At 64.8% G+C, this 52,788-nt stretch carries 48 protein-coding genes, 1 tRNA gene and 1 pseudogene; 24 read left to right on the top strand and 26 right to left on the bottom strand.

Annotated elements, in window-relative coordinates; genetic code table 11:
* Positions 1-161: 161 nt before the first annotated feature.
* From ACZI8R_RS20030 to ACZI8R_RS20015, 4 genes and pseudogenes are all read right to left on the bottom strand, one after another.
* Positions 162-1,541 (bottom strand): ABC transporter permease, encoded by a 1,380-nt coding sequence (locus tag ACZI8R_RS20030; RefSeq protein WP_463381420.1) that lies wholly within the window; start codon positions 1,539-1,541, stop codon positions 162-164.
* Positions 1,538-2,299: an ABC transporter ATP-binding protein gene (locus tag ACZI8R_RS20025; RefSeq protein ID WP_463381419.1), complete on the bottom strand. Its 762-nt coding sequence runs from the start codon at positions 2,297-2,299 to the stop codon at positions 1,538-1,540. The genes ACZI8R_RS20030 and ACZI8R_RS20025 overlap by 4 nt, the downstream gene beginning before the upstream one ends.
* A 108-nt stretch (positions 2,300-2,407) precedes the next feature.
* A pseudogene (locus tag ACZI8R_RS20020) lies at positions 2,408-3,071 on the bottom strand (response regulator).
* A gap of 62 nt (positions 3,072-3,133) precedes the next feature.
* Positions 3,134-4,363 carry a sensor histidine kinase gene (locus tag ACZI8R_RS20015; RefSeq protein WP_463381418.1) on the bottom strand — a complete coding sequence of 410 codons (1,230 nt, stop codon included), beginning with the start codon at positions 4,361-4,363 and terminating at the stop codon, positions 3,134-3,136.
* A 244-nt stretch (positions 4,364-4,607) separates the two neighbouring features.
* Here ACZI8R_RS20015 and ACZI8R_RS20010 point away from each other — a divergent pair, with 244 nt between their 5' ends.
* Genes ACZI8R_RS20010 through ACZI8R_RS19980 form a run of 7 tightly spaced genes read left to right on the top strand, consistent with a single transcriptional unit; the run spans position 4,608 to position 7,544 of the window.
* Positions 4,608-5,087, top strand: coding sequence for an Asp23/Gls24 family envelope stress response protein (locus ACZI8R_RS20010; protein ID WP_463381417.1), 480 nt, complete (start codon positions 4,608-4,610; stop codon positions 5,085-5,087).
* Positions 5,088-5,130: 43 nt separating this feature from the next.
* Complete coding sequence (locus ACZI8R_RS20005) at positions 5,131-5,442, top strand: Asp23/Gls24 family envelope stress response protein (RefSeq protein ID WP_463381416.1); 312 nt, start codon at positions 5,131-5,133, stop codon at positions 5,440-5,442.
* Positions 5,439-5,720: a hypothetical protein gene (locus tag ACZI8R_RS20000; RefSeq protein WP_463381415.1), complete on the top strand. Its 282-nt coding sequence runs from the start codon at positions 5,439-5,441 to the stop codon at positions 5,718-5,720. Before ACZI8R_RS20005 ends, ACZI8R_RS20000 begins: the two co-directional genes overlap by 4 nt.
* A 58-nt stretch (positions 5,721-5,778) precedes the next feature.
* On the top strand, positions 5,779-5,958 hold the full coding sequence (locus ACZI8R_RS19995; protein WP_378577910.1) for a hypothetical protein: 180 nt from the start codon (positions 5,779-5,781) through the stop codon (positions 5,956-5,958).
* Positions 5,951-6,376: an Asp23/Gls24 family envelope stress response protein gene (locus ACZI8R_RS19990; protein ID WP_463381414.1), complete on the top strand. Its 426-nt coding sequence runs from the start codon at positions 5,951-5,953 to the stop codon at positions 6,374-6,376. The genes ACZI8R_RS19995 and ACZI8R_RS19990 overlap by 8 nt, the downstream gene beginning before the upstream one ends.
* Positions 6,373-6,972, top strand: coding sequence for a DUF6286 domain-containing protein (locus ACZI8R_RS19985; protein ID WP_463381413.1), 600 nt, complete (start codon positions 6,373-6,375; stop codon positions 6,970-6,972). The genes ACZI8R_RS19990 and ACZI8R_RS19985 overlap by 4 nt, the downstream gene beginning before the upstream one ends.
* Positions 6,972-7,544, top strand: coding sequence for an alkaline shock response membrane anchor protein AmaP (locus tag ACZI8R_RS19980; RefSeq protein WP_463381412.1), 573 nt, complete (start codon positions 6,972-6,974; stop codon positions 7,542-7,544). Before ACZI8R_RS19985 ends, ACZI8R_RS19980 begins: the two co-directional genes overlap by 1 nt.
* A 49-nt stretch (positions 7,545-7,593) precedes the next feature.
* Here ACZI8R_RS19980 and ACZI8R_RS19975 read toward each other — a convergent pair whose 3' ends face one another.
* The 5 genes from ACZI8R_RS19975 to ACZI8R_RS19955 form a co-directional block, all read right to left on the bottom strand.
* The gene (locus tag ACZI8R_RS19975; protein ID WP_463381411.1) at positions 7,594-8,541 is read right to left on the bottom strand and encodes a Ppx/GppA phosphatase family protein; all 948 of its coding nucleotides are present in this window, start codon (positions 8,539-8,541) and stop codon (positions 7,594-7,596) included.
* Positions 8,538-9,095: a DUF501 domain-containing protein gene (locus ACZI8R_RS19970; RefSeq protein WP_463381410.1), complete on the bottom strand. Its 558-nt coding sequence runs from the start codon at positions 9,093-9,095 to the stop codon at positions 8,538-8,540. Before ACZI8R_RS19970 ends, ACZI8R_RS19975 begins: the two co-directional genes overlap by 4 nt.
* Positions 9,092-9,808, bottom strand: a complete 717-nt coding sequence (locus ACZI8R_RS19965; RefSeq protein ID WP_463381409.1) for an FtsB family cell division protein — start codon at positions 9,806-9,808, stop codon at positions 9,092-9,094. Before ACZI8R_RS19965 ends, ACZI8R_RS19970 begins: the two co-directional genes overlap by 4 nt.
* 18 nt (positions 9,809-9,826) lie before the next feature.
* The gene (gene eno, locus ACZI8R_RS19960; protein WP_463381408.1) at positions 9,827-11,113 is read right to left on the bottom strand and encodes a phosphopyruvate hydratase; all 1,287 of its coding nucleotides are present in this window, start codon (positions 11,111-11,113) and stop codon (positions 9,827-9,829) included.
* A gap of 164 nt (positions 11,114-11,277) precedes the next feature.
* Complete coding sequence (locus ACZI8R_RS19955) at positions 11,278-12,021, bottom strand: lytic transglycosylase domain-containing protein (protein ID WP_463381422.1); 744 nt, start codon at positions 12,019-12,021, stop codon at positions 11,278-11,280.
* A gap of 152 nt (positions 12,022-12,173) precedes the next feature.
* Between ACZI8R_RS19955 and efeU the strand changes: the two genes are divergently transcribed.
* From efeU to efeB, 3 genes are read left to right on the top strand one after another with little or no spacing between them, the layout of a single operon-like run.
* Positions 12,174-13,037 (top strand): iron uptake transporter permease EfeU, encoded by an 864-nt coding sequence (efeU, locus tag ACZI8R_RS19950; protein WP_463381407.1) that lies wholly within the window; start codon positions 12,174-12,176, stop codon positions 13,035-13,037.
* Entirely contained in the window at positions 13,034-14,164 is a 1,131-nt protein-coding gene (gene efeO / locus ACZI8R_RS19945) for an iron uptake system protein EfeO (RefSeq protein ID WP_463381406.1), read from the top strand. The genes efeU and efeO overlap by 4 nt, the downstream gene beginning before the upstream one ends.
* 4 nt (positions 14,165-14,168) lie before the next feature.
* A complete protein-coding gene (gene efeB, locus ACZI8R_RS19940; RefSeq protein WP_463381405.1) occupies positions 14,169-15,422 on the top strand; it encodes an iron uptake transporter deferrochelatase/peroxidase subunit in 1,254 nt (417 codons plus the stop codon).
* On the opposite strand, the gene ACZI8R_RS19935 is transcribed toward efeB, so the two are convergent.
* The 4 genes from ACZI8R_RS19935 to ACZI8R_RS19920 form a co-directional block, all read right to left on the bottom strand.
* The gene (locus ACZI8R_RS19935; protein ID WP_463381404.1) at positions 15,415-16,269 is read right to left on the bottom strand and encodes a nucleoside triphosphate pyrophosphohydrolase; all 855 of its coding nucleotides are present in this window, start codon (positions 16,267-16,269) and stop codon (positions 15,415-15,417) included. The genes efeB and ACZI8R_RS19935 overlap by 8 nt on opposite strands.
* Positions 16,270-16,273: 4 nt before the next feature.
* On the bottom strand, positions 16,274-19,921 hold the full coding sequence (gene mfd / locus ACZI8R_RS19930; protein WP_463381403.1) for a transcription-repair coupling factor: 3,648 nt from the start codon (positions 19,919-19,921) through the stop codon (positions 16,274-16,276).
* A 148-nt stretch (positions 19,922-20,069) separates the two neighbouring features.
* Positions 20,070-21,221 carry an acyl-CoA dehydrogenase family protein gene (locus ACZI8R_RS19925; protein WP_463381402.1) on the bottom strand — a complete coding sequence of 384 codons (1,152 nt, stop codon included), beginning with the start codon at positions 21,219-21,221 and terminating at the stop codon, positions 20,070-20,072.
* 169 nt (positions 21,222-21,390) lie between these two features.
* The gene (locus tag ACZI8R_RS19920; protein ID WP_463381421.1) at positions 21,391-21,990 is read right to left on the bottom strand and encodes a TetR/AcrR family transcriptional regulator; all 600 of its coding nucleotides are present in this window, start codon (positions 21,988-21,990) and stop codon (positions 21,391-21,393) included.
* Between the two features lie 238 nt (positions 21,991-22,228).
* On the opposite strand from ACZI8R_RS19920, the gene ACZI8R_RS19915 reads away from it, so the two are divergent.
* From ACZI8R_RS19915 to ACZI8R_RS19900, 4 genes are all read left to right on the top strand, one after another.
* A tRNA-Gln gene (locus ACZI8R_RS19915) sits at positions 22,229-22,299 on the top strand.
* A 61-nt stretch (positions 22,300-22,360) separates the two neighbouring features.
* Positions 22,361-23,833 (top strand): bifunctional UDP-N-acetylglucosamine diphosphorylase/glucosamine-1-phosphate N-acetyltransferase GlmU, encoded by a 1,473-nt coding sequence (gene glmU / locus ACZI8R_RS19910; RefSeq protein WP_463381401.1) that lies wholly within the window; start codon positions 22,361-22,363, stop codon positions 23,831-23,833.
* Positions 23,830-24,810 carry a ribose-phosphate diphosphokinase gene (locus tag ACZI8R_RS19905; RefSeq protein WP_463381400.1) on the top strand — a complete coding sequence of 327 codons (981 nt, stop codon included), beginning with the start codon at positions 23,830-23,832 and terminating at the stop codon, positions 24,808-24,810. The genes glmU and ACZI8R_RS19905 overlap by 4 nt, the downstream gene beginning before the upstream one ends.
* A 212-nt stretch (positions 24,811-25,022) precedes the next feature.
* Positions 25,023-25,697, top strand: a complete 675-nt coding sequence (locus ACZI8R_RS19900) for a hypothetical protein (protein WP_463381399.1) — start codon at positions 25,023-25,025, stop codon at positions 25,695-25,697.
* A gap of 23 nt (positions 25,698-25,720) precedes the next feature.
* Here ACZI8R_RS19900 and ACZI8R_RS19895 read toward each other — a convergent pair whose 3' ends face one another.
* The gene (locus ACZI8R_RS19895) at positions 25,721-26,656 is read right to left on the bottom strand and encodes a hypothetical protein (RefSeq protein ID WP_463381398.1); all 936 of its coding nucleotides are present in this window, start codon (positions 26,654-26,656) and stop codon (positions 25,721-25,723) included.
* Positions 26,656-27,066 (bottom strand): DUF2628 domain-containing protein, encoded by a 411-nt coding sequence (locus ACZI8R_RS19890; RefSeq protein ID WP_463381397.1) that lies wholly within the window; start codon positions 27,064-27,066, stop codon positions 26,656-26,658. The genes ACZI8R_RS19895 and ACZI8R_RS19890 overlap by 1 nt, the downstream gene beginning before the upstream one ends.
* Before the next feature lie 549 nt (positions 27,067-27,615).
* Here ACZI8R_RS19890 and ACZI8R_RS19885 point away from each other — a divergent pair.
* Both ACZI8R_RS19885 and ACZI8R_RS19880 read left to right on the top strand, forming a co-directional pair.
* On the top strand, positions 27,616-28,602 hold the full coding sequence (locus ACZI8R_RS19885) for a hypothetical protein (protein WP_463381396.1): 987 nt from the start codon (positions 27,616-27,618) through the stop codon (positions 28,600-28,602).
* Positions 28,603-28,668: 66 nt separating this feature from the next.
* Positions 28,669-29,550 carry a cyclase family protein gene (locus ACZI8R_RS19880; protein ID WP_463381395.1) on the top strand — a complete coding sequence of 294 codons (882 nt, stop codon included), beginning with the start codon at positions 28,669-28,671 and terminating at the stop codon, positions 29,548-29,550.
* A gap of 25 nt (positions 29,551-29,575) precedes the next feature.
* Here the strand turns inward: ACZI8R_RS19880 and ACZI8R_RS19875 are convergent, their stop codons facing one another.
* From ACZI8R_RS19875 to benA, 5 genes are all read right to left on the bottom strand, one after another.
* Entirely contained in the window at positions 29,576-30,775 is a 1,200-nt protein-coding gene (locus tag ACZI8R_RS19875) for a PQQ-dependent sugar dehydrogenase (protein WP_463381394.1), read from the bottom strand.
* Between the two features lie 96 nt (positions 30,776-30,871).
* The gene (locus ACZI8R_RS19870; RefSeq protein WP_463381393.1) at positions 30,872-33,550 is read right to left on the bottom strand and encodes a helix-turn-helix transcriptional regulator; all 2,679 of its coding nucleotides are present in this window, start codon (positions 33,548-33,550) and stop codon (positions 30,872-30,874) included.
* Positions 33,551-33,600: 50 nt separating this feature from the next.
* Positions 33,601-36,351 carry a benzoate 1,2-dioxygenase electron transfer component BenC gene (gene benC, locus ACZI8R_RS19865; protein WP_463381392.1) on the bottom strand — a complete coding sequence of 917 codons (2,751 nt, stop codon included), beginning with the start codon at positions 36,349-36,351 and terminating at the stop codon, positions 33,601-33,603.
* Positions 36,352-36,361: 10 nt separating this feature from the next.
* On the bottom strand, positions 36,362-36,904 hold the full coding sequence (gene benB, locus ACZI8R_RS19860) for a benzoate 1,2-dioxygenase small subunit (protein WP_463381391.1): 543 nt from the start codon (positions 36,902-36,904) through the stop codon (positions 36,362-36,364).
* A 30-nt stretch (positions 36,905-36,934) separates the two neighbouring features.
* Positions 36,935-38,296: a benzoate 1,2-dioxygenase large subunit gene (benA, locus tag ACZI8R_RS19855; protein ID WP_463381390.1), complete on the bottom strand. Its 1,362-nt coding sequence runs from the start codon at positions 38,294-38,296 to the stop codon at positions 36,935-36,937.
* A gap of 228 nt (positions 38,297-38,524) precedes the next feature.
* Here benA and ACZI8R_RS19850 point away from each other — a divergent pair, with 228 nt between their 5' ends.
* From ACZI8R_RS19850 to catC, 4 genes are read left to right on the top strand one after another with little or no spacing between them, the layout of a single operon-like run.
* Positions 38,525-39,436, top strand: a complete 912-nt coding sequence (locus ACZI8R_RS19850) for a LysR family transcriptional regulator (RefSeq protein WP_463381389.1) — start codon at positions 38,525-38,527, stop codon at positions 39,434-39,436.
* 4 nt (positions 39,437-39,440) lie between these two features.
* Positions 39,441-40,544 carry a mandelate racemase/muconate lactonizing enzyme family protein gene (locus tag ACZI8R_RS19845; RefSeq protein ID WP_463381388.1) on the top strand — a complete coding sequence of 368 codons (1,104 nt, stop codon included), beginning with the start codon at positions 39,441-39,443 and terminating at the stop codon, positions 40,542-40,544.
* A 52-nt stretch (positions 40,545-40,596) separates the two neighbouring features.
* On the top strand, positions 40,597-41,448 hold the full coding sequence (catA, locus tag ACZI8R_RS19840) for a catechol 1,2-dioxygenase (protein ID WP_463381387.1): 852 nt from the start codon (positions 40,597-40,599) through the stop codon (positions 41,446-41,448).
* A gap of 7 nt (positions 41,449-41,455) precedes the next feature.
* Complete coding sequence (gene catC / locus ACZI8R_RS19835; protein ID WP_463381386.1) at positions 41,456-41,737, top strand: muconolactone Delta-isomerase; 282 nt, start codon at positions 41,456-41,458, stop codon at positions 41,735-41,737.
* A 42-nt stretch (positions 41,738-41,779) separates the two neighbouring features.
* Here catC and ACZI8R_RS19830 read toward each other — a convergent pair whose 3' ends face one another.
* The 5 genes from ACZI8R_RS19830 to egtA all read right to left on the bottom strand — a co-directional run bounded on the left by ACZI8R_RS19830 (position 41,780) and on the right by egtA (position 47,239).
* On the bottom strand, positions 41,780-42,628 hold the full coding sequence (locus ACZI8R_RS19830) for a PRC and DUF2382 domain-containing protein (protein ID WP_463381385.1): 849 nt from the start codon (positions 42,626-42,628) through the stop codon (positions 41,780-41,782).
* Positions 42,629-42,987: 359 nt separating this feature from the next.
* Entirely contained in the window at positions 42,988-43,959 is a 972-nt protein-coding gene (gene egtD / locus ACZI8R_RS19825) for an L-histidine N(alpha)-methyltransferase (RefSeq protein ID WP_463381384.1), read from the bottom strand.
* Positions 43,956-44,702 (bottom strand): ergothioneine biosynthesis protein EgtC, encoded by a 747-nt coding sequence (egtC, locus tag ACZI8R_RS19820; protein WP_463381383.1) that lies wholly within the window; start codon positions 44,700-44,702, stop codon positions 43,956-43,958. Before egtC ends, egtD begins: the two co-directional genes overlap by 4 nt.
* Complete coding sequence (egtB, locus tag ACZI8R_RS19815) at positions 44,703-46,010, bottom strand: ergothioneine biosynthesis protein EgtB (RefSeq protein ID WP_463381382.1); 1,308 nt, start codon at positions 46,008-46,010, stop codon at positions 44,703-44,705. It abuts the gene before it with no gap.
* On the bottom strand, positions 46,007-47,239 hold the full coding sequence (egtA, locus tag ACZI8R_RS19810) for an ergothioneine biosynthesis glutamate--cysteine ligase EgtA (RefSeq protein WP_463381381.1): 1,233 nt from the start codon (positions 47,237-47,239) through the stop codon (positions 46,007-46,009). The genes egtB and egtA overlap by 4 nt, the downstream gene beginning before the upstream one ends.
* A 130-nt stretch (positions 47,240-47,369) precedes the next feature.
* Here egtA and ACZI8R_RS19805 point away from each other — a divergent pair, with 130 nt between their 5' ends.
* Both ACZI8R_RS19805 and ACZI8R_RS19800 read left to right on the top strand, forming a co-directional pair.
* Entirely contained in the window at positions 47,370-48,539 is a 1,170-nt protein-coding gene (locus tag ACZI8R_RS19805; RefSeq protein WP_463381380.1) for an aminotransferase class V-fold PLP-dependent enzyme, read from the top strand.
* Between the two features lie 94 nt (positions 48,540-48,633).
* Positions 48,634-50,112 carry an FAD-dependent oxidoreductase gene (locus ACZI8R_RS19800; RefSeq protein ID WP_463381379.1) on the top strand — a complete coding sequence of 493 codons (1,479 nt, stop codon included), beginning with the start codon at positions 48,634-48,636 and terminating at the stop codon, positions 50,110-50,112.
* Here the strand turns inward: ACZI8R_RS19800 and ACZI8R_RS19795 are convergent.
* Complete coding sequence (locus tag ACZI8R_RS19795) at positions 50,084-51,274, bottom strand: glycoside hydrolase family 183 protein (RefSeq protein ID WP_463381378.1); 1,191 nt, start codon at positions 51,272-51,274, stop codon at positions 50,084-50,086. The genes ACZI8R_RS19800 and ACZI8R_RS19795 overlap by 29 nt on opposite strands.
* Before the next feature lie 80 nt (positions 51,275-51,354).
* On the opposite strand from ACZI8R_RS19795, the gene ACZI8R_RS19790 reads away from it, so the two are divergent.
* The gene (locus ACZI8R_RS19790; protein WP_463381377.1) at positions 51,355-51,789 is read left to right on the top strand and encodes a DUF6314 family protein; all 435 of its coding nucleotides are present in this window, start codon (positions 51,355-51,357) and stop codon (positions 51,787-51,789) included.
* A 323-nt stretch (positions 51,790-52,112) separates the two neighbouring features.
* Complete coding sequence (locus tag ACZI8R_RS19785; protein WP_463381376.1) at positions 52,113-52,766, top strand: 50S ribosomal protein L25/general stress protein Ctc; 654 nt, start codon at positions 52,113-52,115, stop codon at positions 52,764-52,766.
* Positions 52,767-52,788: the final 22 nt, after the last annotated feature.

Here is a 52,788-nt window from a genome sequence, read left to right as displayed (position 1 = left end):
TCGCTCGAACACCTTCGCTTCGTCACCACCGAACTCAACGAACGCCCCAGGGCGGCGCTAGGCTACCGCCCACCAGTCGAAAAGTTCGCTGAGCTCATCGGTGCATCCACCACTTGAAACCGCCTCAGCTGAACCGGTGTGACATTGGTCAGGGGGAGCCGTCAGAGTTCGGCGAGAGCGACGACCGGAGAAATGGCCGTTGCTCGCCGCGAGGGTGCGAGTGAAGCAATGACTGCCAGCAGTGCCGCGCTCAGCACGGTTGCGACGAGCAGCATCCACGGCAACGTGGGTGCCACGATCGCCTTTCCACTGACACTCGCCAGGAGAGACTGTGCGGCCGCCCACCCGTAGACGGTGCCGAGGACCAGTCCGAACCCGACCGCCGCGATCACCATCTGCGCACTTTCGAACACCACCATCGAGCGAAGCTGTTTCCTGGTGAAACCGAGGGCACGCAGCAGTCCGAGTTCGCGGGTGCGCTGCAGGACACTGAGCGACAGGTTACTCACCATTCCCACTCCGGCAATGACACCCGAGAAGCCGATCAGTCCGGTGAGTACCCCGGTGGTGATGGTCAATGCCTGTCCCAGGTCTTCTTCGCTGTAGGTGTCGACGAGCATGGAGTTGTACGTCGACATTGCGACGGCGAACATCACCACCATCGTCACTCCGATGACGAGACCGATTGCGGTGCGGGTACTCCGTTCCGGATACCTGAGCGCGTTGGCCGACGCCAGCCGCGCGGCAGAGGAACGCCCGAACAGCCTGCCCGACAAGCGAAGTATCCCCGGCACTATCCGGTGAGCCCCCGACAGGACACCCGTGAACGACGCCGCACCACCGAAGAACGCGATCACCACTCCGAGCGGGGAAACCAACCCGACCAGCACTCCGAACGCCAGCAACAGCGCGCCGCCGATCAGAAGTATCGTCGCCGCCACGTTGCGTGCCGTGCGATGGCGACCGTCGTCGACCGACGGTTCGACGGCCTGCCCGGTCGCCTGTATCGGGGTCACCTCGAGAACCCGCTTGGATCCGACATAGGAAGCCGCCCAGGTCGTGGCAACGACGATGCCGGCCGGCAGCAGTACGAGCGGATCGACCAGCGTGTATTCGATGTCCGGCAAGCCGCCGGACGCCACACCCACCGCACGCGCGAGTGCACTGCCGCCGACGCCTACGACCAAGCCGACCACGGCGCTCGCGGCCCCCACCATCAAACCTTCACGGGCAACCGATCGCCGGACGTCGCGGGCGCTCCCACCGATCAGCCTCAGCAACGCGATCGTCCTCGTACGCCCGGCGACTATGGTGCCGAACGTGTTCGCCGTGACCACCGCGGCCACGTACATCGACAGCAGGATGAACACCATCGCGGTCGAATAGAGCAGGTTCGTCGCACCGGCAAGACCGTCCGAAAACACGTCGGACACCAACGCGGTCACCTGAATCAGGCCCACCCCGAACGAGGCGGCCAACCCGGCGACCAGCATCGTCGATCCGTGCTCTCTCGGCATCCCCATCGACATTGCCGACCTCATGCGACCCGCTCCATTCCCAGCATGTACGACGAGATCTGTTCCGGTGTCGCACGGCGCATCTCGTTGACCAGTCGCCCGTCGGCGAGGAAGAGGACACGGTCCGCGTAGCTCGCAGCCACCGGATCATGCGTGACCATCGCGATGCTCTGACCGTATTCGCGCGTTGCGGTCGCGAGCAGCGCCAGCACCTCCCGACCCGACCGAGAGTCGAGATTGCCCGTGGGTTCGTCTGCGAAGATCAGTTGCGGACGGCTCCCGAGGGCACGCGCGATCGCAACCCGCTGCTGCTGCCCGCCCGACAGTTGGTGCGGCCGGTGATCGACGCGATCCGCGAGACCGAGTGACGCGATCAGATGGTCGATCCACCGCAGTTCGTCGCCGTTCGGATTGCGCCCGTCCAACTCGAACGGAAGCATGATGTTTCCCCGAACATCCAATGTAGGAACAAGATTGAAGGACTGAAATACGAAGCCCACGTGACGACGTCGTAGCTCGGTGAGGGCATCGTCCCCCAACGTCGTGATATCGATGTCCCCGAGCCACACCCGCCCCGAGGTGACGGAGTCCAAGCCGGCCATGACATGCATGAGCGTCGACTTTCCGGATCCCGAAGGGCCCATGATCGCCGTGAATTCACGGCGCCGGATGCCGACGGAAACATTGTCGAGTGCTGTGACGGGATTTGCGGCGTCGCCGTACAGCTTGCGGACGTGTGCGACTCCGGCGACGAGAGCCTGCCGAGGATCTGTGCTGTTCATACCCAGAACGCTATGCACGGCGGCGGGCCGCCGAATCGGGCGCGAGTCGCCTTCACCTACATCTCGAGGATGATCCTCGAACGGGCTTCTACTCCCGCAGGAGGGCTGTCAGTCACCCGTCAGATCGTGCTCGAACGCGTAGACCACCAACTGCACCCGATCCCGCACTTCCAGCTTCGTGAAGACGCGGCTGATGTGTGTCTTCACCGTTGCCTCGCTCAGGAATTCCGCCGCTGCGATCTCGGCATTGCTGAGTCCTTTCGCCGCGAGCCGAAAGATGCCGCGCTCGCGTTCCGTCAGTCGCCCGAACGCTGCCGGCGCCACCGGTTGGTCGACGACCGGAACGAAATGCTCGAGCAACTGTTTCGTCGCAGAAGCCGCGATCACCGAATTCCCCGCATACACCGTGCGAATGGCCGCGAGCAGAAACTCCGGATCTGCATCCTTCAATACGAATCCACTGGCCCCCGACCGAATCGCACGGGCCGCACTTTCGTCGAGATCGAACGTCGTGAGCACCAGTATTCGCGGCGCGGGAACGGCGCGTTCGTCGAACCTGGCCAGAATGGCCTCGGTGGCCGCGATCCCGTCGAGCACGGGCATTCGTATGTCCATGAAGAATGGCCTCGGTGGCCGCGATCCCGTCGAGCACGGGCATTCGTATGTCCATGAGTACGACGTCCGGCGCCTCTGTCTCCGCGAGCCCGATCGCCGCCTGCCCGTCGCCCGCCTCGCCGACGAACTCGAGGTCCGGCTGAGACGAGATCAGCATCCGCACCCCGGCACGAAACAGCTTCTGGTCGTCGACCAGTGCCACTCTGATTCTGTCGGCCGTCATGAGTTCGCTTCCTCCTGCGGGGTTGGTTCCTGCTTGTGGGGCACTGCAGGCAACCACGCCGACACTCTCCACTCACCGCCCTCTGCAGCAGCGGCGAAGATGCCGCCGGACAAGCCTGCACGCTCGCGCATTCCAACGAGTCCGTGACCTGCCGACTTTCCAGTGACATGAGTCGACGACCCGTGCGACGGCAGCAGATTGCGCACGTTCACATGCACACCCTCCCTGTCGAACTCGATGTCGAGGTGCACCCGCGCCCCCGGCTTTCCATGACGAAGGGCGTTGGTCAAGGACTCCTGAACGATCCGGTACAGCGCCAGTTGCTGTCCCGCGCCCAGTTGGTCGACGCCCACCGCCCGACTGTCGACGTCGAATTCGATGTCCAAGCCGATTCCCCGCATCTGCGTCACGAGTCGGTCGATGTCCGCGTCACCGAGTGCGGGCTCGCCCTCCTGCGTATGTCGAAGCTGCCCGAGGAGAGTACGCACGTCCCCCAGAGCTTCCCGAGCGGTAGTGGAGATGGTGCGCAGCGCCGAGTCCGTCGACTCGGGATCGACCTCGCGCGCGTAGCGGGCTCCGTCGGCCTGCGCGATCACCACTGCGAGCGAGTGCGCCACGATGTCGTGCATGTCTCGCGCGATCCGGTTTCGCTCCTGTTCGACCGCAATCTCCTGCTGCGTTTTCGACTGCTCGAGTTCTGCCAGTTCCCTGGCGTGCCGCGATTCGATCGCGCTTCGCCGCGACTGGGCAAGCCTGCCGAGTGCCCACGCCAACCCGAGAACACCCCACGAGGCGACGAGAACGACGACGAACCTCAGGAGTACGGACGTCCCACCACCGGTTTCCACTGCGGCGAGATCGGCGGTGGAGTTATTCACCCAGAACGTGAGATACAACGCCGCGGTCACGCCCCCCGCGAAGGCCGATGCCAGGCCGACCCATTGCAATATTCGATTTCCGTACGAACCGACGCAGTACAACACGACGAGAATCGCGAAGTCGGCCGGCAGGACCGCGAGTGAGCCGACCATCTGGACGATGGCGAACACCCATGCGATCCCCAACGCCAGCGCTGGCGACCACCGTCGCAGCAACAGTGCTACAGCCAAACCGCAGAGCGTGACGAGTGCGAACTCGCTGTGTTCTTCCGCACTTGCGGACGCAGCGAGGAGGAGCACGAAAATCGACGCCCATACGGCATCCGCCGCAAGCTGATATCGCGTCATCGTCCGAAACACCGATTCACCGTACTTGTCCCTGGAAGACGACGCTCGACCCTGGATTGGCGTGATGCCTCACTCACGCATTTTCCGTGTGCATTATCGGCCGATTGCCAGAAGGTTGCGATACGCGCACAACCATCCCTTTGACCCTGCATGCGAATTGAATACGTGATATAGCTCGATAGCAACACTGTTAAGTTGTCGTACACAACGCTGCGGAAATTACCGCACTCAGAAGGAGTGACTCATGACCAGCGCTACCTCCTCGACTTCTTCCTCGACTTCTTCCGATGTTTCGAAGGGCACGTCCGGCAGCTCCTCACTCGTGAGCTCACAGGGCAAGACAACCATCGCCGACACCGTGGTCTCGAAGATCGCCGGCATTGCGACCCGTGAGGTGAACGGCGTCTACGCGGTGGGCGGCGGAGCATCGCGCGTCGTCGGCGCCCTCCGTGAACGCATTCCGGGCGCGAGCGTCAACCACGCACAGGGCGTTTCCGTGGAGGTCGGCGAGAAGCAGGCCGCAGTCGACATCGACATCGTCGCCGAGTACGGAGTTTCGATCGCCGATCTCGCCACCGGCATTCGCCGCAACGTCATCGCCGCGATCGAGCGGATGACCGGTCTTCAGGTGACCGAGGTGAACGTGACCGTGCACGACGTTCACGTGGAGTCGGACGACGACGAAGAGACCACGAACGAGCCGGCACCGTCGCGAGTGCAGTGACGCTCGGTGACCACCACAATCTGTGAACGCGAGGAGGATACTGATGGCTGGAGGTGACGGCATGGAAGAACCAGCGGATCTGATCGCCGCAGCAGTCCTCGACGTTCCCGGCGTGGCCGGTCTGCACGGCGGCACCTTCGGCGAGGTGGGCACCTACCTACCCGGTCGGCGAGTCGCGGGCGTCCGTACCGACGAGACCAACACGGACGTTCACGTCACGGTGTTCTTCGATGTCGCGGTTGCCGATGTGGCGCAGAGAATCCGAAAGGTCGTCGAGGGACTGACCGGAACCACTGTCGATGTCACGATCGCCGACGTCGTTCCGGTTCCGAGGAAAGAACTCGACTCTGCATGAGTGAAATCGGGCGTTGGGCCGACTACCCGGACCGCCGAACGGCGCGCCGGGCAGCCGCCCTACGCCTGCACCCGGACCTCGGGGGCAATGCGGAAGAACTCGAGATCGCATTTGCCGAGATCGACGCCCGATTCGGGGGTTCGGCCTCGGGCGGCCCCCCGATCGAGATCACTATCAGTCACAGCAAAAAGGCAAGCGCAATGCGTACCGCAAAACGCATCTATCGCGTTGCGGGAAAGAAGTTCCCGCGTCGCGGCACTCGATATATCTCTCTCTGATCCATCCCCATTTCGTGACCGCGACACAATTCTCGGCCAAAGATAATTGGAGGATAGAATGAAAACTTCCACACTCGGCCTGTTCGCCGGACTCCTTCTCGGAGTCGCAGCGGCAGCAGGCGGATTCACCGGATTCCTGATCGCCCTGGTGCTCGGATTGATCGGCTTCGCCCTCGGCGGACAGCGGGACGGCGACTTCGATGTCACCACCATCCTGCGGGGACGCGGTCGTGGGTAACCACGAGGCATCGCCCGACATCTCGGACGAAGCGCCCGCCACACCCAATTCCGACGCCGGCCTCGCCGAACCGGGTGACCGTGGCACCCTCGTCATTCGCGACAAGGTAGCCCAGCGTCTCGCCACCAAGGCCGCCCTCGACACCCCAGGCGTCGAGAAGCATTCGGCCGGACTGGCGAAGCTCACCGGCCGCGACCTCCCGCGCGCCCGCGTCTACATTGCAGGCGACCGCGTTCGAGCACACGTCGACGTCGCAGTGGAATGGCCCAATTCCCTGCCCCGAGTGGGTGATGCGGTCAGAACCAACGTCTCGTCCGCACTCTCCGACTACGCCGGGCTCAATGTGGACGGCGTAGACGTGTCTATCCCGAGTGTCGTCTCCCCCAGCGGCGAAGACACGGGAAGGAACATCCAATGACGAGCGATACTGCCGCCCACACGGAAGGCGCGCACCGTACCGAGAAGCCGGAGCCCACCGTATATCCCGCAGCAGGTCGTCAGCCCGTTGCTGCCCCGGCCGCCGGACTCGTCGGCACCATCCTGTCACTCGGCCTCTTGGCGGCGGGAATCGTCGGTATTCGTGACGCTCTCGTCGCCATCGGATGGCTCGACGGCGAGATGTGGACCAAGAGCGCTGCCCGATGGATCGACGGACTCACGTTCGCAGACTGGATGATTCCGGCCGGCATCGCCGCGATCCTCGTCGGCCTCTGGTTCCTGATCTCCGCGCTCAAGCCCCGACGCAAGACTGCCATTCCGGTCGATGCGCGTACGAGCGTGTGGATTCCACCGGCGGACGTGGCCCGTATCTCCTCCGTGGCAACGGAACCCGTTTCCGGAGTCCTGTCGACCAGCACCACCGCGTCACGCAAGAAGGTCACCGTGACGTCCCAGGTCACCGGTGCGGAAGCTGCGACCATCAAGATCGGCATCGCCGAGGCGGTCCGGGAAGCGCTCTCCGGGTTGAAATCCCCGCCGAAGATCAGTGTCCGTACGAAGTCAGGAGATCGCTGATGAGTCGCTCTGCTGCTTTCTTCGACCGTCTCCTCGCGCTCGTCGTCGGCTTGGTCCTTCTCGCCGTCGGAATCGGCGCGCTGATCTGGAACACGTCGCTCTTCCCGGACAAGCCCGAGACCGTCACTGCGCCTTGGCTCACCGATGCCACGGACAAGTCGTGGTGGGGGTGGGCAGTCGGAATCGGCGGCCTGATCCTCATCCTGCTCGCATTGAAGTGGCTCTTCTCCCACACGCCCGCATCGAAGGCGAAAGACCTGCAACTGGCGGGGAGTGGCAAGGAGGGCTCGCTGGTCGCAGACATCGGTTCGGTCGGAGACGGCGCAGCGCGCGCCCTCGAAGCGAGCCCGGGCGTACACAGCGCAAAGTCCAAGGCGATCGTCGACCGAGGTACCCGCACCGTGGATCTCTCGGTCACTCTCGACACGGCCGCCGATCTTCCCCGTGTCGCCAAGCGAATCGACGAGGTGTGCGCCGACTTCACGCAGATGCTCGGCACCGACTCGGTGGCCACCCGCACGACGATTCACTTCGACAAGGCTCGGCACGACGCGGGCAGCCGCGTCGTATAGGCGCTCCGCGCCCTGTGAGTGGTAGCGAGTCCTGGGACTCGCTACCCACTCACAGCTGTATCGACAGGGCTATACCGTCCAGAATGTCGTGTTCGCTCACGACGAGTTCCGTGATCCCTGCGCGAGCGGCAAGTGTGTCCGCCAATACTTGGGTGACGATCGCTCCCCCACCGATCACGTCCACCCGCCCGGGGTGCATCGGACCCAGCGCAGCGCGCTCGGCGTGATTCATCGCAACGAGCCGATCACAGACCTCGTGTACCCCGTCCAACGGGATACGCGACAGATGAATCTGCTCGGCGTCGTACTCGGGAAGATTCTTTGCGACAGCAGCCAACGTGGTCATGGTGCCGGCAACACCGACCCACGTACGAGCCTTGTCGACGTCGACCTTCTCGAACGCCTCGGCCAGCCGCTCGGATGCGAACTTTCGAGCGGCGTCGATCTGTTCGGCGGTAGGTGGATCGTCGTGGAGGCAGCGTTCCGTCAGTCGCACGCACCCGATGTCTGCCGAATGGGCGCTCTCCACACCGCTCGCGTCGCCGAGAACGACCTCGGTCGAACCCCCGCCCAGGTCCACGACGACGTACGGTCCCTCGGCTGCATCGAGTTCGCCGACCGCGCCGGCGAACGACAGCCGCGCTTCCTCGTCGCCGGTGATCACTTCTGCCTCGGCGCCCGCCACGACCGCACCCAACACCTCGCGAGTCATCGCGAAGAAGTCCTCGCGATTCGATGCATCGCGGGTGGCAGAGGTCGCGACCATGCGGACCGCGACTGCGCCGCTGTCACGGATCATGTCCGCGTACTCACTCAACGCTGCGCGGGTGCGCTCGATGGCCTCGGGCGCGAAAGAACCCGTCGCGTCCACTCCCTGACCGAGTCGTACGACGCGCATCTCGCGACGTACGTCCGTAAGCTTCCGGGCCTCGTCGACATCCGCGATCAGCAGGCGAATCGAGTTGGTTCCGCAGTCGACGGCTGCGACGCGGCTCATTCCTGATCCTCGCTGCCGGCATCGTCGATGCCGGGCCAGTCCGCCGGAATCGCTGTGCCGCGCAGCTTTCCGCCCGCGGCCCGCGCCGCCAGGACGACCGACTCGTCGCCGAGCGGGTTCACCCCCGGCCCCTTGGCGAGCGAGTGCGCCATCAACACGTGCAAGCACTTCACCCGGTCGGGCATGCCGCCACCGGTGAAGTCGGTGCCGAGAGATTCGATTGCGTTGCGTTCCGCGAGGTAACCCTCATGCGCAACCGTGTACGCAGCCGCGAGATCCGAGTCGGTGCCGAGCCGGTCGGTCATCTCCTTCATCACCCCGGCCGATTCCTGCCGACTTGCCTCGGCGGTCAGCCGCGGGTCCGTCAGGTAGTACAGCGTGGGAAACGGGGTTCCGTCAGGCAGCTTCGGTGCCGTCTTCACGACCCCCGGCCGCCCGTCCGGCGAGCGGTAGGCGATTGCGAGAACGCCACGGGGCTCGCGACCCAATTGGTCGGCGACCGCGGCGAGATCTTCGGGCGCGATGCTGCTGTATTCGTCGGATGGATGTGTCACCCGGTGGGTTCTCCTGGTTCGAGAGGTGGTGGAATTTCTGGTCCCGGTGGCGCTGCCGGCCCGGGAGGCGGCGGCGGAGCCGGCACGGGCTGCGGTTCCGAAATCGTCTTCCACAAGTCCCGATACCACGGCCCCGGAAGCTTCTCGGCTTCCTCTTCGGGGCTGACCGGCTCTTTGTAGTCACCCGGAAGCTGCACCTGGAACGGGGTGTCGCCGGGCTTGACGAACCGCAGCCGCTGACGCGCCTGTGCCTCGACGTACGCCGGATCGCTGTAGCGGTCCTCGAGTACTCGCAGTTCGGCGAGTTGCTGTTCGAGTTCCACCCGTTCCGCGGCAACCCGTTCCGCCTCGCCGCGCTGAGTCATGTAGTTCCGCAGCGGTACGGCGAGCGTGAGAGCGAGCACCAGAACCACCACGGCCAGGATCAGCGCGCGGCCCGTCGAGAGACCGAGAATGGTGTGCTCCGGGGACAGATTCCTGGACTTCGGTTTCGCGTCTACCTTCCGGGGCCGCGCGCGGCCGGGGAGGACCGTGCCGGCTTCCGCCGGATCCACCGCCTCGGCTCGCGCGTCACCGGTAGGGGACGTGGACCTGCGCGGTGAACGCGCACCACTCGTGCTACCGCCACTGCGCGTGCGCCGAGTCCGCTCCGGACGGCCGGAACCGCGACCACCCGGGCCCCCGGGTGATCGCGGCCTACCGCGTTGTGCCACTGGAAGATCAGCTCCACATCAGCTGTCGAAAGCGAAGCGCGGGAATGCGACCTCTCCCGCATACCGTGCTGCGTCGCCGAGGTTCTCCTCGATGCGCAGCAGCTGGTTGTACTTGGCGACACGCTCGGAACGAGCGGGAGCACCGGTCTTGATCTGACCGCTGCCGACCGCGACGGCCAGGTCGGCGATCGTGGTGTCCTCGGTCTCGCCGGAACGGTGGCTCATCATCGTCTTGTATCCGTTGCGATGAGCGAGGTCGACGGCGTCGAGAGTCTCGGTCAGGGTGCCGATCTGGTTGACCTTGACCAGCAGTGCGTTGGCGGCACCCTTGACGATGCCCTCTTCGAGACGGTCCGGGTTGGTGACGAACAGGTCGTCACCGACCAGCTGAACCTTGTCGCCGATGCTGTTGGTCAGGTCGACCCAGCCGTCCCAGTCGTCCTCGTCGAGCGGATCCTCGATGGAGACGAGCGGGTAGGCGTCCACGAGCTCCGCGTAGAACTTGGACATCTGCTCCGCGGTGCGGTTCTCGCCCTCGAACTTGTATCCGGTGCCCTTGGTGTAGAACTCCGTGGCCGCAACGTCCAGCGCCAGTGCGACATCGCTACCGAGTTTCAGGCCCGTCTTCGAAACGGCAATGGCAATGAGGTCGAGTGCTGCCTTGGTGCCTGCGACATCCGGAGCGAATCCGCCCTCGTCGCCGAGACCGGTCGAGAGGCCCTTCTCCTTCAGGACGGCCTTGAGCGCGTGGTAGACCTCGGCGCCCCAGCGCAGCGACTCCTTGAAGCTCGAGGCGCCGATGGGGGCAACCATGAACTCCTGGACGTCCACGCCGGTGTCCGCGTGCGCGCCACCGTTGAGGATGTTCATCATCGGAACCGGCAGAATGTGTGCGTTCGGCCCGCCGACGTAGCGGAAGAGGTCGAGGCCCGCGGAGTCTGCACCGGCCCGCGCGATGGCCAACGACACGCCGAGGAGGGCATTGGCGCCGAGGCGAGACTTGTCCGGAGTTCCGTCCGCGTCCAGGAGAGCCTGATCGACGGTGCGCTGCTCGGTGGCGTCCAGACCGATGATGGCGGGTGCGATTTCACCGAGGACGGCCTCGACGGCCTTCTCCACGCCCTTCCCGTTGTAGCGGTCGCCGCCGTCACGAAGCTCGACTGCCTCGTGTTCACCGGTGGAGGCGCCGGAGGGCACGGCCGCACGTGCGAAGGTGCCGTCGTCCAGCAGAACCTCGACTTCCACCGTGGGGTTACCGCGGGAGTCAAGGATCTCGCGGGCGCCGACCTGCTCAATAATGGCCACTTTGTGGTTCTCCTTCGATGGGGCTTCGCACTGGGCATCGACCGCTCAGGGGTCGCGTGGACGGCCGAGTCTCCGTACCTGGGCTCGGGTCGTGCCAGCACACAGCCTAACCGGAGTGCCGTGCCCGTCGTCACCGACGCGCCCTCCTCCACGCCGACGCGAGATCAGTCCGCGGGCACTCCCACCGAATAGGCGGAGGCGCGGTCCCTGACCTGGCCCACGTACACCCCGGAGAGGTTGTATGCCATCAGAGCGTTGTGCCAGCCTTCCGGAGTTGTCAGGTCTCCCCCGCGTTCACACAGGTAGCGAGCCGCAGTGAGGGTCGCGTCGTCGATGCTGTCGGGGTCCGCGACGCCGTCCCCGTTCGCGTCGACACCCCAGCGCTTCCACGTCTCCGGGATGAACTGCATCGGGCCCATCGCGCGATCGTGAATCGGGTCCCCGTCGAGCGCACCACCGTCGGTATCCGGAATCTCCTCGATACCCGGACCGCCGTCGAGTGGAATTCCGCGGATCACGGGATCGACCCGCCCGTTCGGCGCGACGTACGCGCCCCCGTGCGTGCCGTGCCTGCTCTCGACCCCGGAGATGCCGGCGAGAGTCGTCCATCCGATCCCGCATCCGGGTCTCGACGACGTCATGACCGCAGCCGCGTACCCGTAAGCCTCGAGGGCGGTACGCCCCACGCCGAGAGCCGCGTCCTGTTCTTCGGCCCACGCCTGCAGTTGGTCCGCGGAGCGACCGGGCGCCTCGACGTCGATCGGCGGAAGCGGTGCACCGACACCCGGCGGAATCCCGTCCGGAATGTCGATCGGCGGTGTGCGCTCGGCGCATGCCGCGAACGTCACGGCTGTCAGGCCGACGAGGAGAGCGGCGGCAAGTCTTCGGGGCACGACTCCATCATCCATATCCGCCCGCAGGTGGTCCGAATTCGAGACGAGGCTCACTCAAGACTTGGCAAAGAAGACGTCAAGGCTTATTCCTTTACGAAACGCTGCGCTATCTTCTTCTCGTACCTGAGGTACGCCTAACCAAAGCACGCCGAATCGGAGGAGATCTCGTGACCGTTCTCGCTGCCGGCACGCCTTCGATCGCCACCCAACTCTTCGGAAGTGGACTCATCGGCGTCCGTGAGGGCCTCGAGGCCGGAATCGTCGTGATGGTGCTCGTCGCCTACCTCGTCCGCACCGATCGACGCGACGCACTCAAATGGGTGTGGGCCGGCGTCGGCGCTGCCGTGGCGATGGTCGCGATCATCTTTCTGATCATTCACCTCGGAACGTCGACGGTGACAGGCCTGGTCGCCGAGATCATTGCGGGCATCTCCTCCCTAGTTGCGGTCGTCATCGTCACCGGCATGGTGCTCTGGATGCGAACGGCCTCTCGTTCCATCGCCCAGGACCTTCGCGACGGCATGGACAGGGCACTGGTAGCGGGGCCGATAGCCGTGCTCGCGCTGGCCTTCTTCGCGGTCGGACGCGAAGGCGTGGAAACGGCTCTCCTCATGGTCGGCTACGCCGAGAACACCAGCGGTAGCAGTTGGCCGATCGTCGGACTGCTCGTCGGCATCCTGGTCGCCTTCGGGCTGACCATCGGCCTGTACTTCGGTGCGATCAGAATCGATCTCGCTCGGTTCTTCCGCTACACCGGAATGTTCCTGGTCGTGGTTGCGGCCGGAATCCTCTCGTACGGCGTCCGCGCCCTGCAGATCGGCGGAGTGCTCCCCGGTGGCTCCACTCTCACCTTCGATCTCGGCAGCGTGTTCGACTCGTCCAGCTGGTACGGCACCGTGCTGGCCGGGATCTTCAACTTCCGACCGGATCCGACGCTTCTGCAGGCCACCGCCTGGCTCGTCTACCTGGTCGTCGTCATGTACTTGTTCCTACGCCCCGCAGCTCCTGTCACCGTGAAAGGCAACGCATGAAGCGAACGACCATCTCGGCACTCGCGACGGCCGCGATCGTGCCCGTCGTACTGTCGGGCTGCACCGAGAAGTCGACGGCCGATGCCGGTGACATCGCGGTGACGGCAACCGACGACGCCTGCGACGTCTCCGCCGACAGCGGCTCCACCGGAACCTCGACGTTCCAGGTGACCAACAACGGATCCAAGGTCACCGAGTTCTACGTCTACGCCGAGGGCGACCGAGCGATGGGCGAGGTCGAGAACGTCGGTCCCGGTCTGACACGCGAACTGATCGTCTCCCTGCCCGAGGCAGGCGAGTATCAGCTCGCCTGTAAACCGGGAATGGTCGGCAACGGCATCCGTCAGAGCTTCACCGTGTCCGGGGATTCTCAGGCCGCCGAGGACGAGACGGGACAGCTCGCACAGGCTGCCGACGGATACCGGCGCTACATCCGTAGCCAGGTGGTCGCACTGCAGGACACGGCTGCCGCATTCGTCGACGCCGTGGAGTCGGGGAACCTCGACCAGGCGAAAGCACTGTTCCCGCAGACCCGCACCTACTACGAGCGCATCGAGCCCGAGGCCGAGAGCTTCGGCGAACTCGATCCCAAACTCGACCTTCGTGAAGCAGACCTCGAAGAAGGCCAGGCCTGGACCGGCTTCCACCGTCTGGAGAAGGACCTGTGGGTGACCGGCCCCCAGCCCGACACGAACGCGGTCGCCGATCAACTGCTCGTCGACATCGCATACCTGGCCGACCAGGTCGATGCCGAGGACTACACCATCGACGCCACCAAGATCGCCGGCGACGCACAGGGATTGCTCGACGAGATCGCCACCTCGAAGATCACCGGAGAAGAAGACATCTTCTCCCACACCGACCTGTGGGACTTCCAGGCGAACGTGGACGGATCGCAGGCCGCCGTTGCCGCCCTCCAACCCATCATCGAAGAGCGCAACCCGGAGCTGGCCGACAAGATCACCCAGCGGTTCGCCGAACTCGACGACGAACTGGCGCAGTATCGGCAGGGCGACGGTTTCGTCGTCTACGACACCGTCACAGAACCACAGCGACAGGAACTCTCGCGCAAGATCGACGCGTTGTCGGCGGAGGTCAGCCAGGTTCAGGGCGTCGTAGCGGAGTGAATCGATGACCGAGGACCAGCACGCATCTCACGGCATCTCCCGCCGCCGCCTGTTCGGCGGACTCGGGGCGGGAGCGGCGCTCGTCGGGGCCGGCGCCGTCGCGGGCCGTGCAACATCGCCGGCCGAAGACGACCCGGAAGACACCGTCGTCGAATTCCACGGTGAGCACCAGTCCGGTGTCGTGACGCCCGCGCAGGATCGGATGCACTTCGTCGCATTCGATGTCACCACCGATTCGCGGGACGAGGTGGTCGACCTACTGAAAACGTGGACCGACATGGCTCGACGAATGACGGCTGGCTTGGAAGCCACGGAGGACGGCGCGCTCGGAGACGGCGCCTACGCACCGCCCAGCGATACGGGCGAGGCGCTGGGACTCGGCGCGTCGTCGCTGACGCTGACGATCGGATTCGGTCCTTCGCTGTTCGACGATCGATTCGGGTTGGCCGACCGCAGACCGGAAGCATTGACGGACCTCCCCCACTTCCCCGCCGACAATCTCGACCCGGCCCGCTCCGGCGGCGACATCGCGATCCAGGCGTGCGCCGACGATCCGCAGGTCGCCGTGCACGCGATCCGAAATCTTGCTCGGGTCGCATTCGGGACCGCATCCGTGCGCTGGTCGCAGCTGGGATTCGGCAGAACCTCGTCCACGACCACGGCACAAGCGACACCGCGAAACCTGTTCGGTTTCAAGGACGGCACCAACAACATCAAGGCGGAGCAGCCGGACACGGTCGACGACTTCGTGTGGGCGAGCAGCGAAGACGACCAACCGTGGATGGGCGGCGGAACGTACCTGGTGGCCCGCCGAATTCGTATGCTCATCGAGCAGTGGGATCGGGCGGTGCTGATGGAGCAGGAAGCCGTCATCGGGCGCGTCAAGGGAACGGGTGCACCTCTCGGTGGCACCGACGAGTTCGACGAGGTCGACTTCGATGCGAAGAAGGGGCACAGTCCACTTCTGCCGACAGACTCACACGTGAGGTTGGCGTCCGCGCACGAACTCGACGGCATCCAGATCCTGCGGCGCGGCTACAACTTCACGGACGGCACGGACGGTTTCGGACACCTCGACGCGGGCCTGTTCTTCATCGCCTACTGCCGCAACCCGGTCGATCAGTTCGTTCCCATGCAGATGAACCTTGCGCGCAGCGACGCCATGAACGAGTACATCCAGCACGTCGGATCGGCCCTTTTCGCTTGTCCGCCAGGGGTTCGCGACGGCGAGTTCTGGGGCCAGGGACTGTTCACCTGAGGTAGCTTCGCCAATCCTCGACCGCCCCGTTCACCTTGCGGCCGCCCGAGGCCTCGGCTTCGGCGACGCGAATACGTTCCATGAAAGCAGTGACCGCGCTGCGCAATCGGTCTTCGGCATCCGCCACCTCCGCGATGCCCGTCGACAACTGCTCCGGAACCGATTCGTCCGGCAGGGCGGCGCGATGGATGACTTTGCGCGCCAGATCGACCGCCGGCTGGCTCAGCGCAATACCGTCCATGGTCGAGGGTCGAGCCTTCTCTGCGGCCTTTCGTATCTCCCACGCGCGCTCTTGTTCGGCGATGTCGATGGGACCGACCACGTCCTCGGCGAGGTGGGGGCTTCGATGGACGAGCTTCGCGACGAGTGTCGAAGCCACGTCGTCCACGTCGAAGTGCTCAGCAGCCGAAGCGATTCGAGAGTGGAAGAGCACCTGCAGCAGCAGATCCCCCAGCTCTTCTCGTAGTGCCTCCGTATCGCCGGCCTCGATGGCGTCGACCACTTCGTAGGTCTCCTCGACGAGGTAGTGAGCGAGGGACTTGTGAGTCTGGGCGACTTCCCAGCCGCCGTAACTCCAGAGACGATCCATCACCTCGACGGCTTCGGACACGTCGTCACCCGCCACCGTCGGCGCAGCGATCACGGTGTCCCCGGCTGCGATACGCGCACGCACCGCCTCGTGCTCGCAGTCGGTGGACACGAGAACGTCGGAATCGAGCGCCTCCGACAGATGCACACGCGCCATCTCGGGGACCTCGTCGGTGAACCGCACTCCCCCATCCACCAGACCGATCGCCGCGAGCGGGATCGTCGACGGTCGACGTGGGTCGAGGAGTATCACCGTCATGCCGTCACGCCTCCATGACGACCGCGTCGGCGGCGCGACCGTCCATCGCGAGAACGAAATTGGCGATGTACTGGAGCAGTTCGACGTCCCGCACCCGATCGGCACCTATTCCGCCGCTGCCCGAACGGGGCAGTGGCAACTGCACCATGCCGGTCGTCGCGCGGTACTGCGCACTCGGATAGATCCGCTTCAGTCGCATCTGCTTGGAATCGGGCAACTGCATGGGTGAGATCTTGATCTGGGTGCCCACCACGGCGATTTCCTCGATCTCGTAGTCGCGAGCGAGCAAGCGCAGCTTGGCGACCGAGATCAGGCGACGCACCTCTTCCGGCAACGGACCGTAGCGGTCGACCAATTCGTCCACCACGGCGTCGATCCCCTCGTGGTCGTTGGCCGCCGCCAACTTGCGGTAGCCCTCGAGTCGCAACCGGTCGCTCGTGACGTAGTCGGGCGGAATATGAGCGTCCACCGGTAGATCGATCCGGACTTCCTTCGGTGCATCGTCCGTGGTGATCGGGCGCCCGTCCGCCGCCGCACGGAACGCTTCCACTGCTTCGCCGACCAACCGCACATACAGGTCGAAGCCGACCCCGGCCACGTGACCCGACTGCTCAGCACCCAGAACGTTTCCGGCGCCGCGGATTTCGAGGTCCTTCATGGCCACGGCCATACCTGCGCCGAGGTCGGAGTTCTGCGAGATCGTGGCCAGGCGGTCGTAGGCGGTCTCCGTGAGCGGCTTCTCCGGCGGATACAGGAAGTAGGCGTAGCCGCGGTCGCGACTACGCCCCACACGACCACGCAGCTGGTGCAACTGCGACAGGCCCAGCGAGTCCGCGCGTTCGACGATCAGGGTGTTGGCGTTCGAGATGTCCAGACCGGTCTCGATGATGGTGGTACACACCAGAACGTCGAATTCACGCTCCCAGAATCCCTGCACCGTCTTCTCGAGACGGTCCTCGTTCATCTGGCCGTGTGCGACGACGACGCGCGCCTCGGGGACGAGTTCACGAATCTTCTTCGCTGCCTTGTCGATGGAGCTGACCCGGTTGTGAACGTAGAACACCTGGCCGTCGCGCAGAAGTTCACGCCGGATGGCCGCGGCCACCTGTTTGTCCGCATATGCCCCCACATAGGTGAGGATGGGATGCCGTTCTTCCGGTGGCGTGAGGATGGTGGACATCTCCCGGATGCCCGCCATGCTCATCTCCAGGGTTCGCGGGATCGGGGTGGCCGACATGGTGAGCACGTCGACGTGAGTACGCAACGCCTTGATGTGTTCCTTGTGTTCGACGCCGAACCGCTGCTCCTCGTCCACGATCACGAGGCCCAGGTCCTTCCAGCGAACACCCGTCTGCAACAGACGGTGGGTGCCGACGACGATGTCGATCTCACCCTCCGCCATCGCCGCGATGATCTCCTTCGACTCTCCCGCGTCGGTGAAGCGGGACAGCCCGCGAACCTTCACCGGGAACGACGCCATGCGTTCGTTGAACGTCTGCAGATGCTGCTGAGCGAGAAGTGTGGTCGGTACCAGAACCGCCACCTGCTTGCCGTCCTGGACGGCTTTGAATGCAGCGCGCACGGCAATTTCGGTCTTGCCGTACCCGACGTCACCGATGACGACACGGTCCATCGGGACCGCCTTCTCCATATCGGCCTTGACCTCGGAGATGACCGTGAGCTGATCTTGCGTCTCGGTGAACGCGAAAGCGTCCTCCATCTCCGTCTGCCACGGGCTGTCCGGACCGAACGCGTGTCCGGGGGCGGCCTGCCTTGCCGCATACAGTTGCACGAGTTCACCGGCGATCTCTCGGACCGCCTTGCGCGCCTTGCGCTTCGTGTTCGTCCAGTCCGACCCACCCAGTTTGCTGAGTGCGGGCAGCTCACCACCGACATAGCGGGAGAGCTGGTCGAGGGACTCCATCGGTACGAACAGCCGATCGCCCGGGTGGCCGCGCTTGCTGGCCGCGTACTCGATGACGAGATACTCGCGTCGGGCGCCGCCGATGGTTCGCTCCACCATCTCCACGAAACGTCCGATGCCGTGCTGGTCGTGCACCACCATGTCGCCCGCCGTCAGAGCGAGCGGATCCACCTGGTTGCGACGCTTGGCAGGAAGACGTTTGCCGTCACCGACAGCCGCAACTCGATTGCCGGTGAGGTCGGCTTCGGTGACCACCACGAGGCCCGGTATCGAGTCACTGCCCGGAAGCACGAGTCCGTCGTGCAGTGAACCGCACAGAACTCCCACCTGTCCGCGAGGTGGCCGTTGCCCCGCCGGCAGTTCGGCTGCCGGCACCTCTGCTTCGCGGAGACGTTCGAGGATGCGGTGGGCGGTTCCCGAGCCGGCGACGACGACGACGGCCCGCCCGCCCGTGGTGACATGCGCGCGCAGGCTGACGAACAGCTCCGACAGCAGTTCCTCGGAGCCGCGCACCTGTGGGGCGGGTTGCAGAGCGAGTTCGAGTTGGTCGCCGCTGCCGGAGGCGAGAGGACTCACGGTCCACCACGGCCGGCCGGTCTCTTCTGCAGCCTCCCGGATCTGACGGAGAGAGCGGTACGCGGAGGCACCGAGATCGATGCCGTCACCCTTCAATACCGAAGTGTCCAGGGGAGCCGCTCCGCCGATGGACGCCGCCGTCCAGGACGCCTCGAGAAACTCCTGACCGGTACGCACCAGATCCGTTGCGCGAGTACGAATCTTCTCCGGGTCGCAGAGCACGATGTGTGCACCGCCGGGCATCACGTCGGTGAGCAACTGCAATTGCCCCGGCCGCAGAACCGGCAGCAGGGCCTCCATGCCCTCCACCGGGATTCCGCCCGACATCTTGTCCAACATCTCGACGAGCGCGGCATCCGCCGGATTGTCCTCGGCCAGTCGCGCCGCCCGATCGCGCACGTCCTGCGTCAACAGCAGTTCCCGACACGGCGGGGCGACGACCGCGTTCTGTTCGAGTTCGGGCAGCGACCTCTGATCGGCGACGGAGAATGCTCGCAGTTCGGTGACCTCGTCGCCCCAGAACTCGACACGCACCGGATGGTCGGCCGTCGGCGCGAACAGGTCGAGGATGCCGCCGCGCACCGCGAACTCACCACGCTTACCCACCATGTCCACGCGGGTGTAGGCCATCTCGACCAGCCGCTGCGTCAGGCCCTCGAAGTCGAGTTCCGCCCCCACCCGAAGAACGACGGGCTCGATCTCGCCGAGCCCGGGAGCCATCGGCTGCACCAGGGAACGAACCGTGGTCACCACAACTCGAAGCGGTTCGCCGTACAACTCGTCGTCCGGGCGGGCGAGCCGCCGCAACACCTCGAGTCGGCGGCCCACCGTGTCCGCGCTGGGCGAGAGCCGCTCGTGTGGCAGCGTCTCCCACGAGGGGAACTGCGCGACGCCGCCCCCGATCATCTCGCGGAGCTCGGCCGTCAGATCGTCCGCTTCGCGCCCGGTCGCGGTGACCAGTAGCAGCTGAGTTCGTGCGGCGAGCGCAGCGGCCACGAAGGGGCGCGCGGCGCCGGGCGCAACGATGTCGAGTTCGGCGGCCCCGATCCGCTCGATGATCTCGCCCAGCACGGCGTCTTCCACCGCCACGGACGCAAGGCCCGCGAGCGGAGTATCGGCCGAGTGCGAATCGACAGCGAGCGGTGAGGACAAGCGAAACACTCCTGAGCAGTGGTTACGAGCAGCTCGGCCGCACCGGTGACGAACAGCTCGGGCCGCGTCGGTGTCGTCGTCGGCGCATTCGCCCGGGCAGCCGGTAGCGGACTGAACCAGAGTAGTCGATCCGGCCGACACCGCCCGGTCAGACCGGGTCTGTGACGATCCGGTAATTGTTCATGAGTAGGGCGATACCGTGCGCATCCCGCACCTGCCGTTCGACGGTGAAATCTCCGGTGCTGCGGTATCCGTCCACCCCACAGATCGTCAGGGCCGCCGCGACGAGGTCGACCACGTATCTCGAGGCCATCACTTCGAGATTGTCGACCTCGAGCGATTCGGCCACCGCATCCAACGAATCCGGATCCGGAACGCCGCGCCGGTCACGGTCGTCGAAGCGGTCGGCGGCTCGGTCGACGAGCTCGGTGAACTCGGCCCGGCCCGCCTCGGCGTCGGACAAGCGCAATCGACTCTCACGCCTGCGCGCCGACCTTCCCGCGTCCTCCGATGCCACATGATCGTCGGCCTTGCCGAGCGCGGCATCGACGATCCCGAGACACACCGCTGCCCACAGGGTGTAAGCGACGGGACGAACGGTCTCCGCGAAGATCCGCGAATACGGGGTCGACACGACCAGGTCTCGGGTCACTGCGGCACGCACGACGAAACTGGGTGCACGCACACCGCGCAAGCCGAGAACGTCCCAGTCGGACGTGCGTTCGAGAGTGAGATTCTGCATCCGGCACACGGCGAGAACCTGACCCGCCGATGACCCGAACTCGGCCGGCCTCGCCGTTGCGAGGATCGCGTCGCAGTACTCGGCATAGGCCACCATTCGCGCATGCTTCGTGAGATCGAAGTATCCGGCTCGCTCGACGATCACCCCGGAACCCAACTCGGCGGTCGCAGCCGTGAGCAAGTACTGCTGTTCGAGCATCTCACCGAGAAATTCGTCCAACTCCGAGCCCGGGGCGTGCCGCAGCAGTGTGATGGCCTGGATTTGGTGCGTCGCGAAAACCATCCCCGTCGCAGCGCACCTACTGCTGATGGTCCGCACCGCCGCCGCGATCTCGCGAAGGGACAGTCCGTACCCACCTCGATACCGTGGAAATGCACACGTCATGAGTTGCCGATCCCGCATCGTCGTAACGGCCTCTCGTGGAAAACGCGCCCGCGCATCGACGTCCTGCGCCCACGTCCGCGCGGCCTCGGCGACCATGTCGACGCCGCGTTGCACCTCGGGAACCCGTGCGAGTTCCCCTCCGGAGAGCATCGTCTCGTTGTCGAAATCCGTCATACCACTCCCCCAATGGCCTTCGCCGTCGTACGACGAGCTGCGCGCGCGATCGTGCGTCGTGGGGGTTATCGCAGCGAGAGGCGCTCGCCGTTACCGCATGGACAACACGGGCAGTAGTACTCGAGCCGATGGGCCGGCTGCCGCGCAATCTGCGAGCAACCGGTCCGACTCAAGCGGGCTCGTCCCGGAGTACCGGATCCGCCTCGAGGTTCGTCAGTCCGTTCCAGCACAGATTGACCAGGTGGGCGGCCACCACTTCCTTGGAGGGTGTTCGGACGTCCAACCACCAGGTCGCGGCGGTCGACACCATGCCGACGAGGGCCTGCGCGTACATGGGGGCGAGGTCCGGATCGAACCCTCGCTTCGAGAAGTCGCTCGCAAGGAGGTGCGCCACCTTGTTGATCGCTTCGTTGAGAAGACTCGAATACGTACCGTCCGGGGCGGCTACCGGCGAGTCCCGGACCAGGATGCGGAATCCGTCCGTGTGGTCCTCGATGTAAGTGAGAAGTGCGAGCGCAACCCTCTCGACACGAACCCGGGAACGGTTCTGCGTCAAGGAGGACATGACCATCTCGAGGAGTCGAGACATCTCGCGATCGACCACGACCGCGTACAGGCCTTCCTTGCCCCCGAAGTGTTCGTAGACGACCGGCTTCGAGACATTCGCCCGCTGTGCGATCTCTTCGATGGACGCCGCGTCGTAGCCTCGCTCGGCGAAAATGGTCCGTCCGATCTGGATGAGCTGCTGTCGACGCTCCGTTCCGGTCATCCGGATACGGACCGTCCGCTGTTCGACCCCGTCCTGTCGGGCTGGTCGAGACACTGTTGTCACCGTTCCTCTCGAATCACGTGCGCCGAGTGGGATGGGATCGACCGTCCGATCGCCGCAGGTGGCACCCACTCTATCCGTTCCACCACCCGCAATCGCCGGAGCGGTTCGACCTACGGCGGGTCTTCGTGCGAGGATTCTCACGCGCGGACGGGTCTCGCATCGGTTCGGGCGGTAATCCGCCGTGGTGTAAAGGCAGCACCTCTGATTTTGGTTCAGATAGTTCAGGTTCGAATCCTGGCGGCGGAGCGGGTTTCCACCAGAGCCAGACGAATATCCCGAGCCAGCTGAACGACCCCGAGGGAGCTTCATGCCAGTGCAGACCGCCGTGGTCGTCCTAGCCGCAGGCGCCGGAACGCGGATGCGGTCGAAAACACCCAAGGTTCTGCACACCCTCGGTGGCCGCACCATGCTCTCGCACTCGTTGCACGCGGCGGCGTCCGTCGCTCCGGCGCATCTGGTGACCGTGGTCGGTCACGATCGAGAGCTGGTCACCACCGCGGTCGAAGACTTCGCCACCCGTTCCGAACACTCGGTCGTCACCGCTGTCCAGGAAGAGCAGAACGGCACCGGACACGCAGTGGGGTGCGGTCTTTCCGCACTTCCCGACGACTTCGACGGAACGGTTCTGGTCACCGCAGCAGACGTACCGCTACTCGACGGCGATGCACTGGCCGCATTGATCGCCACCCACAACGAATCGCCGGCCGCCGCCGTGACGGTCCTGACCTCCACCGCCGCGGAGCCCAAGGGCTACGGCCGCATCTTGAGGACCACCGACGGCGAGGTCAACGCGATCGTCGAGGAAGCCGACGCCACCGAGTCGCAGAAGTCGATCACCGAGGTCAACTCGGGTGTCTACGCCTTCGATGCGGCAACACTTCGTGCCGCACTGTCCGAACTCAGTTCCGACAACGCGCAGGGCGAGCTGTACCTGACCGACGTCATCGCCATCGCGCGCCGGGCCGGCAAGACCGTCAGAGCCCGAATGGTCGACGATTCCCTCCTGGTCGCCGGAGCCAACGACCGTGTCCAGTTGTCGGTCCTCGCCGGAGAACTCAACAGGCGCACTCTCGAACGCTGGATGCGGGCCGGAGTCACGATCGTCGACCCGGGCAATACCTGGATCGACGTGGACGTCACCCTCGCTCGCGACGTCACCCTGCAGCCCGGTGTGCACCTGCACGGCAACACCACCGTCGGCGAAGACGCCGTCGTCGGGCCGGACACCACACTCGAGGACGTCACGGTCGGAGAGGGCGCCACCGTCGTACGCACGCACGGCAGCGCTTCCACCATCGGCGCCTCCGCCACGGTCGGCCCGTTCACATATCTGCGGCCCGGCACCGTGCTCGGCGAGTCCGGCAAACTGGGCGCGTTCGTCGAGACCAAGAACGCGGATATCGGCGCCCACTCCAAAGTCCCCCACCTGACATACGTCGGTGATGCCACAATCGGTCGGCACAGCAACATCGGTGCGTCGAGTGTGTTCGTCAACTACGACGGCGTGAACAAGAGCCGTACTGTGGTGGGGTCGCACGTCCGGACCGGGTCGGACACCATGTTCGTCGCTCCGGTGCAGGTCGGTGACGGTGCATACACCGGAGCCGGCACGGTGTTGCGCAACGACGTACCGCCGGGGGCGCTTGCCGTCTCCGGAGGACGACAGCGCAATATCGACGGCTGGGTGGAGAGAAACCGCCCAGGTACACCCGCAGCCGAGGCAGCATCGGCAGCGGGAAGACAGAATGCAGCAGATCAAAAGGATGGCAACGAGCAGTGACCTCGAATTGGATCGACAACCAGAAGAATCTCATGCTCTTCTCGGGTCGTGCGCATCCGGAGCTGGCCGAACAGGTCGCGAAGGAACTCGACATTCAGGTGACGCCGCAGACGGCACGTGATTTCGCCAACGGTGAGATCTTCGTCCGCTTCGAGGAGTCCGTACGAGGCTCGGACGCCTTCGTTCTGCAGAGCCACCCGGCACCGCTGAACACGTGGGTGATGGAGCAGCTCATCATGATCGACGCTCTCAAGCGTGGATCCGCGAAGCGCATCACCGCCATCCTGCCGTTCTACCCCTACGCCCGCCAGGACAAGAAGCACCGCGGACGCGAGCCCATCTCGGCTCGTCTCATCGCCGACCTGCTCAAGACGGCCGGCGCCGACCGCATCATCACGGTCGATCTTCACACCGATCAGATTCAGGGCTTCTTCGACGGCCCCGTCGATCACATGCACGCACAGGGCCAGCTGGCGGACTACATTCGCGCCAACTACAGCACCGACAACATCGCCGTCGTCTCCCCCGACTCCGGTCGCGTGCGCGTGGCCGAGAAGTGGGCGGACACCCTGGGCGGCGCGCCGCTCGCGTTCGTCCACAAGACACGCGATCCGCTGGTCCCGAACCAGGTCAAGTCCAACCGTGTGGTCGGCGACGTCGAGGGACGCACCTGCATCCTGATCGACGACATGATCGACACGGGCGGCACCATCGCCGGTGCGGTGAAGATCCTGAAGGAAGCCGGCGCGGCCGATGTCGTCATCGCCGCCACGCACGGTGTCCTTTCCGATCCTGCTGCCGAGCGTCTCGCGAACTGCGGCGCGCGCGAGGTCATCGTGACCAACACGCTCCCGATCGACGAGTCGAAGAAGTTCCCGACTCTGACCGTGCTGTCCATCGCCCCGCTGCTGGCACAGACGATCAAGGAAGTTTTCGAGAACGGCTCCGTCACCTCGCTGTTCAACGGACACGCCTGACACACACCCCACCTGTGCGCCTTTCGGTAGCTTCTGCTACCGGAAGGCGCACAGTCGTTTTCAGACCATCTGGTCGGAAAAGTTTGTGCTGCACAGACTTTCCACGCTCATAACCCCCGCCGAATGATCTTCGTCACGCCACTCGGAAGAACTGCAGGTCGCAATTTCACGGATGTGGTTCGAGAGCTCCGAGTCCCCTACTGTGGCTCGTCGTGATCGACGCGCAAACACTCTCTCCGGGCACTGATATCCACGCGATTCGCAACATCCGGAGGTGGACGCCAGGAGACTGCGTATGGTGCGGTGACGACCGCTCGGTCGAGATGTTCCGCAACGAACCCCGGTGTGGAACCTGCCGAGAACAAGAGTCGATCATCGAGGAAGCCCGCAAGTTCGTCGGCATGTACGGCCTGCGCCCGATCGGCGGGACGCTGCAGGCGGAGGACGACGAAGAGTACGAACACCGCCTCGGAGCGCGAGACGCCCGGCGCGCGCTCAACGAGACCCGTCTCAACGAATTGCCTGACGCCGCTGCCGTTCGCAAGGCATTGCGCCCCCGGGCCGCGACCGTCGTCGCGGAGGCGGCAGGATCCAATGGCTCGAACACGACATCGTCGGCGAAGGCCCGCCCGGCGCCCGCCACACGCTCGGCTGCGCCGCGCACCGCGTCGTCGACGCCCACCGATTCCGTCGATGTGAGTGTCCTCGAGACCCGCGTTACCGGGCTGCTCGATCAGCTCGGCAGCATCGACGCAGAAACCGCGAAGATCGGCGAGCCGGCCGGGTTGGCAGCACGTGCCCGGCTGAGCGACCTGACCAAGCAGCGGGCCACCGTGTTGCGCACTCTCGCTGCGCTCGAGAAGGCACGCATCGCAGCCAGCAACTGAGCCTCCGGCAGCCGGCTCTCGGTTCAGTCCTGCAGCTGCGCGGGAATCTTCGTGTAATAGGTCAGTACGGACTCGTGGAGAGACTTCACGAGTCCGGGTGTGAAGCCCGCGAACTCGGCGATGTACTTCATGGCCGGCACCCACCTGGTGCGCAGCAGTTCGTTCAGTTCCCGCGGGATCTGCTCAATCTGCTCGTCCATGGTGAGGAACTTCGGCAGGAAGCACTGAGTGACGGTCTGCAGTGACATCGTGCGGATGTCCCCGAAGAACAGCCAGTACGGGAAGCGATCGTCCAACTTCCCGACGTAGTCGCGGATCTCGTCGATCTCGAAAGGCTCGTCGGGCTCGTCGTCGAACCCGTCGAATCGCAAGTCGACCGTTCCTTGCGCGCGACGTGCAATCTCCGGAGTATCGGTGAGTGCGTCCAACAGCGCCAGGATTCGGTCGGTATCACCCGCCTCGACCTCCTCGCGGGTGACCACGACGAACATCGAATCCCGTACCGACACCGACGACCGGTCGGGCTTCTCGACCGGAGCCGACTGTTCGGGAGCAGAAAGTGCGGGAACGGACTTCGTCGGAGCCGGTGGCTCGGATGCAGGCGCCCCCGAGGCGGAAGCCTCTCCGGCGGCGGACGCCAGCGCTACGGGCTCCGGTGAAGCTTCGACGAAGCCGTAGGTGGTGACTGCCTGCTCCACGAAGGACGCGGCAAGCTTCGTCTCGATCTCCGCCATCTCGATCGTCGCGACGATCCACTGACGTCGACCCGGCGCGGAATTCGCATAGTCCCGCAGAGCAGCGACTTTGGTGTCGCACCATTTGTACGCGGGCGTGTCGGGGTGCATTCGCTCCTGCGCGTCCCGATACACAGCCACCAGACCGTTCAATGCCGCGGAGAGTTCCTTCTCCACGGTCGGCACGTCGGCGTGCAGGATTCGCTCGCGCGCTTGCGCATCCATCACAGACCCCAGGTCTCTCGTCCCCTGGCGATGCGTTCGTAGTAGTAGACGTTGGTCCTCATCCCGATGGCGATCCACCACCCGACGCTGATTCCCATGTCGAGGCCGTCCGGAATGTTCAACGCGGTGGTCGCCGTCCCCAACGCGACCCCGATCACGAAGACGACGATCGCCTTACGCCAGAGACCCAGGTAGAGCAGGTAGAAGACGTTGAAGAAGGCGGCGCAGAAGTTCATCGTGATCTTCATGCGCTCCCGGAACGAGAGGGCACGAAGTGCAGCGGCATACGCCGGGTCCGGTTTGCCCCACCCCGGGGTTCCGTACGTGTCGAAGAAGTCGAATCTGAACCGCCATTTGCCCTTGCGCACCCGTGCGGGCGCAGGCGTGAGCTCGGTCTGTTCGTTAACCATGAATCCCCCGTGAACGTCGATCGAAGGCCAAACCCTACCCGTTCCGAGTGGACGGACCTGAACATGTAGCTCACCTGTTCGAGTCCCACTGTTCAGCGCACGTCGCGTTTCGACCCGGTTCACATGGGGCGATGCCTGTTCTCCGAGTAGATTCAGGACACTTCACAGATTTCAGCTAACTATTGGTAAACACTGCATTGGACGGTCACCGGGGGTGATGTCGACTTCACCAGCGATGCCAACGGCATGAACTCCGGATTGTCCACGGATAGCTTCGAATCAGCGACGGCACGGCTACTTCAATCTCCGTGCAATTGGATCCCGACGCCGACAATCGCCGGGGCAGTTCGCGATTCGATTACCACACGCATTGCCAACCGAGCGGTACGCTTCATCTGGGTGATGGTCATTCCGGCCATCGCTCGAACGGAACCGTCGAGCAATCGGCGGTAGCGATTCGTCGCAACTACGAGGCTGGTTTCCCGACCGAAGCCCGAGTCGAGATGCCGTCAAGAGGGTCTCGTCGCTGCGCGGGATGGGAGTTGCCACATGAACGACGCCTGGCTGCACCCTTACTGGAGTCTCGGGTTCGCCGGGCCGGACACGTTCGGCCGCGCTCACTCCGATCTCCACGGTGCACAGTTGACCGTAACCGCACTATCCGACGATCTCGTCCAACTCACTGCGAGTATCGGCGATGCCCACGACACAACTGTGTGCGATGCACGGTGGGGCGTCGATCGCATTCGAAATACCTTGGGGCAGGTACTCGAGAGAGTGCTGCCGGACGGCGAATCCACCTGGATCCGAGCAGAGTTCGCCCTTCCCGTGGAGTACTCCGAGAGCATCACGAACGCGGCAATGAAGACGGGTTCCTGTCAGCACTTCACCGTGGAATCGCTTCCCTTGCATCCCAGAGTCGAGTACGGGCTCGACTACACGCTCGAGCATCGCGCGGCCATGACCACGGCAAGGCACGGAACCGATCAGGTTCTGATCGGCTGGATCGCCACCGAATACCCGAACAACGCCGTGCAGGATCAGGCGCTTCTCAACACCTCCTGCCCGGAGGAAGTCCTGCTCCAGGTCGCGCCGGACGAACGTGCAGCGTCGGTGCTGTTACAACGAACCATGCTTCCCGAGAACGTGTTCCAGAAGCTGGCCGATGCGGAGAGTGCACGCTACATGCGCTCTGCGATGCCGAGGCATCACTTCCCCCGGCTACTGAAGATCGCCCTGCACCCGGCATGCCCCGAAGAACTGGCCTTCGGCCTGGTGGCGCACGTCGTCAGTCCAGGTGGGGGCGCGCGGGTGGCGGTGGCCAACAAGGCCTGGCAGGCAGCGCCTCGGCGCCGCGACGCCATCCACCTGTATCTCCTGACCGGTGGGCGCACCACGAAGTACACCAACGAGCTGGTCGACGCGGTGATCGGAACTCACGATCGCCACAGCCGTGTCGAATGGCTTCGAGCCCAGGGCCGCCGCCTGGGGCACTTGGTCGAGCGGTGGGAAGGCGCGCACGCGTCGATGGCGTGACCGATACCGCGCCTCACCTCGCTCGGTATCGTGTTGTGCACCGATACCGATCGAAGGAGTGAGACCGTGTGCTCGCCGCGAATCATGTCCGATGTCTACGAAAGCATCGGCCGCAGTGCTCGGGTCAGTCGCCGTGCGCTTTTCGGGGTGGTCGGTAGCGCGGCCCTCGGCGCCACCTTGGCGCCGGCTCTGGCTGCGCGGGCCTCTGCTGCTCCCGCCGACGCGACTTCGATCGTCGACCTCACACACGTCTTGACCCCACAATTTCCGGTGTGGCCGGGCGCGAGCCAGTTCGAGATGCTGCCGGTAGCCACTATTTCGACCGGCAACGGATCCACCGGCTCGTTGGGTTCGCTCGGGGAAAGCGCCTTCTATCTCAACGAGTTGCGGTACGAGGAGCACACCGGCACCCACGTCGACGCACCTGCGCACGCCTCCGCGGACGGCATCACGGTCGAGCAGATCCCGGCAGCAGACCTGATGGCCCCGATCGCCGTCGTCGACATCGCCGACCGGGCAGCGGCGGACAACGACGCCCTGCTCACCCGACAGGACATTCTCGATTGGGAGAATCAGCACGGCCGTCTACCCGCCCGCTGCATCGTCGCCATGCATTCGGGCTGGGAGAGCCGAATCGGAACGCCCGGCGCCTTCACCAATCAGGACGCGCTCGGCACACAGCACACGCCGGGATTCGCGCCGGATGCCGTCGATTTCCTGGTACACGAACGCGATATCGTGGCCATCGGTTCGGACACGTTGAGTATCGACGCCGGCCGAAGCACCACGTACGGGGCTCATCGGGCCGCGCTCGGCGCCGGAAAATACGGCATCGAGGTATTGGCGAACCTCTCGAGGATTCCGTCGGCAGGGGCCACCGTCATGGTCGGAGCGCCCACTCACGCCGGCGGCTCCGGCGGGCCTGCCCGAGTCCTCGCTCTCCTGTGACTGGGCGGGCAGGCGTCCCACCAACTCAGCCTCGTGGGGTCACCCGCAGAACCTGATCCGTGTCACCGTTGTCGGTCGTGACGAGAAGCGAACCGTCCGGGGTCGGAGTGACCGAGCGGATGCGTCCGTACTCTCCCTCGAGACCGACCGTCTGCGCGCCGACCGACTGCCCGTCGTCCGCGATGCGCTGGAAAAGCAGTTGCTTACCCTTGAGCGCACCGATCACCAGCGCGCCGTCCCACGGTCCCCAGGCCGAACCATCGACGAACGCGCCGCTCGCCGTCGCCAAGGTTTCCGGCCCGGAACTCCACACCGCGCCGAGTGCACCCGGCACTCTGATCGGGTCCGTCATCGGAACGGATTCGTCGTATATGAACGGGATGCGGTCGGGGCGCCAGCCGTAGTTGCCACCGGGCACCAATAGGTTCACTTCGTCGTCACGATCGGTTCCCTGCTCGACCGCGTAGATGCGCCCGGTTGCCGGCTGCTCGGCGAGGCCCTGCACGTTGCGGTGGCCCAGCGTGTAGACAGCGCTGTCGGCACGAGGGTTGCCGGCCGCGGGAGTTCCATCGGCCTCGATGTGCAGTGTCTTTCCACCGAGCGAGTTCGGGTCCTGCGGTACGGACGGCTGGGCCGTGTCACCGGTACCGACGAACAGAGTGCCGTCGGACGCGGCCAGGATCCGGCATCCGCCGTGCCGGCCGCCGTTGACCGGTATTCCGTCGAGCACGGTCTCACCGCGAGTGAGGCTGGTCCATTCCTGGTCGACCGTCCATGCCACGACACGAACGTCGTTGACGTCTCCGGACTGGAACCCCTGACAGGTGAACAACTTCCGCGACTGGACGAAATCGGTGGCGAGGGCGATTGCCATCGAGCCCGTCTCCCCTTGCGCATACAGGTCCGACAGGTCCGCGGCCACCGGGCCGGTACTTCCGTCGCCTCGTCGCACTACGAATCCACCGGAACGTTGACCGGTGAGTACCGCGCCGTCCGGCGCCTGTACCACGTCCCACGGATGGTCGAGGCCGTCGAGCACGGGCTCGACGTCGAGGGCCGGCAGGGTGTCCTCGAACGGCGGCTGTTCCGGGGACGGCCCCTCTCCGAGACTGCCCGAATCCAGACTTCCGGTGTCGAACGGAAGCGGGTCCGCGCACGCCTGACCGAAAGGCAACATGACTGTTGCCGTGGCCGCGAAGGCAAGAACGACGAGGGGTCTGCGCACAGTGTTCTCCGAGTGAAGTTTTGGCAATACCTGTGGAGAGTGTAGAGAATCCCTTTGGTTTACATCGGTCGTTCTTGCCACCGAGTGTCGCGCGGCTCAGTTCTCGGCGTCGTCCCGCCACGACGCAGCCAGCTCCGCTCGCGACCGCAGGCCGAGCTTGGCGTAGATGCGCGTGAGGTGATACTGCACCGTCTTCGGGGAGATGAAGAGCTCGGACGCAACCTCTCGGTTCGACAGCCCGCTCGCCACGAGCGAGCTGACCGCATCTTCCTGCGCGGTCAGTCCCACTGCGGACGACTCCCCACGTGGCATGTGCATGCCCCCGGCTTTGAGTTCACGGTCGCAGCGATCGACGTAGGTGACCGCCCCGAACGACAGGTAGATGTCACGCGCCGCGCCGATGACGGCATCTGCGGCCCGGCGCTTCCCCGCCCTGCGCAGTGTCTGTCCGTAGGCGAAGTTGACCCGGGCCAAGTCGTAGCGCAGAGGCAGTCCCTCCAGCAGCTCCAGCGCCTCGTCGAATGTCCTTCGTGCAGAATGGATATCACCCAGCGCACCGTAGTACCGCCCCCGCGCGTACTTCATCCGCGCCGCCGCCGAACGATGAGTCCGGCTGTCGATTCTGGGCTCGTACCGGCTGAGCAGTTCGTCGGCAGCGTCGAGTTGGCCGTCGATCACGAGAGCGTTCGCCAGCACGTCCACCCACGGCCACCATGCCGGCGAGGCAAGTGCGGGAACGTCGTTCGCCATGTCGATCAGCGGCTCGAGAATCCGGCGAACCTTCCCGTAGTCCGCAGATGCCTCGGCTATCTGAGCGCGCGCCAACATCTCGGGGATACGCATGATCTCGTAGTCCCCGGCCCCGGCGGCTGCGTCTCGGACACAGCGATGTGCAGCGTCCCAGTCACCACGCAGGGAATGGATCTGAGTCGCAGTCCAGTTCAACAGTGGCGTCGCCAGCACGATTCCGGAGGACTGAGCCAGTGCGTGTGCATCACCGACGGTCCGGAGCGCCTCGTCCCACTCTCCGGTGAGAAACTGCACTCTGGCCAGCCAAGCCAGTGCCCACAACGAGATGCGGTTCGATCCTCCGAGTTTCGCCATCGACACAGAAGTCTGGAGATTGCCTCTGGCCTCGCCCAACTCGTCGATTCCGACCTGAAGCCAGCCGAGCCCCATCGTCACGCGCTGCGACTGTGCCCCGAACTCGATGCGGTCGAAGATCGCGTCGTACTCTGCGCGCGCCTGCCTGGGATTGCCCGACCATGCCAGCCCCAATCCGCGCACTGCGGCCGCCTCCACGCCTGCCGAGGAGTCCGTTCCGGCAAGAGCGACAGCGCGATCCGCCCACTCCACCAGTTCCGAACCCTGGCATCGCACGAGATCGTGCAACACGTAGCGCTGAGCGATGAATGCCGCGGTCTCCGGTTCGCGGTCGATGCTCACGATGGACCAGGCACGATCGAGACGAACCTGCGCTTCCGCGGCACGTCCTCGGAGAATCGCCAGGTACGCGAGAGTCGCGTTTCGCAAAGGGGTCTCACGAAGACTCTCCACCGTCGGGACCAGCGCGGCCGCGCCGATACAGTCACCCGCAGCCAGCAACGCGTCGACCGCCAAGGTCACTCGCTGGTCGCGCAGCAGGGGGTCGGACGTCAGGCGACCGGACTGACGGAAGAGCCCCGCCGCCTCCGACCACGCCCCGTCGGTCCCTCGGACTCGGGCAAGACGATCGAGATCGTCGGCAAGCGCGGGATCCGCCATCGGTGTCGCAGCGACTAGATGATGCATTCGGCTGACGGGGTCACTCACGATCTCGGCGGCCCGCCGGTGGGCTTCCGCCGCGCGGGCGGTGCCGAGCGACTCGGTGACAGCGGCCCGAATCAACGGATTCGCCACGTGTGGCCGAATTTCCGCCGGCCCCGATACGGAGCGCGCGACCACGAGTCCTGTGTCGACGGCATCGTCGATGGCCGGCAACGGATCTCGGATACCTGCCAATGCGACCACAGTGTCCAGCGGTTCGATCTCGCCGAGGACGGCAATCGCCTCGATGATCCCCCGCGCGTCCGGACTACACCGCGTCAGACGGTCTCGCACATCGGCGACGACCGAGCGCGGCGCCGGCAGTTCCGTGTCGTGGTGTGCCCAGACCCCAGCCGGCACCTCTTCGAGCAGGGCCGCGATGTGACGGGGATTGCCATCCGTGTGTTCGACCAACTTCTCGGCCATCGCCGAATGCAGAACGAGCCCGCGCCGGGTCGCAAGCTCGGTGACCGCTACCGCGTCGAGACCGTCCAACAGAACGACATCGGTGACGAGCCCCTGCAGGACGGGCGGCGTACGGGTCATCGCGAAGACGACGAGTGCGCGCAATTCACGGCGAAGACGAATCAGACCGATCAAGGCCTGCAACGACTCTTCGTCGGCGTGCTCCGCATCGTCGACGACGATCAAGGTGGGTTCGTCGGCGTCGAGCCCACCCGCCAGCCGCTCCGTGAGGTCTGCGACCGCCGTCGAACCGTGCACCTGAGTGAGTTGGCGCAGAACTGCACCGGGCGTTCCCGCCTCCCACGGTGACGATTGCGCCCACATCGTGCGGGCGTCGCCGTGAGTTTCTGCGTGCAAGGAGATCAGACGCATCAGCATCGTCGATTTACCGATTCCGGGTGCCCCGGTGATCGTCACCGCGTCGACCGTGGACGCCACCGAGGTGCGCGCCAGAAGGTCGTCGATCTCCCGGTCACGCCCCACACAGTGCGCCACGCTGATCATCGTTCCCATCGTAGGTCCAGGCGGGGGGCCTCACACCGAAACTCGACTGCTCACCCCAGATCGCCGCCGGCGACGGGCAGCACGGTGCCCGTGATGTACGAGGCCTCTTCCGACGCCAGAAAGCAGATCGCTGCTGCCTGCTCGTCGAGCGTCCCGTAGCGCCCCAGCATCGACGACGAAAGCGTCTGGTCGATGTGGGCCTGGAACCACTGCTGCTCGACCTCCGAGGCGGGTTCCGGTGTGCCACGCGAGATTCGACGCGGCGGCGCCTCCGTTCCGCCCGGCGCGGTGGCCGTCACCCGAATGCCGTACTCCGCGTACTCGAGTGCGAGAGAAGCCGTGATCGCATTGATCCCACCTTTGGCGGCCGAGTAGGGAATCCGATGTACCCCACGGGTCGCGGCAGACGACACGTTGACCACCACTCCGGACCCCTGCGCCACCATGGACGGCAATGCGGCCCTGCACGCGTACAGCGTGGTCATCAGCGAGCGGTCGATCTCGGCGCGAATCTGTTCCGGCGTGAACTCGACGAACGGCTTGAAGTTGATCGCACCACCGACGTTGTTGATCAGAACGTCGACACGGCCGTAGGTGTCGATCGCGGTGCGCACGACGGAGGCCGCGCCGTCGAAGCTCTCCAGATCCGCAATGGCCGGTGTCGCTTTGGTTCCGGTCGACCCGAGTTCGTCTGCCAGTGCGCCGACCAGATCCGAGCGATCTGCCAGGACGAGCTTGCCGCCCTCCGCACCGATTCGGCGGGCCGTCCGCTCGCCGATGCCTTGAGCAGCACCGGTGATGACGACGACCTTGCCTGCGAACCGTCCGGGAGTGACGAAACGGGGCGTCTTCGCTGCCATCTCGTCCGCCATCGCGCGACGCATCGTCTGCTTCGACCGGTCCGCGTGTGCCGAGATCAAGGTGCGCGCGCCGTCGTGATCGCCGGATTCGAAAGCCGCCACGATGTCGACGTGATCCTGTGCGCACAGTGGATGGCACCACGTCGCGTTACGCAGCACCTCCTCCATTCGGCCCTTGACGCCCAGAGCCTTGTACGCCTCCAGAAGGTGACCGTTGCCGGTCAGTGTGAACAGGTAGTCGTGGAAGCTGGCATTGGATTCGGTGTACTCCGCCGCATCGACGAAGGTCTCCCCCGCCACGTAGGGCATCGTCGACTCCGCCAGCAGGCGGTAGCCGGCCAACTGCCTGGAATCGAGGCGTCCGAAGGTCAACTCCAGGGCGCCGAGTTCGAGCGCGGCCCTGGCCTCGAAGATCGCGTCGGACTCGTAGATCTCCGGGTGCTCCTCACCGATCTGGTAGCCCTGCGATCCCACTGTCGGCGCCGGCGTGGCGGGAGTCGTTGCGGTGGCCTCCGGTTCGGGAGCAGCAACCACCTCGTGTGCCTGTTCGATGTCGCGTGATGCGAAGACTTCCTGACCGGCGATCCGCCTGCCTCCGCCGGGAAGGAGGGTGCCGTCGTCCGGATCGAGTCCGCCGGCTCCGCCCTTCGACGTCCAGACCTGCTGGCCGGCGATGCGAAGCAGGCTGTCGTCCTCGCCCCGGGCGGGCTTCGTCCCCGTCCACGGTTCGATATCGTTCGGCCGCAGAATGACCTGCCCGGCGATCGCGCGCGCATCCGGCGCGGTGACGACAGGCTCGTCGGTCGTGCCGAGATCGAGGGGTTGGGCCGCCGGCGTCGCTGTCTCACCGTCCGCCGGCGCGGCGGGCTGTGCGGCGAGCGCGAACTTCTCGTAATAGAAGCCGGTCGGTTCGATTCCCACCTCCGCCACATGCTTACGAACACCTTCGACCATCGGCGGTGGCCCGCACAGATAGATCGCGACGTCGCCGTCGTACAGGTGGGAGGGTTCGATCAGGCTGGTCACGTAGCCCTTGTTCACCGCGCTACTGTCCGGATCGGAGACACAATGATCCCAGGTGAATCCGGACAGATCCTCGGAGAACTTCTCCAGTTCCTCGACGGCCACGAGATCGATGTCCGTGGACACGCCGTAGACCAGGTGAACTTTCCGCCGACTTGCCTCGTTCCGCATCTTTCGGAGCATCGCCATGATGGGCGCCAGCCCGGTACCACCAGCCAACAGCAGGATCGGGCGGGTTGCTTCACGAAGGAAGAACGAGCCGTTGGGACCGGTGAAGCTCAGGGGCGCACCGACTTCCGCACGTTCGGTGAGGTACGTCGACATCGCGCCGCCGGGGGTGATCTTCACCAGGAATACGAGCCGGTCCTCGTGCGGGCCGTTCGCGAAGGAGTACGAACGCGTGAGTAGTCGACCTTCGCCGTTGTCCGTACCCGGCACGGCGATGTTGACGTACTGCCCCGGCAGGAACGCGAGCTCTTCGCGGTTGTCGATGTCGATCGAGATCCGCACCGTCGACTCGGACAGTCGCTCCAGTTCGGCGATCCGGCCGGTGAACGTCGATGCCTCCGTCTTCGCAACATCCGAGGTGGACGAAATCTGCAGCACCAGATCGGAAGTCGGCTTCATGCTGCACGGCAGGGCGTATCCCGCAGCGGCCTCGTCCTCCGACAGTGCGTCTTCGATGTACGTTCCGCCGTCGTACTCACCGGACTCGCACAGCGCCTTGCACGTTCCGCAGGCACCGTCTCGACAGTCCAGTGGAATGTTGATGCGTTGGCGATACGACGCATCCGCAACGGTCTGATCTTCGCGGCAGGTGATGAACTTGGTGACACCGTCCTCGAAGGACAGCGCGACCTTGTGCATACCCGACCCCTCCGCACCGGAGTCGGTGCGTGCTTCGGTGGTGACAGTCATCGCCTCGCCCCTAGAAGTGGTAGATGTCCACCACGTGGTGGATGTAGTCGTTCTTGAGCACGATCGTCTTGCGCCTGATCAGGGGCTGCTCACCGGAGAAGTCGATGGTGTAGAACGAGGTGCCGTAGTACGGATCGATCGTGTTGTACCGGAAGTACATCGTGTGCCAGTTGAATCGAATGTCGACGAGTTCTCCGCGACGATCGATCACCTCGACATTGCTGATGTTGTGGCTGGTCCGTGGCTCGGGCAGCGATGTGGCCGACGACCGTTCCGTGCGAATTCGAAAGACGCGGTCTGCGAGCCCACCCTTGTTCCCGTAATAGATCAGCGAGATCTCACGTTGCGGATCCTCGGTGAGCAGGTCACGGTCGTCCCAGGACGGCATCCAGTACACGACGTCGTCCGCATAGCAGTCGAGCCACTTCTCGAACTCGCGATCGTCGAGATAGCGCGCCTCCCGGTACAAGAACTGTTCGATCATGTTCTGGGTGACGAGTTTCGTTCCGGAGGTCGCGGCGTCCGTGCCAGAATTCGTTTCGGCGGTGGTCATGTCGATGTATCCGTATCTCTCGATCTTCGGTCAGGACTGCTCGGCGGCGACTGCGCCGCGCATCGTGTCGAGCCAATATCCGTGCTGGACCGGGTAGAGACCTTCGTCCTCGTTCTTGACTCCGGCCGACACGATGCCGGTCATCCCCAAGGTCTGCGCCACCTCGTCGGGTCCGGTGAGCCAGTGCTCGGCTCCGCGGCTCATGTCGTTCCACGGCGCGGCCTGCGCACGGAAGGTGAGCTGGCAGGACCGGAACTCCTCGAGATCGTCCGGGGTCGCCATACCCGACGCATTGAAGAAGTCCTCGTACTGCCGGATGCGATGGGCGCGAGCCTCGTCGCTCTCCCCCTTCGGGGCGATGCAGTAGATGGTCACTTCCGTCTTGTCCGGTGCGATGGGACGGAAGTGCCTGATCTGGGTCGAGAACTGGTCCATCAGGTAGACGTTCGGGTAGAGGCACAAGTTGCGTGAGCCCTTGACCATGAACTCGCCCTTGGCGTCGCCGTGCTCTTCCTTGAGCTTGTCCATCTGGTCCCACAGCGGACGGTCCTGCGGGTTGGCAGCCCAGGTCCACAGGCACAGGTGCCCGTGCGGGAAGGACCAGTAGCCACCGCCCGACTTACCCCAACCGCCGGCGTCCAGCGCCTTCGTGTCGTTCTGCGACTCGCCTGTACTACGACGAGATGTGGTGGCCGCGTAGTTCCAGTGCGTCGCCGTCACGTGATAGCCGTCCGCGCCGTTCTCCGCCTGCACCTTCCAGTTGCCGTCGTAGGTGTAGGTGGAAGCGCCGCGAACCACCTCGAGCCCTTCCGGGGACTGATCCACGAGCATGTCGATCACCGTGCGGGTGTCGCCCAGGTGCTCGTCGAGCGGGAGAACGTCGTCGTTCACGCTGCCGAACAGAAAGCCTCTGTAGTTGTCGAACCGCGCGACCTTGGTGAGGTTGTGCGAACCGGCGACGTCGAAGGTGTCCGGGTATCCCGCACCCTCGGGGTCCTTCACCTTCAGCAGTGTTCCGTCGTTTCGGAACGTCCATCCATGGAACGGGCAGGTCAGCGTCATCCGGTTGTCGGTCTTCCGGCGACAGATCATCGCGCCGCGGTGGGCACAGGCATTGATGAGGCAGTTGAGTTCGCCGTCCTTGCCTCGCGTGATCACGACGGGCTGCCGTCCGATGTACGTGGTGAAGTAGTCGCCGGGCTCGGGCACCTGGCTCTCGTGCGCGAGATAGATCCAGTTCCCTTCGAAGATGTGCTTCATCTCGAGTTCGAAGATGTCTTCGTCGGTGAAAATGCGCCGGTTGGCCCGATATGTGCCGGACTCCCGATCGTCCACGACAGCGTCGGCAAGAACCGAGCTGACGTGATTCAGGTTTTCGGTGGTCGCGGTCATCTTCGTTACCTCCATGATGTGTGCTGTTCATGCACGGTCTCATTTGGGTGGCCCCGATCACACTAGGTAATTCGCCAGTCCTGACCTAGCAACCCATTGATCGTTTCTATCGATCAATTGCCCTAAATCATGTCCTTGTCATGTATCGGTCGTAGCCTTAACGTGGATGCCACGGTGGCGCTCGTCACAATTCTCCACCGTTCGTTGGCAGACAGGAGGTGATCGGCCGTGGAGATTCGGCATCTACGCTATTTCGTGGCCGTCGCCGACACCTGTCACTTCGGCCAGGCCGCCGCCGGCCTGCACGTGGCACAGCCGGCGCTCTCGTACGCGATCCGGCAGCTCGAAAACGAACTCGACGCCACACTCTTCACGCGCACCACCCGCCACGTCGCCCTCACTCCCGCCGGCGCGTACCTACAGGGAGAAGCTGCCCGCATCCTGGCAAGCATCGACGACACGATCGACGGGGTACACCGCATCGCCGCAGGCCGCAGTGGACTGGTCCGGCTCGGCCTTACCGGAATCGCCGCCTTCTCACATCTGCCCCGAATCGCACGGGTCGTCAAACACGAACTGCCCGACGTCGACCTCCGCATCTCTTCGGACATGCTCACGCCGGACCAGTGCGAAGGCCTTCGAAGCGCCTCACTCGACCTCGGCGTGCTTCGTCCGCCCGTGATCGGCGAGGACGTCACCTCCCGAACGCTCGCCATCGAGCCGATGGTGCTCGCGGTATCGGCTGGCCACCGACTGGCAGTCGAGCCCGTCATCTCGATGAACGACCTGCGAAGCGAGAACTTCGTCATGTACGACAGTCGCGATTCGGCAGTCAACGACGCCACCGTCCGGAGCTGTCACCAGGCCGGTTTCGTCCCGAACCGGGCACACCGAGCCACGGGGACCGCAGTTCTGCTCGCGCTCGTCTCCGCCGGTCTGGGAGTGGCAGTCCTCCCCGCTTCGGTCCGTTCGCTCCCCGTGGACGGGCTCGTCGTCCGCGACCTCGTGGACGCGAGCAGTACAGAACTCGCTCTCGCCTGGCATTCCACCCGACATGACCCGGTAGTCGAGAGCGTTGCCGACGTCATCGCGGAGGCGTTCGCGCGCGACGCCCATCCAGTCACCATCGAACAGGGATAGAACCGTGAAGATCATTGCCGTAGAGGCCATTCCATTTGCAATCCCGTACACGAAGCCGTTGCACTTCGCGTCGGGTGAGGTACACACCGCCGAACATGTACTCGTGCGAGTGACCACCGACGACGGCGTCGTCGGAATTGCCGAGGCCCCACCGCGACCGTTCACCTACGGCGAGACGCAGACCAGCATCGTGACAGTGATCGAAAAGGTGTTCTCACCCCAGATCGTCGGACTCACGCTGTTGGAGCGCGAAGTGATCATCGGACGGCTCGCGCGCACCGTGGGAAACCCCACCGCGAAGGCCGCGGTGAACATGGCGATCTGGGACGCCCTCGGGAAGACATTGCAACTGCCCGTGTCCGGCCTCCTGGGCGGGTACACCGACCGTATGCGCGTCAGCCACATGCTCGGGTTCGACGAACCCGCAACGATGGTCGCCGAAGCGGAACGCATGCGCGAGAACTTCGGAATCAGCACCTTCAAGATCAAGGTGGGACGCCGACCCACTGCACTCGACACGGACGTGGTTCGCGCGCTACGCGAGCGCTTCGGCAACGAGGTCGAACTCTACGTCGACGGCAACCGTGGTTGGACGGCATCGGAATCCCTCCGGGCAATGAAGGAGATGGCCGATCTCGATCTCCTCTTCGCCGAAGAACTGTGCCCTGCCGACGACGTGCTCGGACGCCGATGGCTCGTCGAGAAGCTGGACGTGCCGTTCATCGCAGACGAGTCCGTGCCGACACCCGCGGACGTCACGCGCGAAGCTCTGAGTGGCTCGGCGACCGCCGTCAGCATCAAGACCGCTCGCACCGGTTTCGACGGATCGCGTCGCATCCACCACCTTGCCGAGGGCCTCGGTCTGGAGGTGGTCATGGGCAACCAGATCGACGGGCAGGTCGGAACGGCCTGCGCGCTGGCTTTCGGTGCCGCATTCGAGTCGACATCACGCCGAGCGGGCGAACTCTCCAACTTCCTCGACATGAGCGACGACCTGCTCACCGAACCGCTGCAGATCCGCGGCGGATTCCTGCACTGCCTTTCTTCTCCCGGGATCGGTTTCGACATCGACCCCGACAAGCTCACGCACTACCGCACAGACAACTGAAGATCCTCCCGCGACAGCCACGCGAGAGGAAGCGACAAGCAAGGAGACCGAAATGACCACCACCGAGAACACCGCCAGCGCAGCCGCTTCCGGAGCTTCCGCCACAGAACGGTTCGAGAGCGACAAGTCACCGTACGAAGCGGTTCGCGGCACACCGCCGGAGCGGGTGAACACCCTCGCCCGGGAAGTGCTGGCGGCCGTTCACGACACGGTGCGTCGAAACAACGTCTCCTACGACGAGTACAACGCACTCAAGGCGTGGCTCATCCAGGTCGGCAAGGACGGTGAGTGGCCACTATTCCTCGACGTGTGGGTCGAGCACGTCGTCGAAGAGGTCAACACCGCACACCGCAAGGGAAACAAGGGCACGATCGAGGGACCGTACTACGTACCGGATGCGCCGGAACTCGGCGCAGAAGGAACGATCCCCATGCGCGAGAACGAGGCCGGCGATCCGTTGGTGTGGGAGGGGCAGATCACCTCTACCGACGGCACACCGCTGCAAGGTTCGATCGAGCTGTGGCACGCGGACAACGACGGCTTCTACTCCCAGTTCGCCCCCGGCCTGCCCGAGTGGAACCTGCGCGGCACCTTCTCGACCGGCGAAGACGGCAAGTTCCGAATCACGACGATCCGGCCGGCGCCCTACATGATCCCGACGGACGGCGCGTGCGGAAAGCTCGTCTCCGCGGCAGGCTGGCACCCGTGGCGGCCCGCGCATCTTCACGTGAAGGTCTCCGCTCCCGGCCACGAGCTGCTTACCGCTCAGCTCTACTTCCCGGGCGATGCGCACAACGACGACGATGTGGCCGACGCCGTGAAGCCCGAGCTGATTCTCGACCCGCAGCCCACCGATGACGGCTACCGGATCGGTTACAACTTCGTCCTCGACGCCGAAAGCTGATCGCCTGATGCTGTTTCACGTACGGATGGACGTCCGCATCCCACACGATCTCGATGCGGACCTACGCGCCGAGACCATTGCCAGAGAGAAGGCGTACTCCCAGGAGTTGCAGCGCGCTGGAAAGTGGCCGCACATCTGGCGCATCGTCGGCGAGTACTCCAATTATTCGATCCTCGACGTCGAGTCCGGCGACGAGCTGCACACGATTCTGTCCGGCCTGCCGTTGTTCCCTTACATGGACATCAAGGTGGCGCCGCTGGCCACGCACCCCTCCGATATCGACGCCTGAGGGAACCGAAACACGGACCGGCGCCGCTCCGAATTCTGTCGATCAGCGCTTGGTGTCACGTCCGTCGACATCGGTCTCGATGCGTTCCTTGCGAACGTCGTCCGAGACGGTCTGATTCTCGGTGACGGTCTCGGTACCGAGACGCACCTTCTCCACCGGAACCTGTTCCTTGTTCACCGTCACGCGCTCTTCGTGAAGCGTGACGTCGCGGGCCTCTTCGCCGATGCCCGCATCGCCCTTGATGTTGCGTGCTTCGTCAGCGGAGATGGGCTCGCGCTCGACCACGACTTCTTCGCGGCTGACGGGAACCTCGACCTGCTGGTTCTCGGTGACGACGTACTTGCGCAGACGCGCCTTGCCGGTCGCCTCGCGCTCCTTGCCGACATTCAACTGCTCTTCGTGACGAATGATGGCGTCGTCGCCGGTTGCCGCGGCCTTGTCGGTCTGTCCGCTGCGTGCATGCTGTCCGCCCGCGGCAGCTGTACCTGCGGCTGCCGTGCCTGCGGCGGCTGTACCTGCTGCGGCGTTACCCGTCTGACCGGTCCCAGCGGAGTCCGCGTGCTTGCCCGTCGATGCGGGATTGATGCCGTAGTGCTGGAAGAGCTCCTCTTCCTGACGTGCGGTGATTCCACCCTCGGCGTCGAGGTGCGGCGCGTCCTTGACCGCGGACTTGCTGGGCGCGACCTTGAGGCCGTCGTCCGAAACCTCGGCTCCAGCAAGGGGAACCAGGGAGTCACTGGTGCCGAACAGGCCGGTCTTCACGGAGACCCATTTGGGCTCGTCGGTGTTGTTGTCGACGTAGATCTCGCCGATCTTGCCGATCTTGTCACCGCTCGGGTCGAACGCGTGTGCGCCGATCAACTTGTTGAGGCCACCTTGCGAAATGCTCACGTGGAACTCCCTTCAGTTGTTTCCCGGGCTACGTCACCGGGTTCCGCTCGAATAGTGCGGACGTTTGCACGATGCGATCTCTGCACCGCCGAATCAAGGCAAACATATTTGGCGCCGACATGCACCATTAGCTCGGGTCTCGATCCGATGACGACAAAGTAAACCTCTCGCAAACAGCCCGGTCACAGGCGCTGCAAACCCGCCTTCCATTCCGCTCCAGAATGGTGAAATTGCGCCAATAATGTTCTGTATCACACCATTTCGGCGTGTTGCGGTTTCCTGAATTCGAAGATTACATACTCGCATGAATATTTACTCCGACAATCCGGATGATTCGACCCGGGTAACATCGACGTAATTCACATTGCGGTCGCACAGAGCAATGCAAACCGGTTGTCCGGGTCCACCCAGGTCCTATTCACGGCAAATCCGGCACCCTCCAGTTCGGAGCCGATTCCGTCGATGGTGAACTTCGCCGAAATTTCCGTTCGCACGTACTCCCCCGCCGCGAGCGAGACCGACATCGAGAGATCCTCGATGTCGACGTTCACGTCCTGGGTCGCTTTCAGGCGCATCTCGATCCACTCGTTGTCGTCGTCCCACACCGCTACGTGCCGAAAGAAATCCAACGGAAAGTTCGCACCGAGTTGCTCGTTGAGAACTCGAAGTACGTTCTTGTCGAACTCGGCGGTGACGCCGGCAGCATCGTCGTAGGCAGCGACGAGAGTCTCCGCATCCGTCACAAGGCCGACACCGAGCACGAGACTCTCCCCCGTCTGGAGGACCTCGGCGATACCGGCGAGGAACTCGGCCCGCTCGGCGGGGATCATATTGCCCAGAGTTCCACCGAGGAACACGATGGTTCGACGACCGTCGGCAGGCAGGTGATGCAGGGATTCGGTGAAGTCGCCGACCACGCCGTGCACCGAGAGCATGGGAAACTCGGCCGCAATCTGCCCGGTCGCCGACTCGAGCGCACTGACCGAAACGTCCTGCGGTACGTACGTATGCAATGCACCCTGCGCCACCCCGGCACTCAGGAGGAGTCGAGTCTTCTCGGACGATCCCGAACCCAACTCCACGAGAATCTCGGGCCGCGCGGCATCGACGATCTCGTCGGAGTACTGCCGCAGTAGTTCACGTTCGGTCCGCGTCGGGTAGTACTCGGGCAGTGCCGTGATCTGTTCGAACAGGGCGCTCCCACGGGCGTCGTAGAACCACTTGGGTGGCAGCCATTTCGGACTTGCGGACAGGCCCAGTCGGACATCTGCACGCAAGGCCTCCGTCACCTGTTCCGGCTTCAGGTACACGTCGAGCGTGGGTTCGTTCACAGGTCTCCCGTTCGTAGTGGGGTGACGATCAGCTGTCCGGGACGGGCCGACACGAAATGCCGGTCCGGAATCGCTTGCCAGTTCGGGTCATCGTCGTACGGCTCGGAAGCGACGACGGCTCGGTCCTCGTCCACGAGGACGGACAACGAGTGATCCCACGTGGTGGCCCACAGTTCTTCACCGTTACCGAGTAGCAGGTTCAGCCTCGAACGTGGCGCCGCCGTATCCAGGTCCAGAACGAGCGACGCGATGGCGCCCGCCGGGTCCTGCTCCCGTAGTCGCTGTCTCAGCAGGAGCCACAAAGCCGCGGAATCGGTAGGCGCCTCGAGCGTCAGGAGTTCGGTGACGGGCAGCCGATCGGCCAGCGTCGCCATCGAATCCGGCCACCCCCGAACCACACCGTTGTGGCTGAAGGCCCAATGGCCGTCGACGAACGGCGCACAGGCGCTCCGCTCGACGGGCATGGATTCGGTGGCCGATCGGACTGCCGCAACGATCGCACCCGTACGGATACCGGAAAGCGTTTCGCGCAGCGCCGGGTCCGACCACACCGGCTGCGCAGATCGATGACGTCCCTGGCCCGACGACCCCCACCACGCCACGCCGTAACCGTCCGCATTGATGGTGCCGCCGCCTCGCATGTCCCGTGGCGCCCAGGCCTGCTCGACCAACGAGTGAGCGCCGGATGCCAGCACGTCGTGCACCGAACACGGCGGCCCGACGTAGCCTAGATGGCGGCACATCTAGAATTCTTCTCCGGAAAGATCTCGGGCACAACGGAATCCGGAGAAGATCTGACGCCTGACGGGGTGGTCCCAATTTCGGAACGATCCCCGGCACGCCACGGAGTCGGTCCCGAAGGAACCTCCACGCAGAATCCGGTAGTCACCGCCGAAGAACACCTCGGAATACTCGCGGTAGGGAAAAGCCACGAAGCCCGGGTACGGCTCGAACGCCGACGAAGTCCATTCCCAGACGTCGCCGATCAATTGATGCACGCCGAGTGCAGACACACCTGCCGGATAGGAGCCGACGACCGCCGGCCCGAGGAAACGTTGCCCCAGATTGGCGGTCGCTTCGTCCGGGTCGGCGTCACCCCAGGGAAATCGGTGCGAACGGTTCGATGCAGGGTCCCATCGGGCGGCCTTCTCCCATTCGGCTTCGGTCGGCAAGCGCTTCTTCGCCCACTTCGCGTACGCCTGCGCCTCGAAGTAGCAGACGTGCACGACCGGTTCCTGCAGATGAATCGGCTCCATCACACCGAAACGGTCTCGCCACCACGTCCCACACCCGTCGTTCTCCCAGAAGAGCGGAGCAGCGAGTCCGGCCTCGCTGCGATGTTCCCATCCTCGCTCGCTCCACAGTTCGGGCCGCTCGTACCCGCCGTCCGACATGAAGGCGAGATACTGCTCGTTGGTGACCGGTGTCGTGTCGATGGCGAACGCCGGGACGTTCACCGGGTGCGCCGGCCGCTCGTTGTCGAGCGCCCACGCTTCGTCCGAGGTTCCCATCGTGAATACCCCGCCAGGGACCAGAACCTCGTCCGTGGCCACCTGTCCACCGATCCGAGGTGCCGTCGGTGCGGACAGCACCGGATCACCCGTCCGCAGTTGGTGCGTGGCCAGCATCGTTTCCGCGTGCTGCTGTTCGTGTTGGGCGATCATTCCGAACACGAATCCCCGCTCCTCGAGCGGTCCTCCCGAGAAGTCGGCGGAATCGAGTACTTCCCAAGTCTTTTCGCGAACGGTACGTACGTATGCACGAGCCTCGGCCGGGTCGAGCAACGGCAGGCCCGGCCGGTCCGCCCGAGCGTGCCGGAAGGCGTCGTAGAGTTCGTCGATGTCACCACGGACGGCGGCCTGCCCACCTGCCTCGCGAACCAGCCACAGATCTTCCTGATTCCCGATGTGAACGAGGTCCCACACGAGTGGGCTCATCAGAGGTGAGTGCTGCGCGGTCAGATCTGCGTCGTTCACACTGTCGGTGAGAACGTGGGTGCGCTCGCGCGCCCGGCTCAAGGCCGCGTGAACGCTTTCCCGGATATCACTCACCGAGCGGCTCCCGGCGACTGTCCCCGACAGCAACGTTCGGCCGCGGCGTCGAGCAGACGTACGAACTCCGGATCCGGTGAGTACGACGCCGCGAGCGACAAGAGCGCCGTGGCCGCCGACCGTAAATCGACGTCCGACAGTCCGAACTCTGCCGCGTCGCGCCACCGCCCGGCCGTCGTCCGTGCCGCTCCCCGCGCCTCGCTCATGGCGCCCGGCCCCGACAGCAGAGCGTCGAACGCCGCTACCGGAACCCGCCACAGATCGCCTGGCTGCGCGTCCACATAACGCACCTCCAGATGCCCGGTCGCCCGTACCGGCGGGAACATGGTGGTCAGGTGGTAGTCGAGATCGGCGTACGCAGGAGCGCGCCCGATCTCGTTGCCGAGTGCGCCGTCGATCCAGTCGCCGAAGGTGGCCCCCGGCGGTGCAGTCCAGTCGGCACCGTCATTTCGGACGCACATCAACGGCACGTCCAGTACCCACGTCGCGTAGTCGCCGGCGTGAATCGGCGCGGCCGTGCGTGACGAGTCGAGACACAGCCAGGTTCGCATTCGCTGAGACGCCCACGCGCCCTCTGGAATTCCGTACAGATGCGGCGAACACGCGAACGCTGCAACAAGAGCAGGACCCACTTCGTGCAGCAGAGTCCAGCGGTCTTCGACAGCGCTCGCGTCACTACCGGCATCGACGCTCACCTGGGTGGCGGCGGTGTTGCACATCATCAACTTGCCGTACGGGCCGATTCCGCCGAACCGCGATTCCATTGCGCAGTACCGGGGCGACTGCAGCAGACGTTCCGGTGGCCGGGCTGCATCGGCCGCCGCCGCGTGGAGCTCGATCGAGTGCGCGCCCAGAAGGCTGCGCAGCACCTGCTCGTCGGCGGAAAGGTCGTCGCACAGTTCACGAGCCGAACGCCGCGGTGAGCTGGAGAGCTCCACCTGCCCACCCGGCTCGACCGTGACCCCGCTGCCACCCGGCAACGGCTGCGCCGGTGACCAGGGATTGATCGTCTTCGGTGCGTGGGGACCCAGTGCGGACGCCATATCCAGGAGATCAGGTCGCTGACCGTCCGTGGTGCGGGCCGACATCCACTCCAATTCGGCACCGAGCAACTGCGGTGGAGCAAGCTCGAAACACACACCTTCGATGTATGCCTCGGCCGCGGCACGTGAAGCGAGGTGCCCGTCCTCGAACATGTCGAACTCGAAGGATTGAACTGCGGTAGCCATTCGACCTCCCGTTCCGGGTAACGCCCGAGCGTCATCACCGACCTTAGAACTCTCCGCCGACATGTGCACGCATACACGCGCGGCCGGCCACCACTAGCTTGGACGTCACGGCCCGAAGGAAAGGACGCTCATGCTCGATCTCGCACGTGCCCGGCTCGACACGCCAGGCTGCACCGACAAGGTCTTTCTCGACAGTGCAGGCTCGTCGCTGCCTCCCACGCCCGTGCTCGAGACGGTGATCGGTCACCTGCGCCGTGAGGCCGAGGTGGGTGGGTACCTCGCGCAGAGCGAGCGGGCCGCGGATCTGCACGCGGTGAAGGAGTCACTCGGGAAACTCCTTCGGAGCAGCGCGTCGAACATCGCACTGAGTGACAGCGCGACCCGGTCGTGGAACGACTTCTTTCGAGCAGTCCCCTTGCGCGCCGGTGACCGTGTCCTGATCTCGGAGGTCGAGTACGCCAGCAACGCCATCGCCGTGCTGCAGCGGGCCGGAAGGGTCGGAGCGGAAGTCGACGTGGTCCCGAGCGATCCGTCCGGCCAGATCGACCTGAGTGCGCTCGAGACGATGCTCGACGAGCGGGTTCGATTCGTGTCGCTGGTGCACGTCCCCACGAACAGCGGACTGGTCAACCCGGTCCGAGAGGCCGCCGACATGGCACATCGCGTCGGCGCGCTGGTCCTGCTCGATGCGTGCCAGTCCGTCGGACAGGTCGACATCGACATGCCTGCGCTGGGAGTGGATGCACTGTCGGCGACGGGCCGCAAGTGGCTTCGAGGCCCACGTGGCACCGGATTCCTGGCACTTCGCCCGGGTCTCGACGAGTCGGTGCAACCACACGCGCTCGACCTGCACAGCGCCGAATGGACCGCTCCCACCGACTTCACGATGGCGACCGACGCGTCCCGGTTCGAGTTCTGGGAATGCGACGTGGCCGCTCGGCTCGGCCTGGGCGCCGCCGTCGACCTCCTCCTCGAACTCGGTGCGGACACGGTGGAGCGGGAGATTTCGGAGCGCGCCGACTATCTGCGTGGCGAACTGAGTCGACTCCGCGGCGTCACCGTTCGTGATCTCGGCGAGCGGCAGTGCGGGATCGTCACGTTCACGGTCGAGGATCGTGATGCGCAGAACGTCCGGAGGTCACTGGCCGCCCGAAATGTGACCGTCACGGCCAGCGGACGGTCGTCGACTCTTCTCGACATGACAGGACGCGGCCTCGATGCCGTCGTGCGCGCGTCGCCGCACTACTTCGTCTCGTACGAGGACCTCGACATGGCGGTGACGCAGCTCCGCTGCCTGTGAGTGGTCTGCGAGTCCAGAGACTCGTCAACCACTCACGGGAGAACGTGTAACACGTTACAGTTTCGAGAACTTCCGCCGCCTCGAAAGGACCGCCATGTCCGACTCCACTCCGGTTCACCCCCGCTCCGCCGAGAGCATCGACGTCTGGGACAGGGAAGCGGACGTCGTGGTCGCCGGTTACGGAATCGCCGGTGTCACGGCCGCCATCGAGTCTGCACGTGCAGGCGCCGAGGTGCTCGTTCTCGAACGGACGAGCGGCTGGGGTGGCGCAGCCGCCCTCGCAGGCGGATTCGTGTACCTCGGCGGCGGAACACCGCTGCAGACCGCGTGCGGATTCGAGGATTCTCCGGAGAACATGAAGAAGTTCATGATGGCCGCCCTCGGTCCCGGCACGGACGAGGAGAAGGTCACCGACTACTGCAACGGCAGCGTCGAGCACTACAACTGGCTCGTGGAGTGCGGGGTTCCGTTCAAGCCGTCGTTCTGGGGTGAGCCCGGGTGGGAACCGCCGTTCGACGACGGCCTCATGTACTCGGGCGGCGAGAATGCAGCACCGTTCAACGAGATCGCCACACCGGCACCGCGCGGTCACGTTCCGCAGATGGAGAACAAGCGCACCGGCGAGAAGGGCGGCGGCTACATGCTGATGCAGCCGTTGGTGCAGACTGCCGAAAAGCTCGGGGCGCGAGCCGAATACGACGTGCGGGTGCAGACCCTGGTCACCGACGACAGCGGCCGGGTCGTCGGAATCGTCGCCAAGCAGTACGGCAAGGAGGTGTCCATCAAGGCACGTCGCGGTGTCGTGCTGGCCACCGGCAGTTTTGCCTACAACGACAAGATGATCGAGTCGTACGCGCCGCGCATGATCGGTCGTCCCGGCGCTGCCATCGAGGAGCACGACGGCCGTGCGATCCGAATGGCACAGGCCCTCGGCGCGGACCTTGCTCACATGGACGCCACGGAAGTCGCATTCCTGTGCGACCCACAGCTGATGGTCCGCGGAATTCTCGTCAACGGCCGAGGCCAGCGCTATATCGCGGAAGACACCTATTCGGGACGTATCGGCCAAGCGACCCTGTTCCATCAGGACAACCAGGCGTTCCTGGTGATCGACGAGGCCGCCTACGACGAGGGTGCCGCGGGCACGTCGTCGACACCGTTCCTACGCCAGCGTCCGAAGTGGGTCGCAGAGACGGTCGAGGAACTCGAGGCGGAGATGGGTCTGCCTGCCGGCGCGCTGCAGACGACCGTGGAGGTCTACAACAAGCACGCCGCAGAATCCGCCGACCCGCTGCTGAAGAAGAAGTCGGAGTGGGTGAAGCCGATCGGAACTCCCGTCGCTGCCGTCGACCTGCGCGGGATGACGTTGGGCTTCACCCTCGGCGGCCTCCGGACGACCATCGACTCGGAGGTGGTGCACGTGTCCGGCGAGCCGATCGCCGGGCTTTTCGCTGCCGGGCGGTGCACGTCCGGAGTGTGCGCAGGTGGCTACGCGAGCGGTACCTCGCTCGGCGACGGCAGCTTCTACGGTCGGCGCGCCGGAATCAGCGCGGCGAAGAACCCGCAGTCGTAGGCGCGATCACGTCTTCGAGGTAGGCGCGGCTCACATCGGGGTCGGCCTCGTCGCTCAGGAGTCCGAGGAGATCGCCCGGCGACAGTGAGGCAGTGTCCCGGTAGGTATCGCAGGCGAGGTCGACTTCCCACTGGTTCACCCCGTAGAAGGTGGTCCGGTCCTTCTTCGGATGTCTCGTCCACTGCGACAACAACATCTGCGACCGAGCGATGCTGCCGAACGGGTGGATGCACGGCGCGTACAGACAGGGCGCCTCGGCCGGTGACACGTGAATTCGAGGAACCGTCCACTCCCCTTCCGGGCGCTCTGCCGTCCGCGTGACCGCTCCTAGGGCCCCGTCGCAATACGACAGCACCACGCGGCCGTCGATGAATTGCGTCGACAGTTCACCGATGGCGCCCCGCGGCAGCGTGGGCATCAGGATCGGCGTCGAGTAGCCGCCCCGTCGCCATGCCCACTCTCCCGACGAATCGCATCCCCAGAATTCGTAGGTGCTGCGATTCCACATCGTTTCCCAATGCACGCGCATCAGATGCACACCGCCGCCGGGCCTACGACCTTCGTCGGTTCCGTGGATGTACACCCACGGTTCGTCCGGGATCATCGTCATCGAGTGGTTCTGGAAGTGCCGCCACTCTCCCGAGTTCGGGAAGTCCATGTTCGGGTGGTCACCTTCGATGTCCCAGGTGCGCTCCCAGTTCTCGGCATCCCGGTCGGTCGACGTCCACATTCTGGAATGGAACGTGGACCAGCTTCCGTCCGTCGTCACCGGATCCCAGGATCGGACGGCGGCGGTCGTCATGATGAAGCGCCCGTCCGGCAGATGAATCAGATCGTTGGGGATGTTCGTGAAACCGTCGGGAAGTCGCCCGGCATGCGGCGTGCCCGAATGTCGGTACGGAAGCATCTGTCGCGCAACGTCTCCACCGATCGCGTTGTCCCAACAGATTCCGTTCTCGATGTCCCGGTTGGATTGCCGAAGACCGACCGGACACCGCCAGTTCTGCGGAACCGAGACCGGGTCCGGTGTGTCGTCGAACGTGTCCCCGAAGATCGCGATCGTGTAGGCGTGGTTCGTTCGCGACACGTAGCCGAGGTCGGTGGCCCGGAAACCGAAGCGCACGGTCTCGTCACCGGTCAGGGCCTTCTTCAGCACTGCCATAACCACTCCTTTCGAAGTCGCACGATGGATTCGAGTCCCACGGTATTCACACTGATGCATCCCCGCATAACATCGAGCACGTGGACGAACGGCGCGTGGCAGACCCCCTCTCTCTCACCGGGACGTGGGCGTTTTCACGGGTGATCGACGACCGTCTGACGGGAACACGCAGCACGGTCACCGGCAGAACGGAACTGGTGGCCGAAAACGAGCATCGGGTTCGTTGGCACGAAACGGGAACCCTGGTCACGGGTGGCCAGGAGCTCCCCGTGTACCGCACCCTGCTGATCGTGATTCAGGACGGGTCGTGGGTGGTGACCTTCGAAGACGGCCGATACTTTCATCCGTGGGCACCCGGTGAGCAGGTCGAACACCCCTGTGGACCGGATCTGTACGTCGGCCACGTGGAGGTCGGCCACGCCGGCCCCGACTCCGTCGATGGTTGGACGGTGCGGTGGGACGTCTCCGGCCCTGCCAAGGACTACACGATGACGACGGTTCTCTCACCTCCCTGACCTGAGGAGATCTCCGACTCGCCGCGAAGACGCCGCCCGCGCAGCGCTTGCTCTCACCGCCGACAATGCGGAGGGGCGGCTCCTTGCGAGCCGGTTCGCATCACTGCGCGGTGCTGATTAACGCAGTGGGTTGGATTTCCGGTAGAGTCGATCAAGTTGTCTCGGCGAGGGTGAACCGCGAAGCTCCAATAGCTGGCTCACCGTGATCGACGCGGCCACGGCTCTGCTCGAGCGTTTTCGCTCCTGGCCGTGCGCGCCTGTCCTCGCCCGAGGCATGAAGACGCCAGCCAGTAATCACCGTGAGTTGTAGGAGCCGTTTCACCATGTCCGACGAAAATCGTCTCGTAGCCTCCACCCGCACCGAGTTCGGCAAGGGTGCCGCACGCCGTGCACGTCGTGACGGGCAGGTGCCCGCGGTTCTGTACGGCCACGGAACCGACCCCCGCCACCTGAACCTTCCGTCCCTCGAGTTCGCCGCGATCCTGCGTAACCACGGCACCAACTCGATCCTGCACCTCGACGTCGACGGCGAGGAGCACATCGCGCTGACCAAGTCGGTCGTCGTGCACCCGATCCGCCCGTACATCGAGCACGCCGACCTCCTCGTCGTGAAGAAGGGCGAGAAGGTCGTCATCGACGTTCCCGTCGTCGTCTCCGGTGACGCTGCCGCAGGCACCCTCGTGTCGCACGACTCCACCGTCGTGTCCATCGAGGCCGACGCACTGAAGATCCCCGAGCAGATCGAGGTCTCCATCGAGGGCGCCGAGATCGGCACCCAGATTCTCGCCGAGAACCTCGAGCTGCCCAAGGGCTCGACCTTGCAGTCCGATCCCGAGCTGCTCATCGTCAACGTCCTCGAGGCGCCGTCCGCCGAGGAGCTCGAAGAGGACCTCGACGAGGACCTGGTCGCCGACGAGGCTGCACCGGCGGAAGAGGCTTCCAGCGAAGAGGCCGGCGAAGAGAAGTCCGACGACTGAATCTCTCGTACCTGACTCGACG

Source organism: Rhodococcus huquni (assembly GCF_055231055.1).
Note: the sequence above shows the minus strand (reverse complement) of the source record. Positions and strands in the feature narration are given on the sequence as shown.

Excerpts from the sequence above, each read along its gene's own strand:
- benB (WP_463381391.1), bottom strand. The coding sequence starts at position 36,904 with ATGACCACCGCCGAAACGAATTCTGGCACGGACGCCGCGACCTCCGGA.
- ACZI8R_RS19895 (WP_463381398.1), bottom strand. The coding sequence starts at position 26,656 with ATGGATGCGCAAGCGCGCGAGCGAATCCTGCACGCCGACGTGCCGACC.
- benC (WP_463381392.1), bottom strand. The coding sequence starts at position 36,351 with ATGACTGTCACCACCGAAGCACGCACCGACTCCGGTGCGGAGGGGTCG.
- egtC (WP_463381383.1), bottom strand. The coding sequence starts at position 44,702 with ATGTGCCGCCATCTAGGCTACGTCGGGCCGCCGTGTTCGGTGCACGAC.
- ACZI8R_RS19870 (WP_463381393.1), bottom strand. The coding sequence starts at position 33,550 with ATGATCAGCGTGGCGCACTGTGTGGGGCGTGACCGGGAGATCGACGAC.
- ACZI8R_RS19890 (WP_463381397.1), bottom strand. The coding sequence starts at position 27,066 with ATGGTTAACGAACAGACCGAGCTCACGCCTGCGCCCGCACGGGTGCGC.
- ACZI8R_RS20030 (WP_463381420.1), bottom strand. The coding sequence starts at position 1,541 with ATGAGGTCGGCAATGTCGATGGGGATGCCGAGAGAGCACGGATCGACG.
- ACZI8R_RS20000 (WP_463381415.1), top strand. The coding sequence starts at position 5,439 with ATGAGTGAAATCGGGCGTTGGGCCGACTACCCGGACCGCCGAACGGCG.
- egtA (WP_463381381.1), bottom strand. The coding sequence starts at position 47,239 with ATGGCTACCGCAGTTCAATCCTTCGAGTTCGACATGTTCGAGGACGGG.
- ACZI8R_RS19800 (WP_463381379.1), top strand. The coding sequence starts at position 48,634 with ATGTCCGACTCCACTCCGGTTCACCCCCGCTCCGCCGAGAGCATCGAC.
- ACZI8R_RS19980 (WP_463381412.1), top strand. The coding sequence starts at position 6,972 with ATGAGTCGCTCTGCTGCTTTCTTCGACCGTCTCCTCGCGCTCGTCGTC.
- ACZI8R_RS20015 (WP_463381418.1), bottom strand. The coding sequence starts at position 4,363 with ATGACGCGATATCAGCTTGCGGCGGATGCCGTATGGGCGTCGATTTTC.
- ACZI8R_RS19795 (WP_463381378.1), bottom strand. The coding sequence starts at position 51,274 with ATGGCAGTGCTGAAGAAGGCCCTGACCGGTGACGAGACCGTGCGCTTC.
- ACZI8R_RS19925 (WP_463381402.1), bottom strand. The coding sequence starts at position 21,221 with ATGACGGATTTCGACAACGAGACGATGCTCTCCGGAGGGGAACTCGCA.
- ACZI8R_RS19935 (WP_463381404.1), bottom strand. The coding sequence starts at position 16,269 with ATGACGGTGATACTCCTCGACCCACGTCGACCGTCGACGATCCCGCTC.
- ACZI8R_RS20005 (WP_463381416.1), top strand. The coding sequence starts at position 5,131 with ATGGCTGGAGGTGACGGCATGGAAGAACCAGCGGATCTGATCGCCGCA.
- ACZI8R_RS19975 (WP_463381411.1), bottom strand. The coding sequence starts at position 8,541 with ATGAGCCGCGTCGCAGCCGTCGACTGCGGAACCAACTCGATTCGCCTG.
- ACZI8R_RS19995 (WP_378577910.1), top strand. The coding sequence starts at position 5,779 with ATGAAAACTTCCACACTCGGCCTGTTCGCCGGACTCCTTCTCGGAGTC.
- ACZI8R_RS19985 (WP_463381413.1), top strand. The coding sequence starts at position 6,373 with ATGACGAGCGATACTGCCGCCCACACGGAAGGCGCGCACCGTACCGAG.
- ACZI8R_RS19885 (WP_463381396.1), top strand. The coding sequence starts at position 27,616 with ATGAACGACGCCTGGCTGCACCCTTACTGGAGTCTCGGGTTCGCCGGG.
- glmU (WP_463381401.1), top strand. The coding sequence starts at position 22,361 with ATGCCAGTGCAGACCGCCGTGGTCGTCCTAGCCGCAGGCGCCGGAACG.
- catA (WP_463381387.1), top strand. The coding sequence starts at position 40,597 with ATGACCACCACCGAGAACACCGCCAGCGCAGCCGCTTCCGGAGCTTCC.
- efeO (WP_463381406.1), top strand. The coding sequence starts at position 13,034 with ATGAAGCGAACGACCATCTCGGCACTCGCGACGGCCGCGATCGTGCCC.
- catC (WP_463381386.1), top strand. The coding sequence starts at position 41,456 with ATGCTGTTTCACGTACGGATGGACGTCCGCATCCCACACGATCTCGAT.
- ACZI8R_RS19785 (WP_463381376.1), top strand. The coding sequence starts at position 52,113 with ATGTCCGACGAAAATCGTCTCGTAGCCTCCACCCGCACCGAGTTCGGC.
- ACZI8R_RS19955 (WP_463381422.1), bottom strand. The coding sequence starts at position 12,021 with ATGGATGATGGAGTCGTGCCCCGAAGACTTGCCGCCGCTCTCCTCGTC.
- efeB (WP_463381405.1), top strand. The coding sequence starts at position 14,169 with ATGACCGAGGACCAGCACGCATCTCACGGCATCTCCCGCCGCCGCCTG.
- benA (WP_463381390.1), bottom strand. The coding sequence starts at position 38,296 with ATGACCGCGACCACCGAAAACCTGAATCACGTCAGCTCGGTTCTTGCC.
- ACZI8R_RS20010 (WP_463381417.1), top strand. The coding sequence starts at position 4,608 with ATGACCAGCGCTACCTCCTCGACTTCTTCCTCGACTTCTTCCGATGTT.
- ACZI8R_RS20025 (WP_463381419.1), bottom strand. The coding sequence starts at position 2,299 with ATGAACAGCACAGATCCTCGGCAGGCTCTCGTCGCCGGAGTCGCACAC.
- ACZI8R_RS19805 (WP_463381380.1), top strand. The coding sequence starts at position 47,370 with ATGCTCGATCTCGCACGTGCCCGGCTCGACACGCCAGGCTGCACCGAC.
- ACZI8R_RS19920 (WP_463381421.1), bottom strand. The coding sequence starts at position 21,990 with ATGACCGGAACGGAGCGTCGACAGCAGCTCATCCAGATCGGACGGACC.